The organism is Echinicola strongylocentroti, from assembly GCF_003260975.1.
GTDB lineage: Bacteria > Bacteroidota > Bacteroidia > Cytophagales > Cyclobacteriaceae > Echinicola > Echinicola strongylocentroti.
Window position 1 is genome coordinate 3,748,157 of sequence record NZ_CP030041.1, and the last position, 57,671, is coordinate 3,805,827.

52 protein-coding genes and 1 pseudogene (2 of these 53 running past the window's edge) are annotated in these 57,671 nt (G+C 45.4%); 30 read left to right on the top strand and 23 right to left on the bottom strand.

From position 1 onward, the window contains the following. From DN752_RS14490 to DN752_RS14525, 8 genes are all read left to right on the top strand, one after another. Positions 1–252 carry the 3' end of a BF3164 family lipoprotein gene (locus DN752_RS14490; protein ID WP_112784610.1) on the top strand. It extends 831 nt beyond the left edge of the window, so only the last 252 of its 1,083 coding nucleotides appear in the window; its start codon lies beyond the left edge, outside the window; the stop codon is at positions 250–252. Between the two features lie 11 nt (positions 253–263). After that, entirely contained in the window at positions 264–1,331 is a 1,068-nt protein-coding gene (locus DN752_RS14495; RefSeq protein ID WP_112784611.1) for a glycoside hydrolase family protein, read from the top strand. Positions 1,332–1,450: 119 nt separating this feature from the next. Further along, complete coding sequence (locus DN752_RS14500) at positions 1,451–2,239, top strand: galactosyltransferase-related protein (protein WP_162633222.1); 789 nt, start codon at positions 1,451–1,453, stop codon at positions 2,237–2,239. 112 nt (positions 2,240–2,351) lie between these two features. Beyond that, positions 2,352–3,650, top strand: a complete 1,299-nt coding sequence (locus DN752_RS14505) for a glycosyltransferase (protein WP_112784613.1) — start codon at positions 2,352–2,354, stop codon at positions 3,648–3,650. Positions 3,651–3,795: 145 nt separating this feature from the next. Beyond that, positions 3,796–4,869, top strand: a complete 1,074-nt coding sequence (locus DN752_RS14510; RefSeq protein WP_112784614.1) for an efflux RND transporter periplasmic adaptor subunit — start codon at positions 3,796–3,798, stop codon at positions 4,867–4,869. Between the two features lie 2 nt (positions 4,870–4,871). Further along, the gene (locus DN752_RS14515; RefSeq protein ID WP_112784615.1) at positions 4,872–7,925 is read left to right on the top strand and encodes an efflux RND transporter permease subunit; all 3,054 of its coding nucleotides are present in this window, start codon (positions 4,872–4,874) and stop codon (positions 7,923–7,925) included. Positions 7,926–8,086: 161 nt separating this feature from the next. Beyond that, entirely contained in the window at positions 8,087–8,644 is a 558-nt protein-coding gene (locus DN752_RS14520; RefSeq protein WP_112784616.1) for an REP-associated tyrosine transposase, read from the top strand. Positions 8,645–8,845: 201 nt separating this feature from the next. After that, positions 8,846–11,968 (top strand): efflux RND transporter permease subunit, encoded by a 3,123-nt coding sequence (locus DN752_RS14525; RefSeq protein WP_112784617.1) that lies wholly within the window; start codon positions 8,846–8,848, stop codon positions 11,966–11,968. A 173-nt stretch (positions 11,969–12,141) separates the two neighbouring features. Here DN752_RS14525 and DN752_RS14530 read toward each other — a convergent pair whose 3' ends face one another. The 3 genes from DN752_RS14530 to DN752_RS14540 form a co-directional block, all read right to left on the bottom strand. Then, positions 12,142–12,786 carry a hypothetical protein gene (locus DN752_RS14530; RefSeq protein WP_112784618.1) on the bottom strand — a complete coding sequence of 215 codons (645 nt, stop codon included), beginning with the start codon at positions 12,784–12,786 and terminating at the stop codon, positions 12,142–12,144. A 114-nt stretch (positions 12,787–12,900) separates the two neighbouring features. Next, positions 12,901–13,485 carry a hypothetical protein gene (locus DN752_RS14535; protein WP_112784619.1) on the bottom strand — a complete coding sequence of 195 codons (585 nt, stop codon included), beginning with the start codon at positions 13,483–13,485 and terminating at the stop codon, positions 12,901–12,903. Further along, a complete protein-coding gene (locus DN752_RS14540; RefSeq protein WP_112784620.1) occupies positions 13,482–14,576 on the bottom strand; it encodes a BF3164 family lipoprotein in 1,095 nt (364 codons plus the stop codon). The genes DN752_RS14535 and DN752_RS14540 overlap by 4 nt, the downstream gene beginning before the upstream one ends. A 190-nt stretch (positions 14,577–14,766) precedes the next feature. On the opposite strand from DN752_RS14540, the gene DN752_RS14545 reads away from it, so the two are divergent. Both DN752_RS14545 and DN752_RS14550 read left to right on the top strand, forming a co-directional pair. Beyond that, positions 14,767–15,960, top strand: coding sequence for a hypothetical protein (locus DN752_RS14545; protein ID WP_112784621.1), 1,194 nt, complete (start codon positions 14,767–14,769; stop codon positions 15,958–15,960). Between the two features lie 390 nt (positions 15,961–16,350). Continuing rightward, complete coding sequence (locus DN752_RS14550) at positions 16,351–16,956, top strand: hypothetical protein (protein WP_112784622.1); 606 nt, start codon at positions 16,351–16,353, stop codon at positions 16,954–16,956. 74 nt (positions 16,957–17,030) lie between these two features. On the opposite strand, the gene DN752_RS14555 is transcribed toward DN752_RS14550, so the two are convergent. Next, a complete protein-coding gene (locus DN752_RS14555; RefSeq protein WP_112784623.1) occupies positions 17,031–17,399 on the bottom strand; it encodes a hypothetical protein in 369 nt (122 codons plus the stop codon). A 432-nt stretch (positions 17,400–17,831) separates the two neighbouring features. Here DN752_RS14555 and DN752_RS14560 point away from each other — a divergent pair, with 432 nt between their 5' ends. Continuing rightward, a complete protein-coding gene (locus DN752_RS14560; protein ID WP_112784624.1) occupies positions 17,832–18,416 on the top strand; it encodes a hypothetical protein in 585 nt (194 codons plus the stop codon). Positions 18,417–18,478: 62 nt separating this feature from the next. Here the strand turns inward: DN752_RS14560 and DN752_RS14565 are convergent, their stop codons facing one another. Next, positions 18,479–19,201 (bottom strand): hypothetical protein, encoded by a 723-nt coding sequence (locus DN752_RS14565; RefSeq protein WP_112784625.1) that lies wholly within the window; start codon positions 19,199–19,201, stop codon positions 18,479–18,481. Positions 19,202–19,810: 609 nt separating this feature from the next. Between DN752_RS14565 and DN752_RS14570 the strand changes: the two genes are divergently transcribed. The 3 genes from DN752_RS14570 (at position 19,811) to DN752_RS24500 (ending at position 21,460) form a co-directional block, all read left to right on the top strand. Further along, on the top strand, positions 19,811–20,407 hold the full coding sequence (locus tag DN752_RS14570; protein WP_112784626.1) for a hypothetical protein: 597 nt from the start codon (positions 19,811–19,813) through the stop codon (positions 20,405–20,407). Between the two features lie 332 nt (positions 20,408–20,739). Further along, positions 20,740–21,090 (top strand): hypothetical protein, encoded by a 351-nt coding sequence (locus tag DN752_RS14575; RefSeq protein ID WP_112784627.1) that lies wholly within the window; start codon positions 20,740–20,742, stop codon positions 21,088–21,090. A 70-nt stretch (positions 21,091–21,160) separates the two neighbouring features. Further along, positions 21,161–21,460 carry a hypothetical protein gene (locus DN752_RS24500; RefSeq protein WP_162633223.1) on the top strand — a complete coding sequence of 100 codons (300 nt, stop codon included), beginning with the start codon at positions 21,161–21,163 and terminating at the stop codon, positions 21,458–21,460. Between the two features lie 378 nt (positions 21,461–21,838). Here DN752_RS24500 and hemE read toward each other — a convergent pair whose 3' ends face one another. From hemE to truA, 6 genes are all read right to left on the bottom strand, one after another. Beyond that, a complete protein-coding gene (hemE, locus tag DN752_RS14585; protein WP_112784629.1) occupies positions 21,839–22,885 on the bottom strand; it encodes a uroporphyrinogen decarboxylase in 1,047 nt (348 codons plus the stop codon). A gap of 353 nt (positions 22,886–23,238) precedes the next feature. Continuing rightward, a complete protein-coding gene (locus tag DN752_RS14590) occupies positions 23,239–23,766 on the bottom strand; it encodes a hypothetical protein (protein WP_112786566.1) in 528 nt (175 codons plus the stop codon). A gap of 125 nt (positions 23,767–23,891) precedes the next feature. Continuing rightward, a complete protein-coding gene (locus DN752_RS14595) occupies positions 23,892–24,410 on the bottom strand; it encodes a hypothetical protein (protein ID WP_112784630.1) in 519 nt (172 codons plus the stop codon). Positions 24,411–24,636: 226 nt separating this feature from the next. Then, on the bottom strand, positions 24,637–25,218 hold the full coding sequence (locus DN752_RS14600; protein WP_112784631.1) for a hypothetical protein: 582 nt from the start codon (positions 25,216–25,218) through the stop codon (positions 24,637–24,639). 234 nt (positions 25,219–25,452) lie between these two features. Next, on the bottom strand, positions 25,453–27,228 hold the full coding sequence (locus DN752_RS14605) for an ABC transporter ATP-binding protein (protein ID WP_112784632.1): 1,776 nt from the start codon (positions 27,226–27,228) through the stop codon (positions 25,453–25,455). Between the two features lie 13 nt (positions 27,229–27,241). Then, the gene (gene truA / locus DN752_RS14610; protein ID WP_112784633.1) at positions 27,242–27,997 is read right to left on the bottom strand and encodes a tRNA pseudouridine(38-40) synthase TruA; all 756 of its coding nucleotides are present in this window, start codon (positions 27,995–27,997) and stop codon (positions 27,242–27,244) included. Positions 27,998–28,162: 165 nt separating this feature from the next. Between truA and DN752_RS14615 the strand changes: the two genes are divergently transcribed. Further along, entirely contained in the window at positions 28,163–28,912 is a 750-nt protein-coding gene (locus tag DN752_RS14615; RefSeq protein ID WP_112784634.1) for an Ig-like domain-containing protein, read from the top strand. Positions 28,913–29,005: 93 nt separating this feature from the next. After that, positions 29,006–29,485, top strand: a complete 480-nt coding sequence (locus DN752_RS14620; protein WP_112784635.1) for a DUF4293 domain-containing protein — start codon at positions 29,006–29,008, stop codon at positions 29,483–29,485. A 68-nt stretch (positions 29,486–29,553) separates the two neighbouring features. Here DN752_RS14620 and DN752_RS14625 read toward each other — a convergent pair whose 3' ends face one another. From DN752_RS14625 to DN752_RS14640, 4 genes are all read right to left on the bottom strand, one after another. Further along, on the bottom strand, positions 29,554–30,312 hold the full coding sequence (locus DN752_RS14625; RefSeq protein WP_112784636.1) for a hypothetical protein: 759 nt from the start codon (positions 30,310–30,312) through the stop codon (positions 29,554–29,556). 862 nt (positions 30,313–31,174) lie between these two features. Beyond that, positions 31,175–31,933, bottom strand: a complete 759-nt coding sequence (locus tag DN752_RS14630; protein ID WP_112786567.1) for a hypothetical protein — start codon at positions 31,931–31,933, stop codon at positions 31,175–31,177. Between the two features lie 56 nt (positions 31,934–31,989). Then, positions 31,990–32,691 (bottom strand): hypothetical protein, encoded by a 702-nt coding sequence (locus DN752_RS14635; RefSeq protein WP_112784637.1) that lies wholly within the window; start codon positions 32,689–32,691, stop codon positions 31,990–31,992. Beyond that, positions 32,688–33,218, bottom strand: coding sequence for an RNA polymerase sigma factor (locus tag DN752_RS14640; protein ID WP_112784638.1), 531 nt, complete (start codon positions 33,216–33,218; stop codon positions 32,688–32,690). Before DN752_RS14640 ends, DN752_RS14635 begins: the two co-directional genes overlap by 4 nt. A 318-nt stretch (positions 33,219–33,536) precedes the next feature. Between DN752_RS14640 and DN752_RS14645 the strand changes: the two genes are divergently transcribed. Further along, positions 33,537–34,646 carry a trans-sulfuration enzyme family protein gene (locus DN752_RS14645; protein ID WP_112784639.1) on the top strand — a complete coding sequence of 370 codons (1,110 nt, stop codon included), beginning with the start codon at positions 33,537–33,539 and terminating at the stop codon, positions 34,644–34,646. Between the two features lie 301 nt (positions 34,647–34,947). On the opposite strand, the gene DN752_RS14650 is transcribed toward DN752_RS14645, so the two are convergent. From DN752_RS14650 to DN752_RS14665, 4 genes are all read right to left on the bottom strand, one after another. Then, positions 34,948–36,486, bottom strand: a complete 1,539-nt coding sequence (locus DN752_RS14650) for a YifB family Mg chelatase-like AAA ATPase (RefSeq protein WP_112784640.1) — start codon at positions 36,484–36,486, stop codon at positions 34,948–34,950. 89 nt (positions 36,487–36,575) lie between these two features. Then, entirely contained in the window at positions 36,576–36,956 is a 381-nt protein-coding gene (locus DN752_RS14655) for a hypothetical protein (RefSeq protein WP_112784641.1), read from the bottom strand. Positions 36,957–36,988: 32 nt separating this feature from the next. Then, positions 36,989–38,824: an ABC transporter ATP-binding protein gene (locus DN752_RS14660; RefSeq protein WP_112784642.1), complete on the bottom strand. Its 1,836-nt coding sequence runs from the start codon at positions 38,822–38,824 to the stop codon at positions 36,989–36,991. A 53-nt stretch (positions 38,825–38,877) separates the two neighbouring features. Next, positions 38,878–40,554, bottom strand: coding sequence for a hypothetical protein (locus DN752_RS14665; RefSeq protein WP_112784643.1), 1,677 nt, complete (start codon positions 40,552–40,554; stop codon positions 38,878–38,880). A gap of 357 nt (positions 40,555–40,911) precedes the next feature. On the opposite strand from DN752_RS14665, the gene DN752_RS14670 reads away from it, so the two are divergent. The 10 genes and pseudogenes from DN752_RS14670 (at position 40,912) to DN752_RS14715 (ending at position 50,198) form a co-directional block, all read left to right on the top strand. Continuing rightward, positions 40,912–41,157, top strand: a complete 246-nt coding sequence (locus DN752_RS14670; protein ID WP_015265566.1) for a type B 50S ribosomal protein L31 — start codon at positions 40,912–40,914, stop codon at positions 41,155–41,157. Positions 41,158–41,235: 78 nt separating this feature from the next. Next, positions 41,236–42,434, top strand: a pseudogene (locus DN752_RS14675) (GlmU family protein). Between the two features lie 16 nt (positions 42,435–42,450). After that, the gene (locus tag DN752_RS14680) at positions 42,451–43,593 is read left to right on the top strand and encodes a DNA polymerase III subunit (RefSeq protein ID WP_112784644.1); all 1,143 of its coding nucleotides are present in this window, start codon (positions 42,451–42,453) and stop codon (positions 43,591–43,593) included. Then, positions 43,590–44,033 (top strand): ATP-dependent zinc protease family protein, encoded by a 444-nt coding sequence (locus tag DN752_RS14685; protein WP_112784645.1) that lies wholly within the window; start codon positions 43,590–43,592, stop codon positions 44,031–44,033. The genes DN752_RS14680 and DN752_RS14685 overlap by 4 nt, the downstream gene beginning before the upstream one ends. Next, entirely contained in the window at positions 44,030–44,938 is a 909-nt protein-coding gene (gene rimK, locus DN752_RS14690) for a 30S ribosomal protein S6--L-glutamate ligase (RefSeq protein WP_112784646.1), read from the top strand. Before DN752_RS14685 ends, rimK begins: the two co-directional genes overlap by 4 nt. Then, positions 44,938–45,873 (top strand): hydroxymethylbilane synthase, encoded by a 936-nt coding sequence (hemC, locus tag DN752_RS14695; protein WP_211324059.1) that lies wholly within the window; start codon positions 44,938–44,940, stop codon positions 45,871–45,873. Before rimK ends, hemC begins: the two co-directional genes overlap by 1 nt. Position 45,874: 1 nt before the next feature. Continuing rightward, the gene (locus tag DN752_RS14700) at positions 45,875–46,717 is read left to right on the top strand and encodes a peptidylprolyl isomerase (protein WP_112784648.1); all 843 of its coding nucleotides are present in this window, start codon (positions 45,875–45,877) and stop codon (positions 46,715–46,717) included. After that, the gene (locus DN752_RS14705; protein WP_112784649.1) at positions 46,698–47,630 is read left to right on the top strand and encodes an SDR family oxidoreductase; all 933 of its coding nucleotides are present in this window, start codon (positions 46,698–46,700) and stop codon (positions 47,628–47,630) included. The genes DN752_RS14700 and DN752_RS14705 overlap by 20 nt, the downstream gene beginning before the upstream one ends. A gap of 254 nt (positions 47,631–47,884) precedes the next feature. Further along, a complete protein-coding gene (locus DN752_RS14710; protein WP_112784650.1) occupies positions 47,885–49,507 on the top strand; it encodes an alanine/glycine:cation symporter family protein in 1,623 nt (540 codons plus the stop codon). A 100-nt stretch (positions 49,508–49,607) separates the two neighbouring features. After that, the gene (locus DN752_RS14715) at positions 49,608–50,198 is read left to right on the top strand and encodes a porin family protein (protein WP_112784651.1); all 591 of its coding nucleotides are present in this window, start codon (positions 49,608–49,610) and stop codon (positions 50,196–50,198) included. Between the two features lie 139 nt (positions 50,199–50,337). Here the strand turns inward: DN752_RS14715 and DN752_RS14720 are convergent, their stop codons facing one another. Further along, positions 50,338–50,904 carry an AraC family transcriptional regulator gene (locus DN752_RS14720; protein ID WP_112784652.1) on the bottom strand — a complete coding sequence of 189 codons (567 nt, stop codon included), beginning with the start codon at positions 50,902–50,904 and terminating at the stop codon, positions 50,338–50,340. Positions 50,905–51,080: 176 nt separating this feature from the next. Between DN752_RS14720 and DN752_RS14725 the strand changes: the two genes are divergently transcribed. Then, entirely contained in the window at positions 51,081–53,066 is a 1,986-nt protein-coding gene (locus DN752_RS14725) for an alpha-ketoacid dehydrogenase subunit alpha/beta (RefSeq protein ID WP_112784653.1), read from the top strand. Between the two features lie 5 nt (positions 53,067–53,071). Here the strand turns inward: DN752_RS14725 and DN752_RS14730 are convergent, their stop codons facing one another. Both DN752_RS14730 and DN752_RS24505 read right to left on the bottom strand, forming a co-directional pair. After that, the gene (locus tag DN752_RS14730; RefSeq protein ID WP_112784654.1) at positions 53,072–53,869 is read right to left on the bottom strand and encodes an MOSC domain-containing protein; all 798 of its coding nucleotides are present in this window, start codon (positions 53,867–53,869) and stop codon (positions 53,072–53,074) included. A 9-nt stretch (positions 53,870–53,878) separates the two neighbouring features. Then, positions 53,879–54,160: a hypothetical protein gene (locus DN752_RS24505; protein ID WP_162633224.1), complete on the bottom strand. Its 282-nt coding sequence runs from the start codon at positions 54,158–54,160 to the stop codon at positions 53,879–53,881. A 504-nt stretch (positions 54,161–54,664) separates the two neighbouring features. On the opposite strand from DN752_RS24505, the gene dnaK reads away from it, so the two are divergent. Continuing rightward, positions 54,665–56,596 (top strand): molecular chaperone DnaK, encoded by a 1,932-nt coding sequence (gene dnaK, locus DN752_RS14740; protein ID WP_112784656.1) that lies wholly within the window; start codon positions 54,665–54,667, stop codon positions 56,594–56,596. 396 nt (positions 56,597–56,992) lie between these two features. Next, positions 56,993–57,367 carry a co-chaperone GroES gene (locus DN752_RS14745; RefSeq protein ID WP_112784657.1) on the top strand — a complete coding sequence of 125 codons (375 nt, stop codon included), beginning with the start codon at positions 56,993–56,995 and terminating at the stop codon, positions 57,365–57,367. Between the two features lie 179 nt (positions 57,368–57,546). Here the strand turns inward: DN752_RS14745 and DN752_RS14750 are convergent, their stop codons facing one another. Next, positions 57,547–57,671: the final stretch of an ABC transporter ATP-binding protein gene (locus DN752_RS14750; RefSeq protein ID WP_112784658.1), read on the bottom strand. 1,666 nt of this gene lie beyond the right edge of the window; 125 of the gene's 1,791 nt are visible here — the last part of the coding sequence; its start codon lies off the right edge, out of view; the stop codon is at positions 57,547–57,549.

The following is a 57,671-nucleotide window of genomic DNA, read 5'->3' on the forward strand; positions in this document are numbered from 1 at the left end:
GCCTACCGAGATGTGTGTATTGGGGATGAATATATATATGGTTTATATTCTGGATACACTAGAAAGGAAATATTGCGGGAAGGTAAATATGCCAATGATATCTTTGTTTTTAATTATCAGGGAGATATTATAGATCATTACAAAATTGACATTTCTTTAAGTGCTTTTACTGTGGATGATAAATCAGGGAAAATATATGGAATCACTGCGGATGAAAATCCAGGAATTGCTGTTTTTAATGTGCCTGATTGATCCTGATTTGTATGATAGACTATCTCCATTTAAACACTTCCTTTTCGGACAATCTAGGTCTAATAAATGGCAAAAGCGCTTCCATCCTATATTTCTCAAGCTTGGAAGATCCGTTTTATGCCGAAGATATTGCTTATTCTTTTTTAGAGGAGTTGCTCGGACAAGTAAACGTAGCTTCATTGCTTGATTACGGAAACGGGTTTGCGGGAATTGGCAGCCTTATCAATTACCTGCATCAGAAGGAATTGCTGGAAGAAAGCCCCTTTGAACTTTTTTCGGAGCCGGAGGATACGTTGATAAAGGTGCTTTTTGGGGCCAGGTGCCATGAAATCACCCTTTCGGAGGGATTGCCCGGGATTGGGATGTATTTTCTGTTTCGCCTTAGGGACAGCGGTTTGCCGGAGGATTCCTTTCAGGCCATGCGGTATAAGGAAGCGATCATCGCTACGATTGACCAGCTGAATCATTTGCTTAAGCGAATGCCTCAGGAAAAATTAGCTGAATATGACCTGAGCATTTGGCATGGCTGGTCTGGGGTTTACCTGTACTTGCTGCAAGCGAAACGATTGGGATATGTAAAAGAGAAGATAGCTGAGTTAACGCTGCAGGTCAGGAAAATTATGGTTGGAATGTTGGGTACAGCAAAGGTAAGCTGGATGCACTTGGAAGCTTGGTTTACGCTTTTCCAAGACCCAGATACCTGGCAAAATGAAGTAATGGCGGACAGGCTGGAGCAGTACCTACAACAAATTAAAAGTGAGCCTGTTGATTTTTATAATGCCGCTTTTTACGCCTTGTTATTGAGGTTATTGGGGGAAGCCACTGGGGCAGCGTCCGCATCCGACCAGTTAGAAAACTTCGTCAGAAAAAAGCTGGACGAAATACCGCTCAGTCGCCTGTTTTCCGCAGATCCACGGACAGGCGCGATTCCTATGGGATTGGACAGAGGACTGGTGGGGACAGCACTTCCTTTGCACAGCTTGGAAACGGGAAATTGGGAGTGGTTGGAGCTGTTGGGAATTGGAGAAATGCAATATGAAAAATTGGGAAAGAAAAGTGTAATGAAAAATTTTGAATAAGGAATGGAGAATTACTTTGGCTGTGCCTGATTCCTGTTCTTTGTAGAAGGATGTAATTGGGAACTCCCGATAGTGGGGTGGGAAACCTCTTATTAAACAAAAAGAAATGTGAAAATAAAATGAGCACCTTCAAAAAGACACCTTTAAAAGACGTCAGTTTTTTGATACCTGTTAGGATCGACCATACCGACAGGCTGACTAATCTGGAAGTGATCATTGCTTACCTAAGTAAATACTTCGACACATCGGTATGGATATGGGAAAATGATGTGGAGCCGAAAGTTCCGGACTGGATCAGAAAAACCACCAATTATCATTTTGAACCTTCCAAAGGGGACTTGTTTCGGAGGACAAGGATTAATAACCGCCTGATCAAGGCATGTGATACTCCGATAGCGGTGCTTTATGATACGGATGTTATTATCCCGCCACAGCAGCTTATAGCGTCGGTGGAAATGATCCGTCAGCATAGGGCGGGTTTCGCCTTGCCCTATGATGGGCGGTTTGTACAGGTGGACCGTTATCACCGGAAACTTTTTTCAAGATTGCTCGAACCACGTATGTTAACGGACAGTTTGACGGCTTTTGCAGTGGATACTTACCTGTCAGTGGGAGGTTGTTTTGTATTTGATCGTGAAGTGTACCGTAGGTGTGGCATGGAAAACGAAGGAATAGAGGGTTGGGGGCATGATGATGCAGAACGGGTAAAACGCTTAGAAAAGTTGGGGTACAGCATCTTTCGACCCGAAGGTCCTCTTTTCCACCTATGGCATGAGAGGACGGTCAATTCTTGGTTTTATGATGAAGTACGGGCTATCAGGAGCTGTAGGGCTTACTTGGAAACCTGTAAGGCAGATAGGGGGGCGCTGGAAAGGAGTATCAGCCTGTGGAGATGGAGGGGAGAATAAAAAAATGTAAAATGATGAATTAAGAATGATAAATGGCTGGAATCAATGACGCTTTCGAGTGAGTCCCATTTCAACAGGCAAACGATTCGACAGTTCTACAAAAGCAACACCCATGAACAACAATTCACCCATCAATCTTATCCTTTTGTATTGCGGACAACGAACCGGGAATTTTGGAGCAGGCTCACATATTGGAAGCCTTTTGCCTTTTATTAAGAAGGAAAGTAATATTCGTTTTATGGTGATACAGACGGATGACAAGGAGGCCGAAAAGGTGGGAATGGAAAAGATCGATGGGGTGGATGTGCTCCGTATTCCCCAGCCGGAAAACAAACTCTTTCTGGCCAGTACGCAGGATCCTATTTTTAAAATTTATGCCAAAAGGTTGGTAGAGATCATTTATCCTTATGTCAGGGGTATAGAAAACCCAATCTTTTGGGTGAACTCTATCGATTACCTCAACGTGTGCTTTGAACTGAAGGAACACTTGGATTGTCAGCTGCTTTATGTTCACCATGCCTGGAGCTGGAAGATCCATTATAATGTCAGCGATGAGGAGTTTATGGAAGTTTACCGAAAGAATGAATGTACGGATGCATCTACGGCCATAGAATTTACCCGGTATCAGCAGTCCATAGCCATGCTGGCGGATCAGGTGGTGACCGTAACCGATCAGGCCAAGGGCTTTTTTACTCGATATTTGGGTGTTCCTATGGGAAAGGTAAGCACCATTTATAATGGCATTGATATGAACGCTAATTCCGATAAGGTGGATAAATGCTTTATTCGTAAAAGGCTGGGGATAGCTGAAGGTGAAAAGATCATTCTCTATACAGGAAGAATCAAAGCGGACAAAGGGCTTGGTTATTTGTTAGAAGCCTTTAAGAAAGTGTTGGAAGAAGCGCCTAACTGTAGGTTGGTATTGGTCGGTAAAGGGGATTTTGAGGAGTTTATACCATTGGCCTATCCGCATTCCACCAAGGTGACCTTTACGGGCAAGCTACCGAAGGAAGCAGTCTATGATTGGTACCGGATAGCCGATGTGGGCATTTTGCCTTCCTTGCATGAACAGTGCAGCTATACGGCCATTGAGATGCGTTTTTTCCAAGTTCCCATTATTGTCAGTAGTGTGGACGGGCTAGAGGATATGTTTCGAGATGAATACGATGCGCTAAAATTGAAGGTCAACTATAAAGAGAATGGTGAAAGGACATTGGATACGAATGATATTGCTTCCAATATTTTGCGGATTCTTTCAGACCAAAATCTAGCAAAGAAACTTGCCGAAAATGGTTTAAGTGAAGCAAAGGAAAAGTTTACTGGGGAAAGAATGTGGAAAGGGTATTTCGATCTTTTGAGGGATATGAATCAAAAAGAGGGATTATTTCAAAGGGGGCAGGAGGGCTACTGAAGATAGAAAATTTAATTTAATTTTTGTTTAATATAGGTAAATAGGACTTAAAGTCAATCGCTCTCCTCTAAAAGTCACCAAACTCCCTTTGCTTTTAATTAAATAATTAGTTAATTGAAGAAGTCAACATTTTATTATCTTTTCCATGAATGCAAACAGCCTGTTTTTATTGCTGATTTTACCGTTTCTTTTTTCCTGTGAAAACAATACGGAGCAACAAGAGGAAATCCCCCTCGAATCCATGCGCAATGAAGTGTCCGCCACCAAGGTGACGGTGGCCAATGCCGAGAAGCGCTCTTTTGACTACCTGGTCAATGCCTCGGGGAAGGTGGAGGCAGGCCAGCAGGTAATGGTGGTCATCGAGCGGCAGGGTTACCTCAAGGAGCTGGACGTCCAGGAAGGCCAGTATGTGGAGGCCGGGACGGTCATCGCCCGTCTGGACAATACTGACAATGTTTTCAGAAAGGAAAAGGCCCTGGTGCAGCTGAAAAATGCGCAGGCATCCTATAACAGCGAAAAACTGGGATTTGGCTCCATTCTGGAAGGGGAAGACCAAGATCATGTCCTCCAGTTGGACGAGCAGCTAAAGGCCAGCAGCGGCCTGTTGTCCGCAGAGATCGAACTGAAGGAAGCGGAGCTGGAGCTGGCCAAAGCCACCATCAAGGCGCCCATCTCCGGCAAGGTGGCCGACCTGCAGTTGAAGCCCGGCAGTCTGGTCAATGGAGGCGATGAGCTCTGCGAAGTGCTCAACATCCACAACCTGTTGCTCAGTGTAAAAGTACTCGAATCCGACATTCCCTTTATTTCCCTCGGCCAGACGGCGGAGGTCTATCCCGTTTCTGCCGGCACTGGATCGTTGACGGGCAAGGTAAACAGCATCAATCCCAAGGTGGACGAAAACGGCTTGGTGGAAGTGGGCATCAAACTGGGCAATTCCCAAAAACTGCTCCCCGGCATGAACGCCCGTGCGGTGATCCGCGCCCCGCAGTCGGACAATGTGGTGGTGCCCAAGCAGGCACTGGTCTACCGCTCCGGCCGCCCGGTGGTCTTCACCGTGAACGGCAAGGAGGCCAAGTGGAACTATGTGGAGGTGGGCAAGGACAATGGCCGTGAGATAGAGGTCCTTGACGGCATCAAAGATGGAGAGACGGTCATCACGAGCAACAACCTGCAGCTGGGGCACCAGGCACAGATCCAAATCTCAAAAGAAAACGAATAGCGATGGTCAGATTTTTATTGGCGCGGCCGATTGCGGTGACCATGGTCTTTGTGGCCCTGATGGTGTTCAGCCTGATCGCCTTCACCAAGCTTCCGGTCTCGCTGCTTCCGCCCATCGACGTACCGCAGATCGTGGTGAAGGCGAATTATCCCAATGCCTCCCCCGAGGCGATCGAGCAGAACGTGCTGCGCCCGGTACGGGAAAGCCTGATCACGCTGAACGGCCTTGAGGACATGCAGAGCAAGGCCGGTAGCGAAACGGGCACGGTGAGGCTGCAGTTTGCCTACGGCACTTCCATGGAGCTGGCCTATATCGAAGTGAACGAAAAGATCGACCGATTGACCAACAGCCTTCCCGAAGAGCTCTCCCGTCCCCAGGTCATCCGCATCAATACCAACGACATTCCCATGGTCCGCATCCAAGTGGTGCCCAAGGAAGGTACCGACTATGCAGAGGTGACCAAGTTGGCCGAAAATGTGCTCAAAAAACGCATCGAACAGCTGGAAGGAATTTCCCTAGTGGACATCAACGGCAAGCAGGAACGGGTGATCACCGTGCGTCCGGACAAGGCCGTGCTGGCAGGACTGGGCATGGCCGAGCAGGACGTAATCAATGCCATCACCTCGGGCAACCGGGAACTTCCCGGCATCAGTGTGAAGGACGGCCAGTACCGCTATTTCTTGCGGCTGGCCACACGCGTGGATACGCCAGGGGACATCGAAAATCTTCCGGTCAGTGGTCCAGAAGGCCGCGCGGTGCCGCTGGGCAAAGTGGCCGAGGTGCAGTACCGGATGGAGGAGACGATGGGATATCACCTGTATGGGCAGCGGCAGGGGCTGGTGATTACCGTCCACAAGCAGGCGGCGGCCAAGATGAACGAACTCATGGAAAAGGTCGGGGAATCTGTGGGCCATTTCAGGCAGGATTATCCGCAGGTGGATTTTGCCATGACCCAGGACCAGAGCACCCTGCTCAACGCGGGCATCAGCAACCTGCAGACCAGCCTGCTCTTCGGAGGGCTCTTTGCCTTTGGGGTGCTGTTTATCTTTATGGGCAACTACCGCATGCCGGTGATCATTGGTCTGAGCCTGCCCACATCGCTGGTGATCAGTTTTTTGGTCTTCCAGGCAGCGGGCATCTCTATCAACGTCATCTCGCTGAGTGGCCTGGCCCTTGGGCTGGGCATGCTGATCGACAATGCCATCATCGTCTTGGACAATATCACCCGTAAGCGCCAAGAGGGACTGCCGCTGTTCGAGGCCTGCGTGCAGGGGGTAAACGAGGTGATGTCCGCACTGATCAGTTCGGTACTGACCACCTTGGCGGTCTTTGTGCCGCTGGTATTCCTGAGCGGGATTTCCGGAGCCCTGTTCCTTGACCAGGCGGTATCGGTGGCGGCGATCCTGTTTGTTTCGCTGTTGGTGGCCTTTGTGCTGCTGCCACTGCTGTACCGAGTGTTCTTTTCCCATAAAACCTGGGAGAGCAACCGCGAGGACAGCCGTTTTTTCAAGGCCATAGTAGCTTGGTACAAAAAAGGCTATCAACGGGTGATGGCCAATAGGAAGCTGAGTTTGGCGCTGCTCCTGATGCTGATTCCGGTGTTTTTGCTTATTGGAATGGCCCTGCCCACGGAGGGACTTCCGCCCATTGCCAAAAAGGATGCCGTGCTGGAGGTGGACTGGAACGAGCCCATCGGCGTGGCGCAGAACCGGGACCGTATAAAGGAGGTGATGGCCAGCCTTCAAGGGGAATTTGAACACGCAGAAGCGGATGTTGGTGTGCGGCAGTTTTTGCTCTTTGACGGGGAGAATTCTGTGCAGCAGGCCACGGTGTACATGGATTTTAAGGACCAGCAGTCCAAAGAGAGGCAGACCGTCCAGTTGGAAAAAATGCTGGGGAATACCTTTCCGCAAGCCACTGTGGAGATCACTGATGCTCCGAATGCCTTTGACCAATTGTTTGCCTCGGATATCCCCTATTACGAAATGCGCTGGAAGGAGCTGGAAAGCAAGCGGCCTGTCCCCGCTGCCGAGATGGGGCCTTGGCTGGAGGAGCTGCCTGTGACTAATTGGAAAAAAGGGCCCGGGCTGCAGGAAGAATCAGCAGTGCTCTTCCGGGTGGATCTGGAGAAACTGGCCCTTTACGGGATCGACATCGGTGCGCTGACAGGTGAGATCGAAAGGCTCTTTGGCCGCTACACCATCGATGAGATAAGGCGCTTCAGCGAAGTGACGCCGATCCGGCTGGAGGGCAACAAATCGGATTTTATGGCCATCCTCCGCAGCAACCACTTGGAAGGCAAGGAAGACCAGCGCTATGCGCTGGCCAACTTTATCAACGTAAGCTATGAAGACCATTATAAATATGTCACGGCGGACAAGACGGGCATCTACCAATCGGTAAGCCTGACAGGCGCCCATCCCGAGGAACGGGAAGGTGACCTGAAAGAGTGGGGCCGTGGAAAGAATTTCAGTGTGTCCTTTGCAGGGCAATATTTTAAGGACCGGGAAAATATCCGGCAGCTGATGGGGATTTTGGGCGTGGCGGTGTTGCTGCTGTACTTTATTTTGGCCGCACAGTTTGAGAGTTTCGTGCAGCCGCTGATCGTGATCTTTACCTTGCCCTTGGGCATTGGCGGAGCCCTGTTGATGCTCTGGCTGACGGGCACCTCGCTGAATGTGATGTCCGCCATTGGTCTGGTGGTCATGCTGGGCATCATGGTCAATGACGCCATCCTGAAGATCGATACCGTCAACCGACTGCGGGAGCGCTATGCCTTGGAGCATACCGGGGAGACAAGCAGGGAAATTCTCGATCGGGCACTGTTCCGAGCAGGGGAAATTCGCCTGAAGCCCATCCTGATGACCTCGATCACCACCATTCTGGCGCTGTTGCCGGTGGTGTTCAGCGCCGGATTGGGAGCAGACCTGCAGCGGCCCCTGGTCTTCAGCGTCATCGGTGGCCTGACCATCGGCACGATGACGGCACTGTATTTTGTGCCGCTGGCGTACTGGGCGGTGAGTAGTGACAAGATTAGAGTAAAGAGCCAAGAATAAAGAGAAAAGACAGGTAGTAAAAATACAGCGTTGAGTTGGGAGACTCAGCTTTTGTGGTCCCACGTCAGAGACGATGGGACAACGTCTAATCGTAGTTGTGCCGGGTCTCTGCCCCGGCACTAATAAGCACTGAGTCTCTGACTCAAATAAAAAAGAATAAGATGAATAATTCTGTAAAACCATACAGTATATCTGACCAACATGGAGTTTATTTTCTCACCCTAACGGTTGTGGATTGGTTGGATGTTTTTACACGGAAAGAATATAAATTGGAAGTAGTGGACAGTTTGAATTATTGTGTGGGGAAGAAAGGATTGGAGCTTTATGCCTGGTGTTTGATGAGCAATCATTTGCACCTTTTGGCTAGGGCCAGAGAGCCGTTTAGGATAAGTGATTTCTTGCGGGATTTTAAGAAATATGTTGCCGCGAGAATTCTTGATAGTTTGGGTCGGGAATCAATAGAATCTAGGAGGTCGTGGATACTTTCGAGAATGAAATTTAGAGGTGGACAGGTTAAGCGTGTGCTCAATTATAAGTTTTGGGAAGACAACAATCGAGCGATATGGATTGAGTCAAACAGTTTTCTAATACAAAAGCTTCATTATATCCATGAAAATCCGGTAAAGGCAATGATTGTAGAGAGTCCGGAAGATTATCTGTTTAGCAGTGCCCGGGATTATGCAGGAATGAAAGGTCTTGTAAAAGTAGCATTGATTTGAAGGACTGAGTCGGGAGACTCAACTTTTGTGGTCCCACGTCAGAGACGATGGGACAACGTCTAATCGTAGTTGTGCCGGGTCTCTGCCCCGGCACTAATAAGCACTGAGTCTCTGACTCAATTAAAAAAGAATAATACAATATGAGTAGTGAACCAATGAGCCCAAAGCTCACTACTCACTACTCATATCTCAAGACTATAAATGAGTTCATTCAGGATCACGATATCGTTTTTTGTGCTGGCCATCATTGGCTTTGCGCTGGTGCCACGGCTGACCGTGGAGCTGAACCCACGTGAGCAGCAGCCTGTGCTGAGTGTTTCCTTTGGGGTGTCGCAGGCGGCACCGGAGCTGGTCGAAAAGCTCGGTACGGCACCACTCGAAGGGCTTTTTTCGCAGTTGTCGGAGCTGAAGAAGATCGAGTCGGTATCCAACTATAGCAGTGGCCAGGTCACGCTACGCTTTGACAAGCACACCGATATGGAGTTCAAGAAATTTGAGGTGGCCTCCCTGATCCGGCAGGTGTACCCTTCCTTGGACCAAAAGGTGAGCTATCCGCTGATCTACCAGTCTGCGCAGCGCAATGAAGAGCCGCCCATTCTCCAGTACAGCATCAATGCACCCTTTGCGCCCTTTGAGATCAAGAAAGTAACCGAGGACGTGCTGAAGTCCGTGCTTACGCGGTTTGACGAGGTGGAGGAAATCCAGGTGTACGGGGCCAACGACCTTCAGCTTTATGTGACGTACGACATCCAGAAATTACAGGCCTTTGGCCTGACCCGCGGCATGCTTACGGGAGTCCTGCGCAATGCCTTCGGGACAAGCTATCCGGGGATGGCGGTAAACCACCAGGGGGAAGCGCTGTTTGTCCAGCTGGACCGCAGCTTGGGCAGTTTGGAGCAATTGGAAAACCTACGGATCATAAGCCGTGGCGGCAAGGACATCTACCTTCGGGACCTCGCCCGTCTTACCTTGGAAGAGGCCGAACCCAGCCGGTATTACCGTATCAATGGCAACAACTCCGTGACCATGAGCATCACCAGCCGGCCGGGCGTGAACAAGGTGGTGTTGGCCAAAAAACTGAGGGAAGCTGTCGAGCAGGCCGGACAATTGCTGCCATCAGGCTATGATGTGCGACTTGAGCAGGACGATACCGAGTACCTGTCCAAGGAACTGCACAAGATCTACCAGCGCTCTGGGCTTTCTATCCTGATCTTGGTGGTCTTTATCTTTCTGATCAACCGCAACTGGCGGTACCTGACCGTGCTGTTTCTCGGGATACTGGTGAACCTGAGCATCACCGGGATTGTCCTGTATGCACTGGGTACGCACCTGCACCTGTACAGCATTGCGGGACTGACGATTTCCTTTGGGCTGATCGTGGACAATGCCATCATCATGATCGACCACTTGCACAAACACCGCAACAGGAAGGTTTTTCTTGCGCTTTTGGCCGCATCCTTCACGACGATCGCGGCATTGCTGATGGTGTTTCTGCTGCCCGAGGAAGACCAGCGCAACCTGACGGACTTTGCGGTAGTGGTGGCGGTGATGCTGGCGGTGTCCCTGTTGGTGGCACTGTTGTTTACCCCGGCCATGTACGGGCTGTTGTTTGGCGAAAAAGCCAGGAAGGGACGAAAGCTGACCTTGCCGCAGCTGCGGAAAAGGGCGGTCTGGTTCAGGAGGTATTTTGGTACGATCGGCTTTGTGGCGCGGTTCCGGAAAACACTTATCGTGCTGCTCGTATTGCTCTTTGGCTTGCCCATATTTTACCTTCCGGCCAAATGGGAGGGGCAGGACTGGTACAACAAGACCATTGGCAGCACGGTCTACCAAGAGGATCTCCGTCCTTATGTGGACAAGGCACTGGGCGGATCGCTGCGCATGTTTGTGCGCGGGGTGTTCGAAAAATCGGGTTACCGGGAAGCAGCCCAGACCCGTTTGTATGTGAATATCCGGCTGCCCTTTGGCAATACGCTCGATCAAATGGATTTTATCGTACGGGAATTTGAGGAATTCCTGAATGGGGTGAAGGGCGTGGACAAGTTTGTCAGTAGCGTTTATTCTGGGCAACAAGCTTCGATCACCATCACTTTTGAGGAGGCCTATGAGAATTCTGCGCTTCCCTATCAGCTGAAAGGGCGGCTGTCGGTAAAGGCCACCGACTGGAGTGGTGCCAACTGGAGCATTTATGGTGTGGGGCAGGGCTTCTCGGCCGGTCCCGGTGGAGAGGGAATCCCTTCCTTTACGGTCATGATGAAGGGGTACAATTTTGACGAACTGGAGCGGCAGTCGGAGGTGCTCGCCGAAAAGCTGGAACGGCACAAACGTATCCAAGAGGTAAACACCAATGAACGAATGGGCTACAGGGAAAGGACCTCAGAGGAATTTGTGCTGCGATTTGACCAACGGCAGTTGGCACTCCAGCGGGTCAACCAGTACGAGGTGATCAGCGCATTGGAGGCTGTGTCCAAGCCCACGCGTACTTCCCTTTACCTGAGCCTGGACGATACCCATTACGGGGTGATGGTAAGGGAGGAAGATTCGGAGGGTTTTTCCCGGTTTGACCTGGAGGAGACCACCCTGATCAGTGGTGAAGACCGGATGTTCAAGGTGTCCAGCTTGGGTACGCTGCGGAAGGAAACCACCACCAATTCCCTGCATAAGGAAGACCGCCAGTACATCCGTAGGGTGGCCTTTGAATACATGGGCTCGCGGAAGTTTGGCAGCGAGTACTTGGATGAGGTACTGGAAGAGATGACGGCCAGTATGCCCATCGGTTATTCGGCAGAGACTTCGTCTTACTACTGGGGCCGTGACAAGGCCAAGCGGCAGTACACCTTGCTGCTGGTACTCATCGTGGCTATTTTCTTTATCTGCGGAGTGCTTTTTGAAAACCTTAAGCAGCCGTTTTATATCATTGCCGTGATTCCGATTGCCTTTATCGGGCTGTTTTTGATCTTTTCGCTGTTTGATTTTTACTTTGATCAGGGCGGTTATGCGGCCTTTGTCATGCTGGGAGGTCTGGCCGTAAATGCGGCCATCTTTATCGTCAACGACCTGAACAATCGCCAAAGCGGACGCTATAACCGCAATGTACTGAAGGCTGTCGCGGGCAAGGCCATTCCGATCCTATTGACGGTACTTTCGACCTGCTTTGGGCTGATCCCTTTTATCATGGAGGGCCAAAACGAAATTTTCTGGTTTTCACTGGCCATTGGTACCATCGGTGGACTGGTGTTCAGCATGGTGGGGGTGTTTTTTGCCCTGCCGGTATTCCTGTGGAGGAATAAGAGTAGGAGGTGTAGGGGAAGTATTGTGGATTAAGATTATAGAGCCGCTAAACAAAGAGAAAGGTGCTTTCTGTGGGTTGTTCTGAAAGGAGTACATATGCCAGAGACCTTGGCTGGTCTAACTATCACCATTGCCATCCACAAATAGTTTATGATTTCTGTTTTGTTAAGGATTCAGCTCAGGTTGGGGCATGAGGTATGCTTTATTCACTGCGGAGGTTTCTCTATTTTCAACCCTACTTTATAAAGTTTGAAGTAATCCAATTCGATGTCCTCATCCGGTTTCTCTTTCATCCAAAGATCCCCATTTCGCATAAGCATGCTTGATACCTCTAATCCGGACGGAATGATGTCATTTAGCCTATTTCCTAAAGAATCAAAAATAGTGATCCTTGAACGATATTTCCTTTGCATCCGCTGTCGAAAGGTCTTGGCCTCTTCTGGGGTTTTATTGCCTTTTGACGTTTCTAAATCTACAGCGTCGTAACCAGGGAAGTAGGCTATTACGAAATAGTCATTTAGTTTTTTGATGTTTAAAATCCGACCCGTTTTAATATACAGACTGATCATTTCACTTCTCGATAATGGTGCCTGTGATCCTTTAAAATAATGGTAATCAAGTAAGTTCAAAGGGGTTTGAGAAGATAGGGAGTATGGAGGTACAGTGTTATAGATATAGATAGTGGGATCACCACCAAACACAATGTAGAGTAAGTCGCTGTCAAATGTAAATACGGGATAATGGGCTGATATAAAAAAGTGGAGGCCGTTTCGATAAAGACTTGTTTTAGGAAGCGTAATAATGGGCTTTTTATTCCCTGTAGAAGGATTCAGTATGTTGAGAAAAAACATTTCTTTATAATTAAACCCGGATTATGCGTTAGGAATCGTAGTGAGAGCTGAAATTGCAAGAAAATCAGTTAGTTTGGAGGCATTAGCGTAGCACCGCTACGGTTATGCCGAAAACTAAAGTGAAACGGCTGATTTTGAAGCAGTTTCAGGTCGCAACAGATAGGTTAATGCATATTCCGGGTTAAAGAAATTTGAGGATGATTGATTTACATATAGATAGTCGCTTCTGAATTTTTCCATACCATAGCCCATTGCCTTTATTGAAAAGGAGGGGATTTGAAAATCATCTATCCTTGTTTGAGACAAAAGGTTACGTGAAAAATCGTATGATAAGAACCCTTTATAACCATAAGCGATGAATGAGCTATCCGAATTTAATCTCAATGAGGATAGAAGTCCACCATAACCATCAGGCACATCTCCCAGTTTTGAAAATGACGATTGAATACTTCCATTAAAATCGGCAATAAAAATTTCTTCAGAATAGGGTAAGTTTTCCGAGAAAAGAACAGTTTCCGAAACGGGGTCTATATCATGGACAGTAGTGATTCCCAAGTAATCGATCTGGATGCTGTCCAGCTTTTCCAACGTGACCGAAATTTGGCTGTTTTCCGATTTGGAAGTCTTATTATCCTTATTTGCGCAAGAAAACAAGAGCAAAAGGAGGACAAGTCCCACAATATTAGTGTAAGATTTCATAGGCTGAGGTGTTTGCTAAGGTCGAAAATAGCCACATTTGGGTTTTGGTCCCTAGTGATGCCGTAGAGGATACCATTTTTACTATCCATCGAAAAACTCAGGATGGGATAATCAAGCTGGAAATTATTGATAAAATTACCTTCATAGTCAAATTGAAAAAGTTGAGGGTTGGATGTTAAGGCATCATCGCTATCTGTATTTTGTCCAACATACAAGGCGAAAAAGTACTCTTCTTGAAGATACAATTGCGTGTAGTACGTCGTCAATGGATCATCAAATACCGGATAAGTGGTCTTATTATAATGGTGAAGTTGAAATTTCGGGTCTTGGTTTACTGGGCCTTGGATATAAAGACGCTTTACCGTGTGAATGTTGAAAATTTCGAAAAAGTCCTTTAGTACTCCCGTGATACCCACCAAGGTTTTATCGTTAGAAGTGGTTAACGGACCTTGGCAAATGAGTGAAACGGTTAATGGGGACAGTTTTTCATTTTCGACCATGTTATTCCATGTACCAATGGTCTTCAAAGTGTCTTCTTCTAGGTTAATTTCGGCAAGTTTGTCCCATGTTTGGGCGGTTTTGACCAAGTAAGAACTCGGTGAAGTCAATGATATTTGAGTTGTGAAATTTAAGTTGGTGGGAGTTTTGAGCTGCTTTTGTGTCAATTTAGTGGTGTCAGCCCCATGGATATTATAGAAATTGAGTGTTCTGCGGTTGCCGTCAAATGTGAAAAATTCCCCTTCTGAAAAACCCGGCTCCATCCCCGTAGATTGCACCATTTCACCTGGACCAAATCCTTTTTTTCCTATGGAACCAATAAAAGAATCATTTTCTAGGTCGTACAGATAAAATAAATCGGTTTCTAAATTAGCGTTTTGGGCCACGACAAGGTGATTGTCCAAGAATAGAATATGCCGTGGATTAAGAAATTCCTGAAAATTGAGCTTTCTCCCATTCAATTGGGTGGGGGGAGGGATGTCTTCTGTAGTAAACCGGATAATGGTTTCCAGTTCAGATCTTTTAAACTCCTTTTTAGATTGACAGTTCACCATCATAATCATGACAAGAAATATAATGAGAATCCTTCGCATGGCTAAAAGTTGTAATGGTTGAGGTGTAGTAAAACTATTAAAATAGTTTATTAACTAAAAGGTTTTTAGTTAGTTTTATTTATCTTGGGCGATAATTGGCCATTGGTTTGCAGCATGGCATTATCCCATACCGGCAGCATCGTGTTGACACCCTTGGAAAAATAGCTATCACCTAAAATAAACATATAAAATGAGATCGTTGAAAACTACCCTAGCATGCACTGTAACGGTTTTGATAAGTTTGGTTTCCTGTGGGGAATCTGAGAAGAGGAAACCTGCGGGGCCGACCGCTGAGCTGAAACTCGAGGTGGTAGATTCCTTAATAGTCGATGAGTTGGAGCCGTTGGTGATGGATGATCATCGAGGTGATTTGGGGTATTATTTGCTCAGAAATACCAAAAGCCGCCAGCCGCTGTTGGTGGATGAACAAGGGACGGTGATTCAGGAGTTTGATATTCTTAATGACGGACCGGATGGAATAGGCAGCTATGGTTCAGGGTATCGACTGCTTGATGATACCACTTGGGTGGCACAAAACCTGATGGATGGATATTATATTTTTGATTATCAAGGAAGCAGAAAGAAGCACCTGTCCCCTCATCGGGCCGGCTTGTTCTCTATTTCTGTATATGCCAATCGAACGACATTTACGCCCTATTTGAAAGGAGGCAAAGCCCACATTCTGGGAGAAGAGCCCAATGCCTTTGACCATAAGTCCATCAGTGCTAAAGAACTCGGGAGTAAATTTTATGACAGTGCCAAGACTATTTTTGATTACGAAGTGCAATCGGAGGATTTTAAATTAATAAGTACTTTCCCCAAGGCTTGGAGGCCTAAGGCAGAGGAGCGCTATGTGGGACTTTCCTTTCCGTTGGTGACCATCAATCGCAAAAGCCTAAAAATGGCTTTACTGCCTACAGTGGGCAATCAACTGTTTATCTATGATTATTCTGGGGATAGCCCCGTTTTGGAAGATACCGTGCTGCTGTCCCATCGGCATCGTCCAGATACAGCTCCAGATGCCAAGCTGGATGCAGAAAAGTGGCTAGAAGATTATCCCTTGTTTACGGATTTGAGGGTGTGTGGGGATGGTTTTTTGGTGGGTTTTTATACTCGGATTCCTGCCGATGTCCTGAAGGAGCTCAGGGCCAAAAGTGAGGAGTATTATAAGCTTCCTGAATTTAAGAAGGCCTCCGCCCAATACGCTAAACCGTACCATATGCTGGTCCAAAATGGTGAGCAAGTAGGGGTAATTGATGAATTGCCCGTGCATGGAGGAATTAACTTTGCTGATGAAGATGGATTTATCTATGTCAATGATAACAGTGATCCTGAAGTGGAAAGGGATTATAATGTGTTTTATAAATTAAAGGTGAAGCAGTAAAACTTATTTTAAACCGGGTTAAGAAATAGTCTTTTGCAAAAAAAAGATTAGCCCTTAAAAAAAACTTTTTTCGAGGTTGAAATTACCAAAAATGTAAATAATCGGCCTGATTTTGCTTAAAACAAGGGCTATTTCGACAGCGCAAACGGTTTCGGTTTGAAAATATCGAATCTATAAGTATTTAACCTTAAAGTTGCTGAAATGTTAATTTTATATATTTTTTATTGATGTATTTGCAATAATGGATTCTCTTCTTTACGTTTGAAGTACAATCACGTGATTCATTAATTAATAGTACCTGCCCAAAATAATTAGCCTCAGAAAATCCGGTGAAGTCCATCGGGAGGTTTTTACAAGAGTTAGTTTGTTAACCCTTAAAACTTTAAAACCATGAGATTAATTATTGCAACAATGATGGCCCTAAGCATTTCACTAAATGCCTCGGCCCTAACTGCAGGTCATACTGACCTCAAAAAAGAAGAAAAAGAAGCTAAAGCTGTTCTCGAAAAAATTGGGAACAAGAAAGTACAGTTAAAGTTTTTGACCGAGCCAAATGGAAACGTACTGGTAAGGATCAAAAACGCCAACAGTGGAGTGATCTACAAAGAAATAATCAAGACAGAGAAGGAATTTAAGAAAAACTATGACCTCTCTGCGCTCGCTGAAGGTGATTACAAGTTTGAGGTGTTTACCCGAGAAGATGGTACCATCTCCAATTTTGAGTTTAACCTTGGCGAAGAAAAGTCTGCTGGATCCAATTATTTCACCAAAATCAAGGTGATGGATGATAAAAAGATAGCTCTCCTTGTAAAAGCAAAAGGAGCTAACAAAAAGTACATCCGTATCCTTGAGGAAGGTCATGTGATTTTTGAAGACACTTTCGAGGGGGATAAATACGGGAAATTATTCACTTTCGAAAAAGTAGCCTCTCTCAGTAACCTTGTATTTGAGGTGAGAGATGAGGAGGGAGCTGGCAAATACCTGTCCGCTCTGTAAGTACACTTCTTAGCTAAGAAATTGAAGGACTGTCTTTAGGGGCAGTCCTTTTTATTTTTATGTGTATTGAGGTTTTAGCGTGAATTTATAAGCGCTAGGAAGATGATTGCCGCTAAAACAAGGATATTAATATTGATGTTTACGCATAAGCGTTGACCATGGCTATGGGTGTCATGCCCTTTCAGGGCTTTTGTTATACAAATTGGCTTTTTCAGTTTAAGAAACAGATCAGCGCAAATCTTAATCATCTGCGCCATCAGCGTCCTATCAAAACGAACCGCTATCCCCCCCAATTTTTCTGCTTTATCTCTAATTCGGAATAAAGCAAGGCCTCTGGGGTATATCCATAAATCCGGATACAGCCAAATCATTTCCCATTTCATAACAGCGATAGGTAGGGCTGAATTAATAACCCACTGCGAGTTGTTCCGCAGTAAAGCCATTGGCACAGCAGTTTTTGAGAAGACAAAGCGTTACGATATTTCTCAAAAGCTGGTGCAAACGTTTGAAATGAATCCCGAATTTTAATGGTGAAATTAATTTTAAAAATTTTATCGAGTAATTTTATTTTGTTTAATGATTATTGTTTGAAATAATATTTTAAAAAGTGTTGCCCGGCTTTATTATGGGAGGAATGAAGTCGATAATACGGTATAATTAATGTTTTGGCGGTATTGTTACTGAATCGTTAATTTTAGATATTTTTCATTGAATATTTGGTAAATATATCGTTCGTGTATTACATTTGTAGTGTAATCAAAAACAAAAAACAATTACACGCCCAAAATAATTAAGCTCAAAAAAACTAAACGCCCAGAAAGCCCAAACGGCTAATGGGAAAAAGAAATCTAAAAACTCTATAAAATTTTCTAGTTATGAGATTAATTATTGCAACACTAGTAGCGTTCTGTATTTCAGTAAGTACATTCGCGAAGACAGGATCTGACCTGGACGAAAAAACCGTTAAAATTGAAAAAGTAGGAGACAAAAAGGTAGAATTGAAGTTCTTGGCTGTACCTAGCAGCAAAGTGCTGGTAAGAATCAAAGATGAGAACAGCTCAGTGATCTTCAAGGATATTATTTCAAGCGATAAATTATTTGCCAAAAAGTATGACCTTACAGCCCTAGCTGATGGCGAATACCACTTTGAAGTATTCACTCCTGAGCAAGGAACTATCCAGAACAAAGACCTTTTTGTAGGTACCAAAAGAGTGAAAGCAGGTTACTTCACTAAAGTAAAAGTACTTGACGAAAGCAATATCGCCTTCTTGGTGAAGTCTTCCGATGACAGCAAAAAAATTGTTAGAATCCTTGACCAAGGAAATGTGATTTTCGAAGATAGCTTCGAAGGTGACAAGTTTGGAAAAGTCTTCAAATTCGAAAAAGTAGCTTCTCTTGACGACTTGGTATTTGAAGTAAGAAATGAAGCAGGTGACGGTGAATACATCTCTGCCCTGTAAGAAGTATAGTATTTAATAGACTTAAAAAGGTGTTTCCGGTTTGGAAACACCTTTTTTTATCCTCACTCGCCAGAAATGTACAGGGCCTTTTCTAGATTGCCGATAATGGTCAGGTAGATGTCCCGGTTACCATCCAAATTGTTCGGCTCTATCTCTATGGTGCCGTTTCCATTGCCATCCATGGCCAGCGTCAGGTCTACATTTTCCAGTAACCTGTTAATATCAACGTTAAGGTAGATGTCCTGATTTCCTGTAATGCTGATACTCCCCGATTGGGCTGCCGCAGTGAGCATTTCCTCAGTATTGGTATGGAATGTCATCAGCTGATTGTTGACATTGCCATCTATTTTTAAGGTCTTTTCATACATGGCATCCGTTTCAGTAAGTGCAGTATCCTGCTGGAGCTGCAGAGTGATGTCAGCGTATTCCCCCGGGTTTAGTGTTACTGTCCCTATTGTTTTGGTCAGCGGCAGGGCACTTTCCAAAAGGCTCAGCCCAATGGAAGCATCCCCTTCAAGTGGAAGCTGAACGGAGGCAGCACCTTCGTCACCACCATGAAGGCTTATATTCCCAATGCTCAGTGCTGTACTGATGATATTGGCGCCTGAGATGGTTCTGGCATTTTCGACTGGCTGTTCTTCCTCTAGGGAACTGTTTTCAGCAATTGCCCTTGCTTTTACATTCACCGTGGCATTTGGCATTTCGTCCTGGTCTTCATTGTTACAGGAAAATAGCCCCAGTGTACCGGCGGTGAATAGTCCGATTACCAATAATTGCTTTTTCATAATCTTAATAATAGTTGGTTTACAGGATCAGTACCAAGCCTAATGCCAAGAGCCCGGAGGAGTAAAACAATCCTGTTAAACGCTCTGTTTGAAGCATTAAGAGCCGTAATGGGAGAAAACGGGTAGGCCGAACTTATGAAATGTAGGTTGTTTTTGTGGTGGTTATGGATAATGTGTGGAGCATTTTATGAGTGATATTGGGCGAGTTTTGTGTCAGAATAGAACATTCGAGTGTTCGGAATAGTACAGTCCTAAAGGACTAATGACCTGAAATAGAGCCGGGTGAGAATTGAAAAAAATATTTTTTTAATTATTTTTTATGATAGCATTACAATAATTCCAGGGCAGCGCTAGACTGTAAAATCGAAAAAAACTGTATTGTTTCCGCTCATTTGTCCGAACACCTTGTTGATTTTGATACACTTTTGGCGTTGATATCCCATGCCAAAAGAGGCTGTTTTACGTTTTTTTAATGTTTTGATAATTTTTTGAAGGGTGATTTTTGCTGTGCCAAAACAAGAAAAATGGTTGTGGTATGCGATTGGTGTATAGGGAAGTACAAACGCAATCAGATTTTAAAAACTTACAATTAACATAACAAATACCGTCATGAAAGCATTATTCACATCCGTTTTTGTAGTAGGAATGATTTTCCTGGCCAATGCATCCGCTAACCCCGATACCTTGGCAAAAAAAGAAAGTTTAATGGCCAATACCATGGTAGAGGCCACAGATAAGCATGTCGCAGTCACATTGGGTGCTCCAGTGGGTAAGGTGAAGATCTTTATCCTGAATGAAGACAATAAAATTTTGGCTGTTAACAGGTACAGGGCAAACCAGTCATTGAAAATACCTTATAACTTGGATGACCTTCCAGAAGGAGCGTATAAGATCAAGATCAAAACGAAAGACGAAGAAATCACTTATGAGGTGCTCACGAAAGAAAAGAAGATTGTGATGGACATGCCGATCGTCGCTTATGGCAAAGTGAGTGATCAAAACACCATCAACCTCAAAGTCCTTGGGATCAAAGTACCAGGTACCCACGTGGACATCTTCGACGAATCCAATAAGCGCATCGCCACGGATGAGGTCAATGTGGAAGAAGGGTTTGAGCGAAATTATAGATTTACCAATAGAAAAGTAGAAGGGCTTTATGTGCGGATAAAGGATGCCCAAGGAAGGAAGAAATATATTTATTTCTAAGATCCCACCAATTAGCATAGGTTTGGGCATGGGGCTGTCAATACGTGACAGCCCTTTTTTTGTTGTTGCGACATGTCTTTTGTTATTCAGCTATAGAAGCCACAAAGTCCCTAAGTCACTAAGGGATTGGGACTCTTATAGCAGAGTATTAAACCCGAATTACAAGACATCGAAAAAGGGTAAAGTAAAGTAGCTAACTTATTTGAGAACCACATTAGGCACAATAGGGCACAATAGGGAAAATACGGTAATCAATGCCATAACCGAGGCAATAACTAGGGGAATGTTTAACCCGGAATTAATGCCGTTTAGTTAGTGTGTATCTGGAAAATATGGGTTCTATATTTTTTTCTTGGGCAGTTATTTTTCTGGCTAAATTCTTAGGTGGTTTTCATCCCTTTACCTTTGTTACTTTTTTGCTTCAGGTCAAAAAAGTAACCAAAAAACCCCGCCGCTGTGCATCTATTGGCCTAAAATTAAAACCTCCCCTCATGCAGGCAAACTCCTCCTTTTTAACTGCCAACATTCTTTTAAGGCAGCATTTCGTCAAACAAGCCTGCCTTTTTGCCCACCCGCTTTTTAATTTCTTAACGCCCAATACCTGCAAGGCGGATCCGATTAATAAGTTTCTTATGGATAAATTATCATCATTATTCCATGTAGTGGTATATTTTCTTAAGTAACCAAGTTGAGCGAGAACTATAAGCCCCCCTGAGCCAAAAAAGGTATGGCTTCCTTATTACGGCCCTTGGTATGCCTGTTTTCCAGCCGATGGTGGCGGCCGTTAAGAAAGGGAGTTGGCTTGCGTCGTGGAACAGCGAGACCCACTCGCTTTTAGGCCGTAGCCATCGGCTGGAAATTAAAATGGGTGACGGATCTCGGTCGCAGGGTAAATCCATGTTCCATTTTAAAAGGCCTACCACCGGCCTAGATTTTTTTCTTTCTTTTTTCATCAATAGCCTGCCCCGAAGGCTTTCGGGGGAAAAAAGGAAAAGGATCCACCAAGATGATCAGGTTTCCCCAGCCAAAGTCAATCAAAAAAAGGACTTTTAGGTATATGAAAAGGAGGAAATGCCCTTAACTAAACGGCATTGAACCCGGAATATGCATTAGCCTATCTACGCCACGGCGCACAGGTGTTGCGACCTTAAACTGCTTCAAAATCAGCCGTTTCACTTTAGTTTTCGGCATAACCGTAGCGGTGCTACGCTAATGCCTCCAGACTAACTGATTTTCTTGCACTTTCAGCTCTCACTACGATTCCTAACGCATAATCCGGGTTTAAAAGCAGTGTCCTCAAACAGGCTGAAAGCCTAGTTCAATCCCCCCCCCCTAGACATACCCAAAAACTTCAGGAATTAGATGGAATTAATGCCTTAGCCTACTCTGTGCCATGGTGACTGCTTTTCCTTGGACGATTGATTTGTTGGTTTATACGTTGTCCCTTAGCTGACTGCTGTATTCCTTGACCGTATTGATGAACACCTTTACTTTTTCGGGATCGATATCCGGGTAGACACCATGACCAAGGTTGGCGATGTGCCTGCCGGCACCGAATTGGTCCAGCATTCTTTTGGTGGCGGCTTCCACTTCTGCTGCCGAACCATACAGGGCTGCTGGGTCCAGGTTGCCCTGAAGCGTTTTTTGGTCACCAATGAGGCTTCTGGATTCGGCAATGCCCATGTTCCAGTCGAGGCCGATGGTTTCACAGTTCAGCTTGGCCATTTCCTCTCGTGCAAAGAAGGCGCCTTTGGCAAATACCGTTACAGGCACTTCCGTAATGGCATCGCAGATTTCGGAAATGTATTTCAGGGCGTATTTTTGATAATGGTCTGGCGGTAAGATGCCTGCCCAGCTGTCAAAAATCTGCACAATATCCGCCCCCGCGGCTATTTGGGCCTTGAGGTAGTTGATGGTGGACTTCGTGATCATGTCCAGCAGGCGTTCTGCCAATACCGGCTCCTGATACAGCATGGCCCTGGATTTGGAGAAGGTTTTACTTCCTGATCCCTCGACCATATAGGCAAAGATCGTCCAAGGTGCACCGGCAAAGCCGATCAATGGTACTCGTCCGTTAAGGGCTTTTTTGGTAATCTTGATGGCTTCGATGACATAGCTAAGGTCATCCACGCCATCTGCAATCCTCAGTTTGTCGAGGTCTGCTGCTGAAGAAACGGTGTCAGGGAATCTTGGTCCCCGTTTTTCGATCATCTCATAGGGTAGCCCCATGGCTTCCGGAATGACCAATATGTCCGAAAAAATAATGGCCGCATCCACACCCAGCAAGTCTACCGGCTGTAGGGTGACTTCTGCTGCCAGCGATGGTGTCTGGGCGAGTTCGATAAAGCCACTTACGCTGCTTCGTACTTCCCTGTATTCGGGCAAAATCCTTCCGGCCTGACGCATCAGCCAAACAGGGGTGCGTTCCACCTGCTCGCCGCGGGCCGCTCTTAATAACAAGTCGTTCTTCAATTGCATGGCGCAAAGATAGTTGATTGCGCTAAATTATACGAACTGTATTGGGGAAATGGATTTTGGTACTGAAAAAAAACATGGTGCCTTCTGGTCTTTGTGGCATTGTCATTATTAATTATGTATAGCCGCAATTGTACAAGTGCTCACAGAAATCACGGAAATCTCAGCAATGCCTTGTTTCATTCTGGGGATTCTGTGCATTCAGTCAGTGAGAAATATAATCTACTGGCATGAAAGCGTATAATCAATCTATAAAATATAGAATGCTGAAGAACGCAAAGGTGTTGATGAGTAGTAAAAATAAAAAAAACCACCGAAATTACTCTCGGTGGCTGTAATCATATGTTTTATCAATGCTATTTTTGAATTTTCACAAAGTCACTTTCTTCTATATCCAGATATTCCATTGTAGCATCATAATTTGAGAAATCCATTCTGGCATTGGCACTAAACAAATCCGAAGGCACAATTACTACCCTAAAAAGTAAATTATCGGTCCAATAAGTGGTTAATTGAGCAAAATCTACAGGAGAGTTGTCCATAAAAATGCTGAAAGTACTAGGTGTATGGTCAAAATTATAAACTAGAGTACCTTGTTCTATGTAAAAGGTCTGCGGTAGCAACCTCCAAGCATTTCTATCATCATACACAGGTGATGCTTCATTCATATAAATTAGAATTGCATCTCCTTCTTCCATTGGTGGATCCAGATCAAATAGTTTTGAATAATTGTTCGCATCATTAAATGAAACCTCTACTTCAAAAGTTTCGCCTACAAATAATCCACCTGGCTCACCAGGAGGCCCCTGCGGGCCTGGAGGGCCTTCACAACCTTGGATCATAAAGGTTGTAGCAACAAATAAAAGCAACAATAATTTTCTCATATCTGAGGGGGTTAGTTTCACGACATTCTTATTAGACGGCCAATTGGAAAATTTGTTTTATATCATCCGATAAGATCGGCCATAAATTTCATTTTACCAAAATCATACCAAAAATCACCAGTTTCCTATTTCTTTTTGACAATAGGTGCCCAAACTTGAACATGGTCTTCACGGAGCAGGCGATCGATGAAGATGCCGGATAGGGTGAGGTGGTGCTCCACGGCAAAAGCCTGCATATCTTCTTTGATGGTTGCTGGTCGTGGCATGACCCATTTGTCGTACCGTAGGTCGGCCACTAGGAATTGATTTCCTTGGATGACTTTTTCCTCCCAGTCTGCCTTCATGCCATCATTTGTCTTGTCCAGCCCCACGAAGACTTTCATGGTGTCCAGTTTGCCGGCAGGCTCCACGTAATAGATGGTGTGCAAGGTGGCTTCAGCTTCTTCGGTTAAGGCCGCTTCTATCGTTTGGAAGGTGTTTTTGAGCCCCTCATCTTGGGGCGTGCCCCTGTAGGTGAGTCCATAAAGGTGGAGGCTCTCCTGCTCGATTACCGTAATAGGATAGTCCTTAAAACCACCCAAGTAAGCAAAGATGCTAAACCCCAGTGCGGCCAATATGCCGACGATAATTAACGTTTTTTTCATTTTCTAACTCCGTGATTGTCCATGGCCTTATTGAATCTGTTTTGCACCAGGCAAAGCCTGTTTGGGTGTCACTTCAAAGCTGATCGTATTGGCACATGACCATCAGCACAACCCAATTCCCATTATGCGCCTATCTACCCCACCTAACCTCCCCGCCGCGGCGGGGAGGAATTTGTCTCAAGTCTCAAGTCTCAAGACTCAAGTCTCAAGACTCAAGACTCAAGACTCAAAAATGATACCTAGCTCCAATGCCGCCCTGTAGCTTGACGTGGCCGGGGCGGTCAGCGATTTCCATCATAAGCCCCAATTCCGCAAAGACACTGACCGGCTGGTCTTCGAAGTAGTATTCTCCACCACCAAATACTTCGAGGCCAAAGTCAATGTTATTTTTGTTCTCAGAAAAAACGGCCGTTACGTCGGCTGTTTCCTGATACGCATATTCGACATTAATGCTTCTCAGCTGCAAGCCTGCCCCACCAAAGGCCAACAAACTTCCTTCGGTAATGTCAAACTCAGCCGTGATATCTTCGTGATAGGCCACTCTGCCATTAAAGGAGATGCCTCCTCCGGCACTGTGGTTAAGGTAAAAGGCATTTGGTGATGGCTTGTTGCTGTCGAAGACCTTGCGGTAATAGGCCGAGCTGTTGGCACTTCCCCGGCCGATCATTCCTTCAAAGGAGATTTTGTCATCCAGAAAGGTCTTGTAGGTGATGCTGATGGGTTCGCCAATCCTTAAGCCGATGGATTGTTCCTGTGCAAATGCCGCGATGGGCAGGCTAAAGATAAGCAATAGCAGAATCTTTTTCATGTGTAGGTATTTTAGCGTTTTGCTATGGTTTTACGTTAGAACGGCGCAAATTTAAGCCCTATTATGGAAAGGTCTGTTTTTCGGGAAGGGAATTTTAAAAAAATAGGTGTTACAAATCTCCTTTATCATTGTTCGTGATTATAAGTCCAGAACAGCCCCGTTTATTGTGAGTAGGACTAAAGGACTACGAAGCAATGCAGATTGGCAAACTCCAAACCTTTTGACTTTCATACCTTACTCACTCACCATGGATTTGAGCTGCATCTGGTGGAGTTGGGCATAATAGCCTTCTTGTTCGAGCAAGGCATCGTGAGTGCCCATTTCCTTGATTTCACCTTTATGCAGTACGATGATATTGTGGGCTTTCTGGATGGTGGAGAGCCTGTGGGCGATGACGATAGAGGTCCTGCCTTTCATCATTTTTTCGATAGCACTTTGGATCAGTTCTTCGGTTTCGGTATCCACTGATGAGGTGGCTTCGTCAAGAATGATGATTTCGGGATTGTACACCATGGCCCGGACAAAGGAAATCAACTGACGTTGTCCTACGGATAGCGTAGCTCCGCGTTCCATGACATTGTAGTCAAGCCCTCCAGGGAGGCGCTCGATAAATTTCTTGGCTCCGACAAGTTCCGCTGCTTCCATTACTTGCTCTTTGGTGATATCGGGGTTGCCCAGGGTGATGTTAAAGTAGATCGTGTCAGAGAATAAGAACACATCCTGTAGCACCACTCCAATGTGTCGGCGCAGGATTCCCAGGTCAAAATCCCGGATGTTCTTATCATCTACTTTGATGGTTCCCTTGTTGATTTCATAAAAACGGCTGATCAGGTTGATGATAGAGGATTTGCCCGCTCCAGTGGCACCCACCAGCGCGACCGTTTCGCCGTGTTTGACATTGAAATTGATGTCTTTCAGTACCCATTCTTCATCATTGTAGGCAAACCAAACATGTTCTAGCTTTATATTGCCTTTGATTTTTTCAGGGGTATAATTGCCTTCATTGGCAATGTGTTCATCGCTTTCCAATAACTTGAAGATCCTTGAGGAGCTTACCACGCCCATTTGCAAGGTGTTGAACCGGTCTGCGAGCATCCTGATGGGGCGGAAAAAGAGCTGCAAGTACATGATGAAAGAGATCAATACTCCCACTTTCAGGTCTAGCCCAAATACACCTGTAGCTCCATACCAGACCACTAGGCCTATTCCTACGGCTTGGATGATTTCAGCTACGGGATAGTAAATGGCATAGTAGAGCACCGATTTGACATTGGCTTTTTTGTGCTCGGTATTGATGGCATCAAATTTCTTGTATTCACTATCCTCGCGGTTAAATACCTGAACGATGTTCATACCGGTGATATGCTCCTGCAAAAAGGAGTTGAGATTGGATACGGCATTTCTGACCTCATTAAAGGCCACTTTTACCTTTTCCTTAAAGATATAAGTAGAAATGATCAGCAGCGGAAGAGTGCTCAGACTGACTAGGGTGAGTTTCCAGTCCACCCAAAACATCACACCCAAAATGGTGAAAAGCTGAAGTAAGTCTCCGATGATCGCCGCCAGACCTTCGCTAAACACATTCGAGAGGGATTCGACATCCGAAATATTCCGGGTGACCAATCGACCGATGGGGGTATTGTCAAAAAACTTCAGGCGCATTTTGAGCAAATGCCGATAGAGCTTGATCCTGATGTCCCGTATGATGACCTGTCCGATCCAGCCAGAAAGGTACGTGTGGGCAAACTGCACCACGGCCTGCAGGACCAATAGCCCGACCAATAGGTAAATAATGCGAAGCAAACCTTCCTGATCGCCAATGGCTACGTGTTCGTCAATGGCTTTTTGGATAAACAGCGGCTTTGTAGGTGCCAAAGCAGCCAAGGCAACGGTAAGGAAAATCAGAAAGAAGAACCGACCTCGGTAGGGTTTTACAAACTGATAGAGCTTACCAAGCACCTGGGTGTCGATGATGTCTCCGCTTTTTACATTTTCTTTTTCCAGACTCAAAATCTATTGTCTTTTAGATGAATATTTTTTCGGGGTAGGTCACCCTACTGAGGAACAGACCGTGAGGTGGAGCGGCTATGCCCGCCTTCCTTCTGTCTCGGCTGTCCAAAATCTGCTGAAAACCTGATAGATCCAGTTGGCCTTTGCCTATTTCTACCAAGGTTCCTACAATGGCCCTGACCATGCCGCGCAAAAACCGATTGGCCGTTATATGGAATACCAAATGATGGTCTTTTTGTTCCCAAAAAGCTGTTTTTATTTCGCATTCAAAATGATTGACTTCCGTTTTCACCTTACTGAAACACTCAAAATCCCGATGCTGCAATAGCAAAGCTGCCGCCTCGTTCATTTTAGCCACACCCAGCTGGTAAAAGCAATGCCAGGACAACGTTTCTTCAAACGGATTTTTTCGTAAAGAGATATGGTATTCATAGCTTCTCCATTCTGCATCGAAACGTGCATGTGCCTCAGGAATCGCTTCTCTTAGATCATAGGCACTGATATCTTTTGGTAGGACTGCGTTGATTTTTTTGAGAAAAACAGTTTTTTCCAGTTTGTCCGCCCAGTCAAAATGCAAGAATTGCTGTTTGCCGTGGACTCCCGTGTCTGTCCTTCCGCTGCCCATGGTGGCGACGTCTTGCCGTAAGATGGTTTGCAGTGCCTTATTGATGGCTTCTTGTACCGTAATGGCGTTGGGCTGGATTTGCCAGCCGTGATAGTGGGTGCCTTTGTAGGCCACTTCCAGAAAGTACCGTCTGATTGTCTCCATGAACTTACAAAGATACTTTATTCAGGGTGGTTTGCAATGTTGAAAATATAGTTGCGATAGATGAACTTTTTGTTATGTGTTTCATTTTGCAGTAGCAAAATGACCTGGTTTTACTAATTTTCAGTGTTTGCCACTTTTAACTCGGTATTAATTCGGGATTTAGATATGATATTTACAACACGATGGTTGGGGATAGTAGTTGTCACGTTAGTGCTTTTGGGTTGTAGACATGAGAGGCATGTGCATGAAGAAGTGCTTACTCTCCGTGACTCATCCCTATACTTGGGAGTTCATGAAGAAATGAAACTCGAAGTAGATTTTAAAGGGAATGGATATCCTTCCAGTCACCTGATTTGGGAGTCTGATCACCCCGCCTATGCCGTTGTTTCAGAGGTCGGTATGGTAAAAGGTTTGGTTCAAGGTCATGCGGTTATCAGAGTAATGACGAGTGATGGGACTTATGCTGATAAATGTAATGTTAGGATCCATCCTACCAACCATCTATTTGATGAACCGGCGCATGAATTTGGAATGTCCAAGGAGGAGGTTATTACAGGGGAGCCGAGGGAATTAGAAGTAGCGCTGAGTGATAAGTTGATTTTTAAAGGAGATGCCAAACCTGTTAAGAAATCTATGTATTTTTTTGAAAAAGGATGTTTAGTGACCAGTGCAGTGTTGCTTCAGGTAGAAGAAGTAGAATATAAAAAAGTGAAGGACTTTTTGTTACAGCGTTATTTCTCTTTGGGGATCGAGAAGGATATTTACTTTATGACAGAAGGTAAAATGCTGATAGGTTTGGCGATAGAGCAAAACGGACAATTGTCAATTGTTTATCTCGAAGAGAAGGTGCTTAATGCTAAGGGGATAGGTAAATATACTTATGTCAAAGGAATTATTGACAACGTGAGAAATTAATTGCCCCATATTTCATCTCCCAACCTTACACCCCTCTAACTTGCGTATATTCAAATTACCCCGTTTCTTTGTCAAAAGTTTTAAAACAAGACAATGATACAACGCGTACAAACGATCTTTCTTCTTCTGGTAGCTGTCGCCATGCTGCTGGAAACGTACTTTCCTATCTGGACACAGGTAAACCCTGACCAGACCGAAATGCTGAAATTGACAGCTTGGAATTTGACCCATACGGATACTACCTCAGGGACGGTCCTGGAGCAGACAGGAACCTTTTATTTGGGGATTTTGGCTGTTTTGGCGGCGATTATAGCGATCTATAGTCTCAGCCAATTTAAGAACAGGACCAAGCAGATGTTCCTGAACATGATCAATTCGTTGGTGATGGTGGCGAACCTCGGGCTTATTGTTTACCTGACTTATGTCGAGAATATGGATTTCAATGCCACGGCTAGTGGCGCTTTTATGATCGGGTTTTACTGCATTGTAGCTGCCATGATCTTTAATATCGTGGCCAATCGATTTATCCGTAAGGATGAAATGCTGGTAAAGTCTGTGGACCGCATTCGGTAAATTTCAACTACCTCGCAACAAAAAAGGAGACTGGCTTTATCCAGTCTCCTTTTTTGCTTTGGAACAATTCAATAATAGATGTATTCTGTCATTCCCGAATAAGCAAACCCCCAATGCTGATCATAATTTCTGACTTGGATCAGTTGTCCTAATTCGTTGTACTCGTATTGGGTGGCATCATCTATTATATTTCTGCCCGTTCCGTGAGTTTCCTTGGCTGCCAATAGCCCGTCGTCCCTATACCTATAAAAATAGCGTTCAAATATATGGCTATCTTCTAAAACCCATTGCTCTTCATTTATTCTTCCATTTTCATAGAAATAGACATATTTTTCACTGTTTTCCTCTCTACCAAACCGCCACTCTGTCATCCCCCCATCTTCGTTATAAAAGTAGCTATAGCGGTATTCTTCCGTTTCATTGGGAGCACTAATAAATACATCTTCCCTCAGTCCATTTTCAGAAAAAATGCTTTTCATGGAAGTTTTCCAGACAAAATCCCCCGATTCATAAGTGAAAAATAGGTTTTTTACTTTCCGATTCAGCTCATCATACTCAAGAATGGTGATTCCTAAAGTGTCTTCTTTACGTGACATCTTTACTCTGAGAATATTATTGCCATGGGCATCATAGAAACGATAGGTATAGCCAGTAAGGGGTGTTAAATGACTGGTTCGGGAAGCTTTAATTTTTCCCTCAGGGGTAAATAAGTCCCCGTCCAGTACAGATAAGGCCTCGTGTCTCGGTTCTTCCGGTAAATTTTCTTCATCACCTTTGCATGAAACCAGGAAAAGGATATATACAAATATAAAGATTAAGTTCTTCATAAATAGTGGGTTATGTATGGTGAATATAAGAAATTTTCAGGATAATAATTTTACGGTTGGGGGACAGCAGAGCAAACGCATTTAGTATTTTAAAATACTATCTTCCGACTAAATTTGACATAGACTGAAAAAGTAGGTTTAAACGATAATAGGAAAGATTTTTTCGATTTCCTAAATCTAGCCCGTACGCTGAAGAGGTGATCAAAAAGTCCCCTTTAGGGGATTTAGGGGTGAATTTTAACGAAATTCCTTCGAAAGCAAAGTCTTTGCTCATACGCCACTAATATTGAAAGAAAGCAATTTTCCTGTAGGCATAGCTATCATCCGTGCCGCTGGCATTATACCTCGTTGTCAGTTTATACCTCCCTCCGGTCGGCATAAACTGACACTGGGCGGGCGGCTCCGCCGCATGTCGCCGTTTCTGCGCTCCCTCCGGTCGCTACCAAACGACAACATGCGGCTAAAAGCCATATTGTTTCAAGATACTACGTACCTTTTCACAATACAGCATTTAGCCGCCCGCCCAGTGTGTGCATTAGGAATCGCAGTAGCCTGTCTCACTGAATGTCGAGAATGGCTCATGGACTTCGGTGGAGGTCGAACAAGTCGTCACGCCTTTCTGCGCAAGTATGGCGGTTGGTTTAGGTGAGGTTAATAATTTCATGCGTTAGTAACTGATCATTCTTTCCAATCTGCCATGGGCGGAGGGTCATATAGAAGGTGCAGGTGACCACCTGCACCAACAATTGTCACATACAAAAGAGTCAGTTCCATAGGGACGCCAGATATAAATGCGAGTAGGAACATTTTTTTTATGCGTTTGCCCTGAGAACTGCTAATGAAGCCCTAACTAAGGTGATATTTACCAAAAACGCACTCCTAAGACCGGGTAATAGGTGTTCAAGTCATCGGTGGCTACCACACCTGCTTGAATGTACAAGTGGTCGCTTATCCTATGCCTATAGATGACTCTTAGGGTAGTTCCTTTAAACAGCTCGCTAGGATGGCTGTTGAGCAAATATCCGATTTGGATGGTCTGTTCGTTGTTAACAATATTACTTCCTTTATTCCATGAAAATTCCCCGTTGATAAACCAATTGCTCATCACATCGATTTTTCCCTCAATCTTTTGTGGAAAATAAACGGTGTTGGTGATAGCTGCTCCGATGCTGTATCCGGGCAGTCCTAGATGCGCGCGAAAGCCTACTTCTGGCGTAAAGTTTCCCCGCGTAAAATCCAGTCCTACAGGAATACCCAGTTCGATACTTTCGATATGTCTCCCATATTTGCGGTCAATGTTGTTTTTTACGGCGGTAAGGCTGGTCTTTTGGAAATTACTGGCAAGTCGGAAAGCTGTTGTCTCAAATTCAGGAAAACGCGTGGAACGCTTGATGAGTGGTGTCAGGATGGCCTTTAAGGAGTCCGCTGAAAACTCTGTGTTGTTAAAATAGAACAATATTTTGCTTTCGTTGGGTAAATTGAACTGCAAGGTGTCGGTGATGGCCCACTGTCTGTCCAGCCATTGCTGATGATTTTTGGGTAAGGTGTTTTCTACCTCCTGTGCCCAGCTACAGGCTGCTGTCAACATGAATATGATAGTGATTATATTAGCTTTGTTCATGATTTTATAGCTTTTAAGTAAACGCATATGTTTAAGGGAAACCAAATGCGTTGAATCTATTTTTCTTGCGAAAGCCTGAGTACCAATTTCCCGGACGGCTCCGTTACTTTGTGCAGTTTAGCTTGATGCTGGGGTGTTTTGGTCTCATAATCTGTTTTGAGTTTTATACGGTCGTTGATGCCCCAAGAAATCGTCACTTCATGGAAGGATGGTGTCGCTTTTACGGTGTCTTGGTCTGTCTTGGTTTCGGCTGAGACAGCAATGGAACCGGATGCGCTATATGGTTCTTCAAGCCAAGGTATTTGCAGGAGAGGTAAATTATTGTCCTCCAAAATGACAGGCTGTTCAGGAGCTCTTTTTACCGTGGTTTTTGCTATAGACGTGACCGTTTTTGGTAATTGTTTTGATGGGAGGGGTTTAGGTTTTTCAGGTAGTTTTATGCTTGATGGAGTTTGCCAAGGAGAAACGGTTGTGACCAAGTATTCTCGGTGGAACTCATTTGTGGCATCTAAAAGGTTTATGGCGAGCAACAACCCTATCCCAGCCATGACAGCAGCTCCTGCCGTCCACCACCAGGGTGCAGGTCGGCGACGATCCAGTTCAGAAGTGATGGCAGGCCAAATGTCCTTGCTAGGGCCGATTGACGGAAGGTTTTCCGTTTCTCTTTTGAGCTGCGATTCCATGTCCAACTTTGAGGTCAGGGCTTCCCAGCTGCCTTGATTTGGATGGTGTTCTGGTAAGTTTAGTCGCTTTTTCATGCCTTCATGAGTTGGTTTAGTTTGCCACGCAATAGCTTTTTGGCGTAAGAAAGCTGGGATTTGGAGGTGCTTTCCGAGATGGATAGTAGTTTGGCACATTCGGCGTGTTTAAACCCTTCTACCTCGATCAATAGAAAGACACTCCTACATCCCACCGGCAATTCCCTGATCGTTACATCCAACAATTGTCCGTCAATCCAACCGTCAAGGGGAGCGTGATCCGGTAATTCAGCTACTTGGTCCAGTGATGTGAAGAGCATGCGGCTTTTGGCCATTTTGATGGCTTTCCTGATTGCTATCCGCTTCATCCAGAAGCCCAGTGTAGATTCACTCCGAAATTTTTTGATTCCCTTGAAAATTTCGATAAATGCCTCTTGAAGGGCATCATGAGCCAAATCCTCTTCATTCAGAATCCTGAAGACAGAAGAATACAGGGCTACCTTGTACCGTTCAAAAAGCTCAAACTGGGCTTTTCGGTCTTGTTTGGTACATCGTTCGATTAGTTCTTTCTCAAAAATTGATTTCATTTTATTTGGCTTCCTGTATAAAAGAGGCGGCAAACGGGGAAAAGGTTGGAAAGCGGCCAAATATTTTAGGCTGAATCCCTACCTGACAAATTGTTTTCATTTCTCGGAAGGAGAAATTATCGTCCAAGTACTGGAGATTTATCTTTGCGAAAAGTACTTCTCCAAGCCGTTTTCCTATGACAGGGTACCGTCCCCATATTTTTTGCGGAAGAAGTACTCAACTAAAGAGGGCTAATTTTAACTCCCTTTGGGTAAATGATGGCTGCTCTTGGGAATTGCCTTTATAATTTCCCTATTTTTATGTTAAAATCATAGCCTATGAAATTCGAAACATTAGCAATACACGGAGGGGAGGAGATCACGGGACCGCATAAGCCGGTGGTGCAGCCGATTACCCTGTCCACTACTTTTGAGCATCATGAAGGTTCGTTGATCTATTCCCGCGCCAACAACCCCAACCGAATGGCACTCGAAAAATTGTTGGCTGAATTGGAAATGGGAAAAGCAGCAGCCGCTTTTTCATCTGGAAATGCTGCTGGAATGGCGGTTTTTCAGGCGTTGCCACTAGGGAGTCATATCGTGGCTCCTTCCGATATGTACCATGGACTGAAAAAACAGCTGGTGGAGCTGTTTAAGGATAGGCTGGAGGTGACATTTACGGACCTGAGTGATCCTGAAAACCTTGAAAAGGCCTTGCAGCCCAATACCGAACTGTTGTGGATCGAAACGCCTTCCAACCCGATGCTGAAGATCAGTGACATTAAAGTTCTCAGTAGTATGGCCAAGGATAATGACGTCAGGGTGGTCTGCGACAATACCTTTGCGACACCTGTATTCCAGAATCCCTTGAAGCTAGGAGCTGATTTGGTGATGCACAGCGCGACCAAGTATTTTGGTGGTCACAGTGATGTTCTGGGAGGCGCATTGGTCACCAAGGAGGTGGATGACTTCTGGCAGGAAGTGGTAAATGTCCAGCAGACAGGAGGAGCCGTATTGTCCCCGTTTGACTGTTATATGCTGATTCGCAGTATCAAAACCCTTGCATATAGGATGAAAGGGCATGCCGAACATGCTGGCCAGATAGCGTCGTTTTTGGATCAACACGAAAAAGTGGAACGTGTTTTTTATCCTGGATTGACAGGGCATCCCAATCATGGAGTGGCCAAAAGCCAAATGACTGGATTTGGTGGTATTCTCTCTTTTCTGGTGAAAGGCAATCCTGACGATGCCGATAAATTAATATCAAATCTAAAATATTACACCAATGCTACCAGCCTCGGAGGAGTAGAAAGTCTCATAGAAAGACGGGCTGCTGTGGAAGGACCTGATACTAAAACACCCCAGAATCTGATTCGGGTTTCTGTAGGATTAGAGCATTTGGATGACCTGCTTGAGGACCTTGACCAGGGATTGCAAACCATTAGCTAAAACGACTTAAATACAAAAGACCATTCGCTAGGCGAATGGTCTAATGATTTAACTGACTTTTATTAATCGAAAAAGTGTGTTGAACAAGTTGGATTGTTTTGTTTAATGCGGGTGATCACAACTTTTGCTAGCAAAGTAACACATAACTTTTTCTATTAGCAAAATTTGACCCTAAAAAAAGTACAATTAATCTCATAAAAATAATTCAATGTAATTATTTAAATTTTCAATGTGTATACATTTAATTTAGGATTAAATTTTTTATGTTAAAAATTCAATTTTGTCCCTACTAATTTGGTTTTCAGCCTGCCCAGCCTTCTCTATCCAGACTTCGGTATTGTATGGCTTCTGCCAAATGCTCCACTTTGATGTTTTCGGAATCGGACAAGTCGGCGATTGTTCTGGCTACTTTTAGGATTCTGTCGTAGGCTCTCGCAGAGAGTCCCAGTCTTTCCATGGCAGTTTTCAGGAGTGTTTTTCCTGCTTCATTTATTTCGCAGACTTCCTTGACCATGTGCGATGGCATCATGGCATTGCAATAGATGTCTTTGTACTCCTTAAAACGTTCCACCTGTCGATCTCTGCCGAGGACGACGCGTTCACGGATGACATTACTTTTCTCCGCCTTTCTAGTGGAGGTCATCTCGTCAAACTTTACCGGCGTGACTTCCACGTGAAGGTCGATTCGATCGAGCAAGGGGCCGCTTACCTTGTTAAGGTAACGCTGGACGACACCCGGGCCGCAGACACATTCTTTCTCCGGATGGTTATAATAGCCACATGGGCAGGGGTTCATGCTGGCAATCAGCATAAAATTGGCGGGGTAGTCCACCGAGATTTTGGCCCTACTAATCGTCACTCTTCGTTCTTCCAGCGGCTGCCGCATGACTTCGAGGACGGTGCGTTTAAATTCCGGAAGCTCATCGAGGAACAATACGCCGTTATGTGAAAGGGAAATTTCTCCTGGCTGCGGATTGCCCCCTCCTCCAACCAAGGCCACATCGCTTATGGTGTGATGGGGAGATCGAAAGGGCCTCTGGGCGATCAGCGACGCTTCCCCTCCCAGTCTTCCTGCCACTGAGTGGATTTTGGTGGTTTCGAGTGCTTCCTGCAAGGTAAGTGGAGGAAGGATAGAAGGCAGCCTTTTGGCAAGCATGGTCTTACCGGCTCCGGGAGGGCCTACCATGATGACATTGTGTCCTCCAGTAGCAGCGATTTCCATGGCTCTTTTGATGTTTTCCTGACCTTGTACATCTGCAAAATCAAACTCATAATCCTCTAAGGAATTGTAAAATATATCTCTGGTGTCCGTGACCAGTGGGGTGATTTTTAGTTCGCCTTCTAAAAATGCTATGGCCTGCTCCAGGTTCTCCACTCCGATGACGTCAAGGTTATTGACAATAGAAGCTTCGGTGGCATTGGGCTGGGGCAAGATGATGCCTTTGTACCCTTTTTTTCTCGCTTCTATGGCGATGGGCAGGACACCCTTGATGGGACGAAGTTGGCCGTCAAGGGACAGTTCGCCCATGATAACGTATTCTTCGAGATCAGCAAATACCACCTGTTCGGAGGCCTTGAGTATGCCCATCGCTATGGGGAGATCATAGGCAGAGCCCTCTTTTCGGATGTCTGCAGGAGCCAAGTTGATGACTACTTTTTGCCGTGGCATCCGGTACCCAAAATATTTTAAGGCTGATTCTACTCGCTGTTGGCTTTCCTTCACGGCGCTATCGGGTAGGCCTACCATATAAAAACTCGTGCCTTGTCCTACGTTTACTTCTATTGTGATCAGTATAGCGTCTACACCAGAAACCGTACTGCCATACGTCTTTGCTACCATTTTTAGTTAAATTCTACTTCCATAAAAAAAGGAAATCTCCTAAGAGATTTCCTGCTAAACTCATTTTATATCTCCCTTTTTGGGCATCTTTACTTGATGTTTTGCCTAGGCTTGATACCAGATCCATCGCCATCGTCCTCTTGACTAGGATCCGTAGAAGGCGTAATGGTACCTCCTGCAGGCGTTGTTCTTGCCTTCTGCTCATGGTCATAAAGCCTGGCTTTTAATTTGTCATGCTCCGCTTCCAGTTTTCGGATCTTTTTTCCCAAACTACTGGAATACATGGACTGTAACATCCATGTGATCAGGTAAAGTACAAAACCTACCAAGAGCCATATGACCACTTTTCCTGCGGTGAGTTCTTGGATTCCAAAGCCGTTTTTGATACTGTCGAATACTAGGAAGAACGCCAGTGCCAGTCCAAAAAAAAGTGCTACCAAAAGCTGAAATACACTTGATACCTTTTTCATATTATTAAAATTAAGATTTGCTGTCCAATATACTAAACTGATTGCATAGAGGAAAGTTTCTTATACAATCCTTCTTGGCGAATAAGCTCTTCATGTGTGCCTCTCTCAACAATTTTACCATTTTGGACTACCAGGATTTCGTCCGCATGTTGGATGGTGCTCAGCCGGTGGGCAATGACCAAGGTGGTTCTATTGCTCATCAAGTTGGTCAACGCTTCTTGCACGAGCCGTTCAGATTCGGAATCCAGTGCAGAAGTGGCCTCGTCCAAGATCAGGATCGGTGGATTCTTCAGTACTGCACGGGCAATGCTCAGCCGCTGGCGTTGTCCGCCGGAAAGTTTGCTGCCTCGCTCGCCAATATTGGTTTGATAGCCTCTTTCCAGTTGCTCGATAAATTCGTGTGCATTGGCGATTTTGGCGGCTTCGATTACCGCAGCTTCAGAAACTTCCGATAGGCCAAAGGCGATATTGTTAAAGATAGTGTCATTGAACAAGATGGACTCCTGGGTGACAATGCCAATGAGCTTACGTAAATCGTCTATGGCAAATTCCCGGATATTGGTGCCATCTAATTTTACCTCACCTGCGGTGGGGTCATAAAATCGGGGCACCAAGTCGGCAATGGTGGATTTGCCACCACCGGAAGGGCCGACCAAGGCGATGGTTTTCCCCTTTGTGAGCGTAAACTGGATGTTTTTCAATACCAAGTGCTGCTGGTCGTATCCGAAATTTACGGTGTTGAAAGCGATGGATTTGTCAAAATGATGAAGGGTTTTTGGACGTGCGGGGTCTTTGATGGCGGGCGCCGTGTCCACCACCTTAAATATCCTGTCGGCAGAAGCGAGGCCCCTTTGGACAGCTCCCATTGCCCTTGATATTTCTTTGGCGGGATTGAGGACTTGGGTAAATATAATGATATAGGCGAGAAATTCACTGGCCGAGAGGTCCGAGGCATTGTTGAGCACCAAGCTGCCACCATACAGCAGAATGCCCGCTACCACAAATACCCCCAAAAATTGTGAAATAGGAGAGGCCAGTTCATTTCTCTTGGCCATCGAAACATTGATTTTGGAGTATTCGTCGGTTTCCTTGTCAAATTTATCATAGACATATCCCGTAGCACTGAAAGCCTTTACCACGCGCATTCCGCCTATGGTCTCGTCCAGGATGTTTACGATACGTCCCAAGGATTCTTGGCTCTGTATCGCTTTCTTCTTGAGCCGTTTGGTGATGCCTCCGATGATGGCACCTGAAATCGGGATGATCAAAATGGTGAATAGGGTGAGCTTTACGGACATAAAGAACAGCGCCCCAAAATACAAAATGATCGTCACAGGTTCCCTGAAAACCACCCTTAGCGATTGTACGACACTGTTTTCTACTTCTTGTACATCATTGGTCATCTTGGACATCAGGTCCCCTTTGCGTTCATTGGTAAAATAGCCAATGTGCATGCGGCTTACCTGGTCAAAGATATGCATGCGCATTTTTTTGATGACATCTGCTTTTACTTTTGCCAATAGCACGCCCGCCAGATAGGTAAAGAGATTGGATAGGAAAACGGAAACAACGATGATGATACATACATAGACCAAAGTGCCAAATTTGCCATAACTGTCGGCTATCTGCATAAAGTAATAGTTGAACAGATGCATGAAGTACTCGATGGTAAATGAGAACTCAGGTTTGGCGGCGTATTGCTGTAGTTCAGAAGGGTCTACTTGTTCGAAGATCACATCAAAGAGCGGTTTTAGCAGAGTGAAATTCAATAGGCCAAAAATAATGGCAAGCAGAGCATAGAGCGCATACAGAGGGAAATACCTTCTATAAGGACGCGCATAAGCTAAAATTCTTAAATAGGTCTTCATTTTTCCGTGTTTTTACTATGCCGCAAAAGGTGCTATGGACTTGTCCCCTCCTATTAGTAGTTAAACGCTTCCCTAGCAATGTTCAGTCGGAGGGAAAGGTGCGAGTAGTTGCTGACATTTGGCATATCGAGGTTGTCTGCGGTATGCCTTCGGTAGCTATGGCCAAGGTCGATAAATAAGTTATGCTTCAGCATATAGGAAGCCGTTAAATTCCCCATGAGCAGTTTGTTCTCTATTCCCTGGCCGATGGTATGTCCATAAAGTCCCAATCCTTCAGTGCCTTCGAGTCGGTTTTTTAACAGGTCTCCCCCCATATTGGTGGTTTCGTCAGGGTCTGTTCCATATAAATGGTATATCCCTGTAAAATTAAGGGAAAGTTTTGGAAGTGGCTGGTAGCGGATTATTCCAATTGCCTCACGGAAATTAGCACCTCGTGGATGGGCGATGGGAGTCCGATAATTGGTGTAGGACTGGTATTCGAATTTTTCCTGATAAGTATAAGGCCTGGCCTGATTGAATTCAAGTTGTAGGTCGAGATTGGAGATGTTGAAGACATTGATGTACTTGTAGCCGAGCTGCAGACCATGTTTGTTGCGTTTGGAGTTTTTGCCGTCTACGCCAAAAAACTCCCCAAAGACAAACTCATCCAAAGCAAACTGTCCATATAATTGCATGGAATGGGCAAAGTTCCACTTGAAATCTGTGCCGAGCATGACCTTGTCCGGGGTGCCTAGCTGGTGTTCTACCCATCGATAGAAGATCACGGGGTTGAAATAAGACCAATCTGCTTGGCTGGCCATGACTGATTCAAACAGGCCAATGTTCAGCCGTTTGCCGATGTTGATTCCTAGTCGGTGTAGCGAGAACCACTTATGTGGATAGCGGCCGTCCTCAGGCCTGTTTCGACTGTTAAGGAATACATCTGCCGTCATCTCTGACCACATCATCGTGTATTGCAGTTTCCAGATGTTAACGTTCAATTTAAGGAACATGTAGGGATTGGAGAAGTCCGAAAGGATCATCGAGCGGTAGCCTTCCCCGACAAAGTTCCTGTCATGGCCCATTTGGGCGTCGATGTGTTTGGAGACCTGAAAGGTGAAGTAGCCCCTTGCGGCAAAGTAGCTATACCCATGGTCGCCGTATCGCTTCCAGAACCCTTGGCCTGGTACCGCACCGTTATGCTCGATGTACTCTTCTGTCCAAGTAGGGAAGATCACTTCATTACTGGTCAGGTAAGTGTAAAATCCCACTTTTCTGTCGATGCTGCCTCTCAGTTCGATGCCTCTTGTGTTCCTGAAATTTGTCGCTTCGGCGGCCGTTTCATTGCCCCCCCTAAAATAGATGACCGGATTTACATGGACATCAAAATCCTTGTCCCTGTAATAATAAAAGTCCGATGGTTTTTTATATATCTTCTTCCATAGTGGCTTCTTGGAAAAGTCCGTTTCCCCTTTCGAAAATTCCCAGTTGTCATTTTTAAGGTAATTAAAATTAAAGGCGTCTACCTTTCCAGGGTGGTCGTGGGCGATGGTGTCCAAATAAGTGGTGACATTGTCCCTTCTCAGGGGCTTGAACCCTGTATGGTAACTAGGGGCAAAGTCCCCATTGAGGATTTCGTAGCGATCAAGCAAATGATAATACGCCCTATCATAAGGGATAAATGCACTTTGGGCAGTACAAAATCCGGTCAATAGAAACAAAAATCCCGAGAACAGTAAAAATCTTCTCATCATTGGTGGTGTTGATTTACGTCAAGCTTGGTTTTGCCTACAAAACTTAGAACAATAATCCATTATTGCCATAATTTTAATTTAAAAGTTATGGACATACAGGAAATAAAAGGTGATAAAGAAGAGAAAATACCCTAGTGGAATTAATAAACCAAGGGTGCCTGTCGCTCTTCTGATATGATCTTTTGTGATCAAAACTGGCAAAATAGCCGGGATTTTCCCAATTTTGGAGCGAATAGCACGTTGATAACCTATAAGTTAAATAATTCATTAATAAACATTTGGAGACTTTTATAAAAAAGGATAACTTTGTGCCTCCATTTGAAAAAGCGACATTTAATATAAATAGGGATTACCATGAAAAAAGACATTCATCCAAACTACAGAGAGGTGGTTTTCTATGACACTTCCAGTGAATATAAATTTCTTACCAAGTCTACGATCGAAACTGACGAGACCATTACATGGGAAGATGGAAACGAATATCCTCTTTATAAAGTGGAAGTGAGCTCTAACTCTCACCCTTTCTACACCGGTAAGAAAATGCTTCTTGATACTGCCGGTCGTGTGGAGAAATTCAACAGAAGATACAAAAAGAAATAATTCATTTCTTTATCGTAAAAGTATCTTTAAAAAGTCTCTTGGAAATTGTATTCCAAGAGACTTTTCTATTTTTGTAGCATGGAGCAAATTACACTATTTGACGACCCGGCATATCGGGGATCTCTTTTACCGTTTACTTTTACGCGCCCAGTGGCAGAAATCCGCGTGGGCATCCTGACCATTCGCGAGAAGTGGGAGAAATACTTGGATGCATCTGCGGGTTTTATGACCTCGGATTATCTTCAGGATAAGTTTCCGTCATCGGCATCCAGCAATTACTTTATCAATGGAGGCCTCTGTCCCGATCAGGGGCTGGTAACAGCAATAAAAACCCTAAAAAAGGGCCAAAGTCTCTATCAGGAAAACACCCTGCTGGCTGCCTATTCAGATGATTCTGCATTCAGTATCGATGGTCTCAAGGAAAGAAGTGAAGTGGTGGCCTATGAGGGGGAGATCACGTTGATTCATCGCAATTGGCATATATTTCAATTTAACGCCTTGGAGTTAAGAAAGGACTTTGTCCTGCTTACTACCAATCGCACTTCTGCTGGCATCAATGATCCCCATACGATCGCCTACCACCCAGAGATGATCTTTGTGGAGGAGGGAGCCAAGATCAGGGCTGCCGTACTCAATGCCGAAGATGGCCCCATTTATATTGGCAAAAATGCGCAGGTACAAGAGGGGGCGTTGATCAAAGGACCTTTTGCGCTGTGCGAAGGGTCGACAGTGAACATGGGGGCAAGATGCGTGGGGACAGCACCATTGGGCCTTTCTCGAAAGTGGGAGGTGAGGTGTCCAATTCGGTCATCTTTGGCCACAGCAATAAAGGTCATGATGGGTTTATTGGTAATACGGTGATCGGGGAGTGGTGTAACTTTGGCGCCGATACCAATATATCCAATCTAAAAAACAACTACGCTCCTGTCAAAGTCTGGGACTATACCAAGGGTAGCTTCGCAAATACTGGCCTGCAGTTTTGTGGCCTAATGATGGGCGATCACTCCAAGACAGGGATAAATACCATGTTCAATACCGGGACGGTCGTGGGAGTGGGAGCGAATGTGTTTGGAGCTGGTTTTCCGCGGACTTTTGTGCCGTCATTCTCATGGGGAGGAGTCAGTGGCACCAATACATTCCAAATGAGTAAATTCGTGGAAACCGCCACAAAGGTGATGGAGAGGAGGGGAATCGTATTCGATGACAAGGAAAAAGCCGTGATCAGAAAAGTATTTGATCTGACCAAGGCGTACCGGATTTGGGATAAGGAAGTTTAAGCAAAATCGCTCATAGATGTTATTTTCGTCCATACCAGGCTTAGAGGAAACCAAGGAACGGCTGATTCAAGCCATTAATAATAATCACCTGGCACATGCCTTGTTGTTTCACGGTCCAGAAGGGGCTGCCAATCTCAAAATGGCCCTTGCCTTGGCGACCTATGTCAACTGTGAAAACCCCGGGGAACATGATGCCTGTGGTGCTTGCAGTGCGTGCCAAAAGATGGCCAAGCTCGTCCACCCTGACCTGAGTTTTACCTTTCCTGTTCCAAGCAGCTTGGTCAAGGAAGATGATGACAAAAACAGAAAAGTCGATATTTTGTCTCCGTGGAGGGACTTTGTGCTGACCAAGCCCTATGGGAACTTACAGGATTGGGTTTATCACAATGGCTTCGAGAAAAAACAGCTGAATATTTCCAAAGCAGCAGCGAAGCAGATCATCCAGACCGTTTCGCTGAAGTCTTTTGAGGGAGGGTACAAGACGATCTTGGTCTGGATGCCTGAGCTGATGCATACCGCGGCAGCCAATGCCTTGCTGAAAGTGCTGGAAGAACCTCCAGAAAAGACGCTTTTTCTGATGGTGGCCCATCAGCCCGAGCAGTTGTTGACGACTATTCTCAGCAGGACGCAGAAAGTACTCGTCAGGGCTTTTTCTGATGAGGAGGTAAAAGAACACCTGATCGAAGAAAGTCTTTGCTCTCGTGAGGCCGCACTCCAAGTGGCTCCGCTCGCCAATGGCAATATGAGAGAAGCCTATCGGCTGGTAGATCAGGTGATTGATGAAAATACGGCAAAGTTTAGGGATTGGATGAGAATTTGCTTTACCTTAGATATCAACAATATCATGTCCCTTGCAGAGAGTTTTCAGGGTTTTGACAAGGAAGGCCAAAAGGCACTTTTTCTGACAGGTCTGAACATCCTCAGGGAAAGTCTGCTAAAGAGAAGCCAATTGGAAGAATTAATGCGGACGGCGCCATCAGACAGGGAGTTTGTGGAGAATTTCAGTCTCAAAGCGCTGACAGAAGATAAAATTGTAAACATCTACCGGCTGTTAAATACCGCACATTACCACTTGGAGAGAAATGCCAACGCCAAGATATTGTTTGCAGACCTCTCTTTTGACATGGCAAAAGTACTTCGAAAAAAGGAAACCACATGAAAAAGCATGTTATCGGCAGAAGGGAAAAAATCAGTCTCCCGGAGTGGGGGTTGAGAGTGATTTCTGCTAAGGTAGATACGGGGGCCTATACCAATGCAATCCACTGTAAATGGGTGGAGGAGAAGGAAGTGGAGGGACAGCGTGTGTTGGAATTTAAGCTATTGTCCCCAGAGCACAGACTATATTCTGGCAAGGTGGTGCGCACCAAAAGGTACACCCAGAAGAAGGTGAAAAATTCCTTTGGAAATGCCGAATTAAGGTATAAAGTCACCACCAAGGTGGCGATGTTTGACGAGACCTTTGACGTGGAGTTTACACTTTCGGACCGTTCAAAAATGAGGAATGCGCTATTGCTCGGTAGAAAGATGCTTCGTGGCAAATTTTTGGTTGATGTAGACCAGACAAACTTATCCAAAAAATATAAAGTAGCTAAGCAATGAGAATAGCCGTGCTTTCCCGAAATCCAAACCTATATTCTACACGTAGATTACGTGAAGCGATCATCGCATCAGGCCATGAAGCGCTTATCATCGATCACTCTCTTTGTGATTTGGTGATCGAGCAAGAAGGACCTTCCATCTTTTATAGGGGTGAAAAATTATCCAATATCGATGCGATCATTCCGAGAATTGGTGCATCTGTGACGTTTTATGGAACGGCAGTGGTCCGCCAGTTTGAGCTGATGGGCGTTATATCTGCGGTGGAGTCACAAGCCATTGTGCGGAGCAGGGATAAGTTGCGCAGTTTACAGATTCTTTCCCGAGAAGGACTAGGGATGCCAAAGACGGCTTTTACCAATTTCTCCAAAGGAGGAGAAAAACAGCTCATCGATCAAGTGGGAGGCGCTCCCTTGATTATTAAGCTACTGGAAGGCACCCAAGGGTTGGGAGTGGTGCTTGCAGAAACCAGAAAGGCCGGTCAATCCGTGATTGAAGCGTTCCACGGGTTGAAGGCACGGGTCATTGTCCAAGAATTCATTAAGGAAGCCAAAGGTGCCGATATAAGGGCTTTTATAGTCAATGGCAAGGTAGTGGGAGCCATGAAGCGGCAAGGCGAAGAGGGAGAATTCCGCTCCAACCTGCACCGTGGAGGGAAAGCCACTGTTATTAAATTGTCAGCTTCAGAGCGGAAAGCTGCATTGGGGGCAGCCAAGGCCCTAGGGCTGGCTGTGGCCGGAGTGGATATGCTTCAGTCCGCGCGAGGACCATTGATCTTGGAGGTGAACAGTTCGCCGGGACTGGAAGGTATAGAGAAGGCTACAGGAGTGAATATTGCAGGCAAAATCATTCAGTATATTGAAGAGACTGCCAATAAAAAATTATCGAAAAGAAAAATCAAAGAATAATGCAGCCTATACGAATAGGAACACGGGGCAGTAAACTTGCCCTTTTTCAGGCACATCATATTGCGGACCTTTTACAGCTCCAAGGCTTTCAGACGGAAATTGTCGTGATTACCACCAAGGGAGATAAGATCCTGGATGTATCCATTTCAAAAATCGGGAGCAAGGGAGTGTTTACCGAAGAGCTGGAGGAGCAGCTGGCCAGTGGAGATGTGGACATTGCCGTACACAGCGCCAAGGACATGCCTTCTTCTTTGCCAGATGGATTTGAGCTTATCTCCTATACCAAGAGAGAAAAGGTCAATGATGTTATTTTGAGCCACCGCGAAGATATTGATTACAAGAATCCACGTAAACCCTTGCTTTTGGGGACATCTTCTACCCGAAGGGTGGCCACACTCAAGCATTATTATCCGCATGTCAAAACGGTGGAAGTAAGGGGCAATCTCCAGACTCGGATCAAAAAAATGGAGGAAGGCACCTGCGATGCCTTGTTGTTGGCTTATGCGGGGGCGCACAGGATGGGCTATGATGAACTGATCCGCCATGAGCTTTCGCTGGATGAATTTACACCGGCAGTGGGGCAAGGGAGTATAGCTGTAGAGGCTTTTGAAACGCTGGATCCAGCACTCAAAAAGCAAATCGTGGCAGCTACGCACCACACAGAGACGGGGTATCGGCTAAGAGCGGAGAGGAGTTATCTTAAGATCCTAGAAGGAGGATGCAGCATTCCGGTTTTTTGTTTGGCGCACTATCGGGCAGGACAGGTGGATATGAGTGGGGGGATCATTAGCCTAGATGGTAAAGAGCGGATCCAGCATGAGGTGTCAGGCCCGGCAGATGAGGCAGAAATGGTAGGAAAGAGCTTGGCAGAAAAGGTGATCCAGTCAGGAGGGGATCGCATTTTAAAAGAGATTAGACAGCAACTTAACAATTAACATGAAAATACATTTCCTTGGACTGGCCTTATTACTGTCCTTGCTGATTTCCTGTTCTTCCCAAAAGGATTCACTTATTAAAATCCACACCAGACACGGCGATATCTTTGCCATTCTCTATGATGAAACACCAAAGCATAAAGAGAACTTTATCAAGCTGGCAGAGGCTGGGAGATTTGACAGTACGGAGTTTCACCGCATCATCGATAACTTCATGATCCAAGGCGGAGACGTCTTTACCAAAGAGGGCTTGCCCGAGTCGGAATGGTATACTATTCCGGCAGAGCTTGGCCGAGGATATGTCCATGAAAAAGGGGCACTGGCCGCAGCACGACAATCAGATCATGTCAATCCCGAAAAACGATCCAGTGGATGTCAGTTTTATATCGTGGAGGGAAGGGTCTACAGTGAAGAAGAGCTGACTACTGATATCAAAGGTCTTCAGAAACAGTTTATGAAGTACATTTCACTGGAAAGCCAGCGTGCACTTGCCGAGCAATACGTGCAGCTCTATGAGGAAGAGAAATACGATGAGATGACCGAGTTGATGCTGTCCAAAAAAGAAGCAATAGAAGATTTTTTGCATGTCAACCTATCCAAAGAAATGACAGAAGAATCCATTGAAGCATTTACTACCGTCGGGGGGAACCCCCACTTGGATGAGGGAGGGTATACTGTCTTTGGAAAGGTGATCAAAGGCATGGATGTCGTGGACAAGATTTCGGAAGAAAAAACAGCGGCGATGGACAGGCCGGTTGATCCGGTCTATATTACGGTAGAAGTAGCAAAAGTACCCAAAAAGAAAATCACAAAAGAATACGGCTTTGAATATCCAGAAGAATAACAAACCCAGCCTTCTGATCACAGGGGCAAATGGCCTCCTGGGCCAAAAACTGGTCAAACGGCTGCTCGAAAAGAAAACCTTCAATGTGATCGCAACAGGCAGAGGGGCTTGTAGGCTTCCCCGTGAGTGGGAAGGGTTTGCCTACGCTTCTATGGACATTACCAACAAGGCAAATGTCCTGGAGGTTTTTCAGCAATATACTCCAGAAGTGGTCATCCATGGTGCAGCCATGACCAATGTCGATGAATGTGAGACCTCTCAAGAGGCCTGCTACCAGCAAAATGTGGCCGCTGTAGCTAATATTATAATCGCTGCTGAAAAAAGCAATAGCTACTTGGTACATGTGTCGACCGATTTTATATTTGATGGGGAGGGAGGTCCCTATTCGGAAGAAGCTGTGCCATTACCGATCAACTACTATGGTGAGACGAAGCTGCAAGCCGAAGCGTTGATCCGGCAATCTAAGCTGAATTGGGGGATTGCTCGGACGGTGTTGGTGTATGGGATTTCCCATGACATGAGCAGGTCAAACATTGTGCTTTGGGTGAAGAAATCCCTTGAGGAAGGCAAGGAGCTACAGTTAGTGGATGATCAGTGGAGGACGCCCACCTTGGCGGAGGATCTGGCAGAGGGCTGTATCCTTATGGCCGAGAAGCGTGCAAAGGGTGTTTTTAACATCTCTGGAGATGAGTTGTTGACGCCTTATGATATGGCTATCCAGACAGCTGAATTCTTTGAATTGGACAAAACCAAGATCAATAAAACGGATTCCAGTGCCTTTAAGCAGACCGCTAAAAGACCCATGAAAACAGGCTTTGTCATCCAAAAAGCTAAAGATCAGTTGAAATTTAAACCAAAAAGTTTCAAGGAAGGAATTGAAATTCTGGCAAAACAGCTTAATTTAGCCCATTGAAAAAAAGAACATTCGTCAGAATAAATCCTATTTTGCCTCTTTACCTTATGGCTTTTATCCCCAATATCAGTTGTTACCTTTTTATTAAAGGCTACATTCCCAACGAGGGAAGGTGGAGTTTGGCGTTATAACGCCCACTCCCAATGGAAGGATGAAGGAGTATACAAGTCAGGTAACCAGTAGTGTAAGGGTGAGTAAGGTGAAGGTTCGTGTGTTAAAAGGCTTAAGTATACCAATCAAATAAAAAACATATCATGTATAGAAAACTTCTATCCTTCTTGATTTTTCTTTTTCCTATATCGCTTCTTGCACAAGAGGCCGCTCCAACTGAAGAATTGAGTTTTGGACAAAGAATAGACCGATCTTTCCAGCCTATTGCCGATGCTTGGGAGAGTTTAGTGCTTTATCCAATACCCATTGGTGGCTATGATATTCCGATTGTGCTGATCCTGCTTGTTTCTGGTGCTACATTTTTTACGATTTACTTTGCAGTACCTGGTATCACCAAAATGGGCCTTTCGATCAACACGGTTCGAGGAAAATACGATGACTTAGAAAGAAATTATAGAGACCCGGAAAATCCCAATGTGATCCCCGATGAGGCCAAAGGCGGAGAGGTGAGTCACTTTCAGGCCTTGGCTACGGCAGTTTCCGGAACAGTAGGCTTGGGAAATATTGCGGGTGTGGCGGTAGCCATTGCCTTGGGTGGCCCAGGAGCTACCTTTTGGATGATTATCTGCGGTTTGCTGGGAATGAGCACGAAATTCGTGGAGTGTACCCTTGGGGTAAAATACCGAGATATAGAAGATGACGGCACCGTACACGGTGGCCCGATGTATTACCTGTCACGTGGCTTGGGGCATGACCTGAAAAAGGGTCGTCTAGGGCAGTTTTTGGGAGGCCTTTTTGCAGTGCTCTGCGTAGGAGCCTCTTTTGGAGGAGGAAATGCCTTCCAATCCAACCAAGCAGCTTCTCAGATTGCCAACTTGACAGGGATCAATTTTCAGACGAATGGTTTTTGGATCGGAGTAGTGCTGGCGGTATTGGTAGCTGTTGTGATCATAGGTGGTATCAAAAGAATTGCGACCATTACAGAAAAAGTAGTGCCCGTAATGGCTGCTGTGTATGTATTGGCATCATTGATCATTCTTGGTGCACATTATGATTATGTCGATGATGCCATTGGGCTGATTATCGAAGGGGCATTTACGCCGATGGCCGGTTTGGGAGGAATGCTTGGAGTGTTGATCGTTGGATTTCAGCGAGCAGCATTTTCCAATGAAGCCGGTGCTGGTTCTGCAGCGATCGCCCACTCTGCCGTGAAGACGAAGTTTCCGGCGAGTGAAGGCGTTGTGGCCTTATTGGAGCCGTTGATCGATACGGTGGTCGTATGTACGATGACGGCATTGGTGATTATCTTTTTTAATATTGACGGTGGGTTGAATAACGTAGAGAGTATTTTTACCTACGGTGGAGACGGAAGTGGCAATGTGGTGCTGAAAGACTCTGGAGCTTCTATCGGTGGAGTGGAATTGACCACGATGGCGTATGATTCCGTGATCCCACATTTCTCGTATGTGCTGACTGTCGCCATCATTCTGTTTGCATTCTCCACAATGATCTCATGGTCCTATTATGGGTTGCAATCTTGGAAATACCTTTTTGGAAGAAGCAAGGCTGCCGACTTGACGTACAAGTTATTGTTCATCGCATTCATCATTATTGGAGCTTCTACGACGCTAAATGCCGTCGTGAAATTCTCCGATGCCATGATATTGGCCTTGGTATTCCCTAATATGATTGGGTTATTCTTCCTGTTTCCAAAAGTGAAGCTTGAGCTGAAAAGATATATGGCTGCAATAAAAACACAAAAATAAGCTGTTTGCCAAACAAAAGGAATAGCACTTGTATATTGGCAGGGTATTTGAAACTGATGAGGCCTGTTAAGCAAGTGTTTATTTAAAATATGTGATCGTAATGAGAAAAATTTGGTTTTTGGTCATTGCCTTTCTAAGCGTGAGTGCGGCCGGCCGGGCACAGGATTTCAGTATTGGGCCTAAGTTTGGGGTTTCCCAAGGAAATATTCAAGTGGATGGAGATGGGTACGAGAGTGGTAGCGAAAAATTGGGTTACCATGTAGGTGCCTTTGTGAGAATGGGAGGCAATTCTCTTTATTTGCAGCCGGAGGTACTCTATGTCAATACAGGCGGAGAGATCAAAGAGTCACAAGGAGACAATGAGAGAACGTATGAAGCATCGTTCAATCGGTTTGATGTGCCCATTATGTTGGGCTTTAAGCTAGGAGATGTTTTCAGGATTCAAGGTGGACCAGTAGCCAGCTTCTTGCTTAATTCAAAATTCAAGAACGACATTGTGCCAGACCCTGAGCCAGAATATAAAAATGCTACAGTAGGATATCAGGCTGGTATTGGCTTTGATATAGCCAATATGATCATCGATTTAAAATACGAAGGTTCGCTGAGCAAACAATCTGAGAGCATCGCGGGATTTGATACGGACCAGCGGCAAAATCAGCTTATCGTCTCCTTGGGTCTTCGGTTATTTTGAACCCGGAATATGCATTGGCCTATCTACGCCACGGCGCATAAGTATTGCGACTTGATAAATCGGGTTGAACCAACACTAAAAAACACTAAAAAGGCGGCTCTATCAGGGCGGCCTTTTTTTGCCGTTTTCTAGAGGTAGGCTACTTAAGTTGGTCTAAGCCAGAACGGGGTTTTTCCTGAAGCTTTTTGTAGGCTGATGGCGTCATGCCCGTGGTTTTTTTGAATTGTCCGGATAAATGCTGAACACTGCTATAACCTAATTTCCAGGCAATTTCGCTAAGCTGTAATTCTTGGTTGAAGAGCAATTCTTTTGCTTTTTCCAGCTTTAGCCTGATAAAGTATTTTTCAATGGTGGAACCTTCCTTGCTGCTGAAAAGGTGGCTCATTTTGCTGTAATCCTGACCAATTTCGTCGCCAAGGTATTTGGCTAAGCTTAAGGAGGCGGGGATTTCGTCCAGTAGTACCAGTTCGTGCAGTTTGTTTTTGATCCGCTCGATGAGGCGGCTGTCAGGGTCTTGGATAAGTCCAAAGCCAAGTTTTTCCAAGTGGGTTTTCAACTCGGATAGCTTGGACGGTGCTGGAAGTGTATCCAGTGTTACCTTGCCCAAATCCACTTTTTCAAAAGGTACGTTTTGTTCCTTCAGAATACTTTCCACCGCCATGATACAGCGCGGACAGACCATGTTTTTTACCAATAACTCAGACATACTTCTTTAAACCGAATTTTCATGGTATAAGTTTGCCTTTTTGGCAGTAAAAGTAGTGAAGTGGAGTGGGAGGTTTGGGAAGTCAAGAATCTTGGTGGCTTTGATGACATATTTTAGTCCATTGTTGAAGAATTGAGTAGGCTGGAGTAGCTTTGCTGTAACTACACCGTGAGATTATGCCCCAAGATATGGTTTTTGACAGAAAGCGTTTGAGCGATAGTGACCTGCTTCACTTTTATGAGAAGCTGCTCATGCCGCGGAAGATTGAGGAAAAGATGCTTCTCTTACTACGGCAAGGCAAAATCTCCAAATGGTTTAGTGGCTGGGGGCAGGAAGCCATCTCGATAGCCGCTGTAATGGCCATGAAGGAGGAGGAGTTTTTACTGCCCATGCACCGCAATTTGGGTGTTTTTACTGGTAGGGATGTTCCGTTGGATCGGTTGTTTGCACAGTTTCAAGGAAAGGTATCGGGCTTCACCAAGGGGCGGGACCGTTCCTTCCATTTCGGGTCTCTGGAACATCATATCGTTGGGATGATTTCCCATTTGGGGCCTCAGCTGGCGGTGGCAGATGGGATTGCCCTGGCCAGCAAACTCTCGGGAGAAAACAAGGCTACATTGGTCTTTACGGGAGATGGTGCTACTTCAGAAGGGGATTTTCACGAAGCATTGAATGTGGCGTCTGTCTGGCAGCTTCCCGTGATTTTTGTTGTCGAGCATAATGGTTACGGGCTTTCTACCCCCAGTGAGGAACAGTTTCGTTTCAAGCAATTTGTCGATAAAGGAGCGGGCTATGGTATGGACGCTGTAAAAGTGGATGGAAACAACGTGCTGGAGCTGTACCATGAGTTGTCCAAAATCGCCGAAGATATCAGGACACGCCCCAGGCCATTTTTGGTAGAGGCCATGACTTACCGAATGCGAGGGCACGAGGAATCCTCAGGGACCAAGTACGTGCCAAAGGCTTACTTCGAGGAGGGAAGAAAAAGTGATCCTTTAGAAAGCTATGAGGCCTTTTTGGTAGGAATAGGCCTGCTTGACAGTAATGCTAGAAGGGCGGTTGAAAGTAGGGTAGATGCTCAAATAGAAGCAGGGCTTAAAGCGGCTTTTGGGGCGCCTACTCCTGAGGCGAGTGAGAAAGAAACGGATGATGTGTACTGTCCTTTTACTCTCGAAGTCACGCTGCCGGAGACTAAAGATGTCAGCCAAAAAAGATTGTTGGATGCCATAAGTGACGCATTACGATGGAGTATGCGAAAGTTTCCGAACTTGGTGCTGATGGGGCAGGATATTGGGATTTATGGTGGGGCGTTTAAAGTGACAGCGGGTTTTTTGGATGAGTTTGGGGCAGATCGGGTGCGCAATACGCCGTTATGTGAAAGTGCGATCATCGGTGCAGCACTGGGGCTTTCCATAAAAGGATATAAGACGATGGTGGAAATGCAGTTTGCCGATTTTGTGAGTTGCGGTTTTAACCAGATTGTGAATAACCTCGCCAAGATCCATTACCGTTGGGGACAGCATGCAGATGTGGTCATCCGCATGCCTACTGGAGCTGGTGTCGGTGCGGGGCCATTTCACTCCCAATCGAATGAAGCGTGGTTTTTTCATACCCCAGGACTAAAGGTAATTTACCCATCTTCCCCTCAGGATGCCAAAGGCCTGCTGTCAGCAGCGATCGAAGATCCCAATCCATGTCTGTTTTTTGAGCATAAGGCGCTCTATCGATCGATTACAGAACAGGTGCCGGATGATTATTATACCTTGGAAATAGGTAAGGCCAACTTGGTGAAAGAAGGCAATCAGCTGACGGTGGTGACCTACGGGATGGGAGTGCACTGGGCAAAGAAAGCAATCGAGGAACATGATGTCAGCGCAGATGTATTGGATTTGCGCACACTACTGCCGTGGGACAAGGAAAGTGTGGCGCTCTCCGTAAAGAAAACCAATAAGGTGATCATCCTGCACGAAGATAGCCTGACCGGTGGCATTGGGGCGGAGATTGCTGCCTGGATCAGTGAGCACTGCTTTGAGTGGTTGGATGCGCCGGTGATGCGTGAGGGGAGTTTGGATACTCCTGTGCCTTTTGCGGCTACCTTGGAGGCGGACTTTCTGCCTGAGAGGCGTTTCAGGGAAAAGCTACTTGCGCTACTGGCGTATTGATGGGGTTATTGGATGATGTTGACTTTATCGCCTATTTTTACCCTTCCCCTTTCGAGCGCAATCATGTTTTGGCCAAAAAGCACTTTTTTGTCCTTTAGCCGATAGGTGGAAAGCGTTTTTAAAGGCTCTTTGCCCTTTGTTCCCGTTTGTTGGTCCACGGTGGTCATGACGCAGCGAGCACAGGGTTTGGTGACTTTAAATGTGCACTTCCCGATCTGAAGTTGCTCCCATCCATCTTCTTCAAATGCTTCGCATCCGCTGATGACGATATTAGGGCGGAAACGCTCCATGGGGACAGCCAGTTCCAAACGCTGGTTGAGGTCGTCAAGCGAAGCCTGACTGATCAGCAGATAAGGCATGGCATCTGCAAAACTGACCGTTTCGTCGTTTACAGCGTATTTTTCTTTGATCGATCGGGTGGTGTTTTCTGGCATAAATACCAAGTGGCATGGAGTGGCCAGCATCTTCGAGAACCAATGGTCCACTTCGGGGTTTACGATTTGCCCTGATACCACATCATCCCAGACGCTTACTTCCATCAACTGATCCGTTTCGGGAGTGAAGGGGATGTTGATCTTTTGGTGGGGATGGAGCTTATGGAGGACCTCTAAGCCTTGATCGTTAAGATTTACTTGAAGAAGGGCCATAATAGGCAGTGCGCGCTGAGTCATAAAAGTACCTGTGTCGTCGACCAACATCCATCGTCGGTCCCACCGAAAGCCTTTGGTAAGTACTTCTGCTTCATCCAAGCGAATTCCGCCAAGGGATTTGATGGGGTAAATGTAAATGTCCTGTACTTGCATGTCGTGGTTTTAGTAACCTAATTTAAGGTTTTGTCGCGAAAAATCATGGAAAAGAGATGGGGAGTTCAGGGCAAAAGCATTTATCAGTTCTTGAGGCTGCTCCGACGAACTAGGAAAGCACTTGGACAGAATGTGTTCTGTTGGCGTGTTGGACTCTTTGGGTGGGGCGTGAGTAATATTGTTTTGGGAAAGGGATTCCTCCTTCCACTCAGAAATAAAAAAGGAAACGATCATCCCGATGAGCAAGACCAAAAGCCATCTTAACCGTTCATTTCTCTGTGACGCATTCATGTCAAAATTTTATTTTATAGTTAGCAATTTGTTTCTGGTTCATTCTTCCCTAAAAGTGTTCTTTCCTAGCGCTCTTCAGCAAGTAGTTGTCTTGCCTTCTAATGGATAGATACACATTGAGATAAAAAGGTTGCATGAATTTCTACAGATTTGGTCTTTTTTTAAAATAAATGTGATCAATAGGCGACAGCAAGGGATGAATAGGCAGGAAAGGTGAGCGTGGACACAGCCACGTCCAGGGTTATGGAAGGATATGGCATTATAAAACCTGTCTTGTGATTGTAATTACTGGAAGGCTATCAAAAAAAGGTGACAAGGATGCATGATTCTCGGGGCGGCTTGACAGAATTACTACCTGAAGGAGATGGGATTTGTCATATTTGCTGCCATTCTGACACAGAGAATGATGAAAATGGGCTTGGCACATGACTTGTTAACTATGTTTGCGAGCGATTAAGCAAAAGAAAAGAAATCAAAGAAATAAATTAAGAAATACAATTAGTTATGGGAAAAATTATTGGTATAGACTTGGGAACCACTAACTCCTGCGTAGCCGTAATGGAGGGTAACGAGCCGGTGGTTATCCAAAACAGTGAGGGAAGAAGAACCACTCCTTCTATTGTGGCATTTTTGGACAATGGAAACGGAGAGAGAAAAGTAGGTGATCCAGCCAAAAGACAAGCTATCACCAACCCAGCCAATACCATTTCTTCTGTGAAGCGGTTCATGGGTAAAAAATTCTCAGAAGTATCTGATGAGAAGAAGCATGCTTCTTATAAAGTAGAGCAAGGTTCCAATGACACAGTAGCTGTCAAAATCGGTGACCGCAGCTATACTCCACAGGAGCTTTCGGCAATGATCCTTCAGAAAATGAAGTCCACAGCAGAGGACTTCTTGGGTCAAGAAGTAAGCGAGGCAGTTGTTACTGTACCGGCTTACTTTAATGATGCAGAGCGTCAGGCGACCAAAGAAGCTGGGCAGATTGCTGGTCTTGAAGTGAAAAGAATCATCAACGAGCCTACGGCAGCGGCCTTGGCTTATGGGATGGACAAGAAAGATCAGGATATGAAAATCGCGGTGTATGACCTTGGTGGTGGTACATTTGATATTTCTATCCTTGAGCTAGGAGATGGCGTATTTGAGGTGAAGTCTACCAACGGTGATGTCCACTTGGGTGGTGATGACTTTGACCAAGTGATCATCAACTGGCTTGCGGATGAGTTTAAGAGTGAAGAGGATATTGATCTGAAACAAGATCCAATGGCTCTTCAGCGTCTGAAAGAAGCTGCAGAGAAAGCTAAAATCGAACTTTCCAGTTCTTCTTCTACAGAAATCAACTTGCCGTATATCACTGCTACCCAAAGCGGGCCTAAGCACTTGGTAAGAAACCTTACCCGTGCGAAGTTTGAGCAGCTTTCCGAAGATTTGGTGAGACGTTCGTTGGAGCCATGTAAAAAGGCGATTTCTGATGCTGGACTTTCTGCCTCAGAGATTGACGAGGTCATCTTGGTAGGTGGTTCTACACGTATCCCAAAAATCCAAGAAGAAGTAGAGAAGTTCTTTGGTAAGAAGCCTTCCAAAGGGGTCAACCCGGATGAGGTGGTTGCGATTGGTGCAGCGATCCAAGGTGGTGTATTGACCGGAGAGGTGAAAGATGTGTTGCTATTGGATGTGACGCCACTTTCCTTGGGTATCGAAACCATGGGCGGTGTGTCTACCAAATTGATCGAAGCCAATACTACGATTCCTTCCAAGAAGTCAGAAGTGTTCTCTACAGCGGCTGATAACCAGCCGGCCGTGGATATCCACGTACTTCAAGGAGAGCGACCATTGGCCAAGGACAACAGAAGTATCGGTAGGTTCCAGTTGGCTGATATCCCGCCAGCACAAAGAGGTGTTCCTCAGATCGAGGTGACCTTCGATATTGATGCCAACGGTATCCTTCATGTGTCTGCGAAAGACAAAGGAACAGGTAAAGAGCAAAAAATCAAGATCGAAGCCTCTTCAGGACTTTCTGACGATGAAATCGAAAGAATGAAAAAAGAAGCCGAGGCCAATGCCGCTACGGATAAGGAAGAAAAAGAAAAAATCGAAAAGCTAAACCAAGCGGACAGCTTGATCTTCCAAACGGAGAAGCAGCTGAAAGAATTTGGCGATAAGCTTTCTGATGGCAACAAGACCAATATCAACGGTGCATTGGAAAAGCTGAAATCAGCACACCAAGCACAGGATCTGGAAGCCATCACTCCTGCGATCGAAGAGCTGAACAAGGCTTGGGAAGCAGCATCGACCGAGATGTATAATGCAACCCAAGGTGCCGGTGCAGAAGGTGCTGCTGGAGCAGACGCTGGAGCATCTGCAGAAGCTGGTGCTGAATCAGGTGACGGTGTCTCTGATGTAGACTATGAAGAAGTAAACGAAGAAGATAAGAAGTAAGTAATATCCTTCTTCGGGATCCATAATAAAAAAGCATCTCGAGCGATCGAGGTGCTTTTTGTGTATCTGGCCAAAGCCTCATGGTTCAACCCGGAATATGCATTAGCCTATCTGTTGCGACCTGAAACTGCTTCAAAATCAGCCGTTTCACTTTAGTTTTCGGCATAACCGTAGCGGTGCTACGCTAATGCCTCCAAACTAACTGATTTTCTTGCAATTTCAGCTCTCACTACGATTCCTAATGCATAATCCGGGTTCAAGAGTAATTTGAACCCGAAATATGCATTAGCCATCTAATGCACTTTCAGCTCTTCCCGCTATCGGGACAGGCGATGACTATTCCTAATGCATAAATCGGGTTGAAAAGGAGGTTTTATAATTAATAGGACAATAAAAATGCGATTGACAGAAGATAATAAATTGAAAAAACTGGTGGTCGTAGGAGACCGTGTACTGATCAAGCCCAAAAAGGCCAGTGAAAAAACATCCAGTGGGCTTTATCTCCCGCCAGGAGTGCAGGAGAAAGAAAAAGTACAGCAGGGGTATATTATGAAAGCTGGACCGGGCTACCCGATTCCTATGCACGTAGAGGAAGATGAGCCGTGGAAAGAAAAAGATGAAAATGTCCGTTACGTGCCCTTACAGGCAAAAGAGGGAGATTTGGCTATTTTTCTCCTGACCGGAGCACATGAGGTGATCTATGAAGGCGAGAAATTCTATATCGTTTCCCAAAATGCCATTTTGATGCTAGAGAGGGAAGAGGAGCTTTGAGGAAACAGCAAGATAGAGGAAAGAATAAAGAAGAAAGAGTAAAGAATGTTTCTCTTTGCAGGGGAGTTTAGTGGGGTAGACTGGGGAAGGAGCAAATGAGCATTGTCTAGATAAAAAAAGGCTTGAGCCAGATATCGGATCTGGGCCAAGCCTTTTTTTATTTGTATTTTACGGGTGTTTTATTTTTCCATGGTCTCACCGGACTGGGTTTGTTTTTCGTAGAGTTCGGCGTAAACGCCTTTTTTGGCCATCAGTGCTTCATGTGAACCTTCTTCTACCAATTCCCCATCGTCAAGTACGATGA

What these genes read in the sequence shown, in the direction of transcription:
- DN752_RS14570 (WP_112784626.1), top strand. Translation starts at nt 19,811, where the DNA reads ATGAAAGCATTATTCACATCCGTTTTTGTAGTAGGAATGATTTTCCTG.
- DN752_RS14615 (WP_112784634.1), top strand. Translation starts at nt 28,163, where the DNA reads ATGATATTTACAACACGATGGTTGGGGATAGTAGTTGTCACGTTAGTG.
- DN752_RS14540 (WP_112784620.1), bottom strand. Translation starts at nt 14,576, where the DNA reads ATGCGAAGGATTCTCATTATATTTCTTGTCATGATTATGATGGTGAAC.
- DN752_RS14630 (WP_112786567.1), bottom strand. Translation starts at nt 31,933, where the DNA reads ATGAACAAAGCTAATATAATCACTATCATATTCATGTTGACAGCAGCC.
- DN752_RS14725 (WP_112784653.1), top strand. Translation starts at nt 51,081, where the DNA reads ATGCCCCAAGATATGGTTTTTGACAGAAAGCGTTTGAGCGATAGTGAC.
- DN752_RS14515 (WP_112784615.1), top strand. Translation starts at nt 4,872, where the DNA reads ATGGTCAGATTTTTATTGGCGCGGCCGATTGCGGTGACCATGGTCTTT.
- DN752_RS14575 (WP_112784627.1), top strand. Translation starts at nt 20,740, where the DNA reads ATGGGTTCTATATTTTTTTCTTGGGCAGTTATTTTTCTGGCTAAATTC.
- DN752_RS14710 (WP_112784650.1), top strand. Translation starts at nt 47,885, where the DNA reads ATGTATAGAAAACTTCTATCCTTCTTGATTTTTCTTTTTCCTATATCG.
- DN752_RS14730 (WP_112784654.1), bottom strand. Translation starts at nt 53,869, where the DNA reads ATGCAAGTACAGGACATTTACATTTACCCCATCAAATCCCTTGGCGGA.
- DN752_RS14560 (WP_112784624.1), top strand. Translation starts at nt 17,832, where the DNA reads ATGAGATTAATTATTGCAACACTAGTAGCGTTCTGTATTTCAGTAAGT.
- DN752_RS14635 (WP_112784637.1), bottom strand. Translation starts at nt 32,691, where the DNA reads ATGAAAAAGCGACTAAACTTACCAGAACACCATCCAAATCAAGGCAGC.
- DN752_RS14600 (WP_112784631.1), bottom strand. Translation starts at nt 25,218, where the DNA reads ATGAAAAAGATTCTGCTATTGCTTATCTTTAGCCTGCCCATCGCGGCA.
- DN752_RS24500 (WP_162633223.1), top strand. Translation starts at nt 21,161, where the DNA reads ATGCCTGTTTTCCAGCCGATGGTGGCGGCCGTTAAGAAAGGGAGTTGG.
- DN752_RS14670 (WP_015265566.1), top strand. Translation starts at nt 40,912, where the DNA reads ATGAAAAAAGACATTCATCCAAACTACAGAGAGGTGGTTTTCTATGAC.
- DN752_RS14530 (WP_112784618.1), bottom strand. Translation starts at nt 12,786, where the DNA reads ATGTTTTTTCTCAACATACTGAATCCTTCTACAGGGAATAAAAAGCCC.
- DN752_RS14660 (WP_112784642.1), bottom strand. Translation starts at nt 38,824, where the DNA reads ATGAAGACCTATTTAAGAATTTTAGCTTATGCGCGTCCTTATAGAAGG.
- DN752_RS14645 (WP_112784639.1), top strand. Translation starts at nt 33,537, where the DNA reads ATGAAATTCGAAACATTAGCAATACACGGAGGGGAGGAGATCACGGGA.
- DN752_RS14655 (WP_112784641.1), bottom strand. Translation starts at nt 36,956, where the DNA reads ATGAAAAAGGTATCAAGTGTATTTCAGCTTTTGGTAGCACTTTTTTTT.
- DN752_RS14720 (WP_112784652.1), bottom strand. Translation starts at nt 50,904, where the DNA reads ATGTCTGAGTTATTGGTAAAAAACATGGTCTGTCCGCGCTGTATCATG.
- DN752_RS14500 (WP_162633222.1), top strand. Translation starts at nt 1,451, where the DNA reads ATGAGCACCTTCAAAAAGACACCTTTAAAAGACGTCAGTTTTTTGATA.
- dnaK (WP_112784656.1), top strand. Translation starts at nt 54,665, where the DNA reads ATGGGAAAAATTATTGGTATAGACTTGGGAACCACTAACTCCTGCGTA.
- DN752_RS14715 (WP_112784651.1), top strand. Translation starts at nt 49,608, where the DNA reads ATGAGAAAAATTTGGTTTTTGGTCATTGCCTTTCTAAGCGTGAGTGCG.
- DN752_RS14650 (WP_112784640.1), bottom strand. Translation starts at nt 36,486, where the DNA reads ATGGTAGCAAAGACGTATGGCAGTACGGTTTCTGGTGTAGACGCTATA.
- DN752_RS14525 (WP_112784617.1), top strand. Translation starts at nt 8,846, where the DNA reads ATGAGTTCATTCAGGATCACGATATCGTTTTTTGTGCTGGCCATCATT.
- DN752_RS14545 (WP_112784621.1), top strand. Translation starts at nt 14,767, where the DNA reads ATGAGATCGTTGAAAACTACCCTAGCATGCACTGTAACGGTTTTGATA.
- DN752_RS14565 (WP_112784625.1), bottom strand. Translation starts at nt 19,201, where the DNA reads ATGAAAAAGCAATTATTGGTAATCGGACTATTCACCGCCGGTACACTG.
- DN752_RS24505 (WP_162633224.1), bottom strand. Translation starts at nt 54,160, where the DNA reads ATGAATGCGTCACAGAGAAATGAACGGTTAAGATGGCTTTTGGTCTTG.
- DN752_RS14520 (WP_112784616.1), top strand. Translation starts at nt 8,087, where the DNA reads ATGAATAATTCTGTAAAACCATACAGTATATCTGACCAACATGGAGTT.
- DN752_RS14665 (WP_112784643.1), bottom strand. Translation starts at nt 40,554, where the DNA reads ATGAGAAGATTTTTACTGTTCTCGGGATTTTTGTTTCTATTGACCGGA.
- DN752_RS14640 (WP_112784638.1), bottom strand. Translation starts at nt 33,218, where the DNA reads ATGAAATCAATTTTTGAGAAAGAACTAATCGAACGATGTACCAAACAA.
- DN752_RS14505 (WP_112784613.1), top strand. Translation starts at nt 2,352, where the DNA reads ATGAACAACAATTCACCCATCAATCTTATCCTTTTGTATTGCGGACAA.
- DN752_RS14685 (WP_112784645.1), top strand. Translation starts at nt 43,590, where the DNA reads ATGAAAAAGCATGTTATCGGCAGAAGGGAAAAAATCAGTCTCCCGGAG.
- DN752_RS14555 (WP_112784623.1), bottom strand. Translation starts at nt 17,399, where the DNA reads ATGGCTTTACTGCGGAACAACTCGCAGTGGGTTATTAATTCAGCCCTA.
- DN752_RS14550 (WP_112784622.1), top strand. Translation starts at nt 16,351, where the DNA reads ATGAGATTAATTATTGCAACAATGATGGCCCTAAGCATTTCACTAAAT.
- DN752_RS14595 (WP_112784630.1), bottom strand. Translation starts at nt 24,410, where the DNA reads ATGAAAAAAACGTTAATTATCGTCGGCATATTGGCCGCACTGGGGTTT.
- hemC (WP_211324059.1), top strand. Translation starts at nt 44,938, where the DNA reads ATGCAGCCTATACGAATAGGAACACGGGGCAGTAAACTTGCCCTTTTT.
- DN752_RS14700 (WP_112784648.1), top strand. Translation starts at nt 45,875, where the DNA reads ATGAAAATACATTTCCTTGGACTGGCCTTATTACTGTCCTTGCTGATT.
- DN752_RS14625 (WP_112784636.1), bottom strand. Translation starts at nt 30,312, where the DNA reads ATGAAGAACTTAATCTTTATATTTGTATATATCCTTTTCCTGGTTTCA.
- DN752_RS14745 (WP_112784657.1), top strand. Translation starts at nt 56,993, where the DNA reads ATGCGATTGACAGAAGATAATAAATTGAAAAAACTGGTGGTCGTAGGA.
- rimK (WP_112784646.1), top strand. Translation starts at nt 44,030, where the DNA reads ATGAGAATAGCCGTGCTTTCCCGAAATCCAAACCTATATTCTACACGT.
- DN752_RS14495 (WP_112784611.1), top strand. Translation starts at nt 264, where the DNA reads ATGATAGACTATCTCCATTTAAACACTTCCTTTTCGGACAATCTAGGT.
- DN752_RS14620 (WP_112784635.1), top strand. Translation starts at nt 29,006, where the DNA reads ATGATACAACGCGTACAAACGATCTTTCTTCTTCTGGTAGCTGTCGCC.
- DN752_RS14590 (WP_112786566.1), bottom strand. Translation starts at nt 23,766, where the DNA reads ATGAGAAAATTATTGTTGCTTTTATTTGTTGCTACAACCTTTATGATC.
- hemE (WP_112784629.1), bottom strand. Translation starts at nt 22,885, where the DNA reads ATGCAATTGAAGAACGACTTGTTATTAAGAGCGGCCCGCGGCGAGCAG.
- truA (WP_112784633.1), bottom strand. Translation starts at nt 27,997, where the DNA reads ATGGAGACAATCAGACGGTACTTTCTGGAAGTGGCCTACAAAGGCACC.
- DN752_RS14680 (WP_112784644.1), top strand. Translation starts at nt 42,451, where the DNA reads ATGTTATTTTCGTCCATACCAGGCTTAGAGGAAACCAAGGAACGGCTG.
- DN752_RS14510 (WP_112784614.1), top strand. Translation starts at nt 3,796, where the DNA reads ATGAATGCAAACAGCCTGTTTTTATTGCTGATTTTACCGTTTCTTTTT.
- DN752_RS14535 (WP_112784619.1), bottom strand. Translation starts at nt 13,485, where the DNA reads ATGAAATCTTACACTAATATTGTGGGACTTGTCCTCCTTTTGCTCTTG.